A 57,127-nucleotide genomic window follows, 5' to 3' on the forward strand; every position below is an offset into this window, starting at 1 on the left:
AAGCTTGGAACGGACCTCGACCAGGCCCAGGTGCTTGTGCAGAACCGGGTCGCGGTGGCCACGCCCCGATTGCCCCAAGAGGTGCGGACTCTCGGCGTGACGACCTTGAAGAGCTCGCCCGACTTAATGATGGTCGTTCACATGCTCTCCCCAGACGAGACGTACGATCAGCTCTACGTCTCGAATTATGCGCGCAACAACGTGCGTGACGTGCTCTTGCGGCTCAACGGTGTCGGCGACCTCATCATCTTTGGCGAGCGGCAATATTCCTTGCGGGTTTGGCTTGACCCTGAAAAGCTTGCTGCGTTCGGCATGACATCCGGCGACGTGGTGCGCGCCGTCCAGGAGCAAAACGTTCAGGTCTCTGGCGGCGCCCTTGGCGCGCAGCCCGCGCCGACAGACAACGCCTTTCAGGTTGTCGTGAAGACGCAGGGGCGATTTGAGGATCCGAGGCAGTTTCGCCAGATCATCGTGCGATCGACCGGCGACGGCAGGCTCGTCCGCCTGCAGGATGTCGCCCGGGTTGAACTCGGCGCCCAGGACTACGTCACGAATTCCTACCTTAATGGCAAACCCGCCGTCGCACTCGCCATTTTCCAACGACCAGGCACGAATGCGCTTGCCGCCGCTGACGACATCGTGAGGACAATGGGAGAGCTCAAGCAGAGGTTTCCTCCGGGGCTGGCCTACGAGATCGTCTACAACCCCACCGAATTCATCGCAGAGAGCGTACACGAGGTGTACAAGACGCTTTTTGAGGCGGTGATCTTGGTCGTCATCGTGATTTTGGTGTTCCTGCAATCCTGGCGCACCGCGATCATTCCAATCATCGCTATTCCGGTGTCGCTGATCGGCAGCTTCGCCGTGATGGCCGCACTGGGCTTTTCGATCAACACCCTCACCCTGTTCGGCATGGTCCTGGCCATCGGAATCGTCGTCGATGACGCGATCGTGGTGGTGGAAAATGTCGAGCGCAATATCGCGCTGGGGCTCAACCCAAGAGACGCCGCGCACAAGACAATGGACGAGGTCGGCGGCGCAGTCCTGGCCATTGCTCTTGTGCTGGCGGCAGTGTTCATTCCGACGGCGTTCATCCCTGGCATCACAGGCCAATTCTATAGGCAGTTCGCCCTGACGGTCGCTGTCTCGACGCTGATTTCAGCCTTCAACTCCCTGACCCTGTCGCCCGCACTTGCGGCACTTCTCCTGAAGCGGCACTCTCATGAACCTCCACGTCATGTGATCGCCCGCGCAGGCAAATGGGCAGCCAACCGTTTCAATCGCGGATTCGATTCCATGGCAGGCGGCTATGCTAAGTCGGTGGGCGGTCTTGTGCGGCACAAGCTCATTGTCTGGCCCATCTATCTCGGTCTCCTTGCTGGCACTTTGTGGGTGGCGAACGCTGTGCCGCGCGGCTTCATTCCGACGCTCGATCAAGGCTATGCGATCGTGGTCGTTCAACTGCCCGACGGATCGTCGCTGTCGCGCACCGACGCGGTCGTTCAGCGCGCATCCGAAATCCTGCGGGAGACGCCTGGCGTCCAGGACGCCATTGCTTTTGCAGGGTTCTCAGGCGCGACCTTCACCAACGCGCCGAATGCCGCTGCCATCTTCGCGCGCTTCAAGCCTTTCGAGGAGCGGATCGCCAATCGCCAATCGGCAAGCGCAATCATCGGTCAGTTGTTCGGCCGTCTGCAGACGATTCAGGAAGCCTTCATCATCGCGATCCCGCCGCCGCCCGTGAGCGGCCTGGGGAATTCCGGCGGCTTTCGAATGCAGTTGCAGGAGCGCTCCGGCGATGATCTTGACCGCGTTCTCGCGGCAGCGTTCGAATTGATGGGTCGGGCACGACAGAACCCGAATCTCTCGGGCGTTTTCACGACCTTCTCGGCCAGCTCCCCGCAGATCTACCTCGAGATCGACCGCGTGAAGGCGCGCATCCTCAATGTGCCTATCGCGAATATTTTCGAGACATTGCAGGTCAATCTCGGCACGGCCTACGTGAACGACTTCAATTTTTTGGGACGCATCTGGCAGGTACGAGCCCAGGCTGATCAGCGGTTCCGCGTCGAACAAGCCGATATCAATCGCTTGCGGGTGCGCTCGTCCACCGGCGCCCTGGTGCCGCTCGGCACTCTGGTGGAGATGCGGGATGTCGCCGGCCCGGACCTTGTCCAGCGCTTCAACATGTACACCTCGGTCCCGCTTCAGGGGAACGCTGCGCCCGGCGTGTCGTCGGGAACCGCGCTTGATACGATGGAGACATTGGCCCGCGAGATTCTTCCTCAAGGGACGAGTTTCGAATGGACTGAACTGGCCTTTCAGGAACGGCAGACTGGCAACACGGCGTCGCTGATCTTTGCACTCTCCGTGCTTTTTGTGTTTCTCGTCCTCGCCGCTCAGTATGAGAGCTGGTCGCTGCCGATCGCCATCATCCTCGTTGTTCCGATGGCCGTTCTGTCGGCACTGGTGGGCGTGATGATACGCGGGATGGACAACAACATCCTGACCCAGATCGGCCTCGTGGTGCTGGTCGGCCTGGCGGCGAAGAACGCGATCCTGATCGTTGAATTTGCCAAGCAGGCAGAGGATGAGCAGGGTCTCGGACCCATCCCGGCCGTTGTGGAGGCCTGCCGCCTGCGCCTGCGCCCGATCCTGATGACTGCGTTCGCATTCATCCTGGGGGTTGTGCCTTTGGTAATCGCAACTGGCCCCGGCTCAGAAATGCGCCAGGCCCTCGGGACTGCCGTGTTCGCTGGAATGCTCGGCGTCACCGTGTTCGGCCTGTTCCTGACGCCGGTCTTCTACGTCACGATCCGGCAGATCTCGCTCTGGCTCGGCCGGAAGAGCATGTCTGAAACCTCTCACCTGGCGCAGAGCGAAGCCGCCGAGTAGCGTCGCCATGCTGCACTGCAATAACGATCATCTGCTCCAGACGGGTGACAACACCGGTTGCCAATCCATATCATGAGGCTCCGCGGATTGTTCGATCCGCCGATGAGGTGTTCGATGTTGATCGGTGTTCCGTCAGAAATCAAAGACAACGAAGCTCGCGTCGGGCTTATTCCGACCTCTGTCCACGAACTGGTGCACCATGGCCATCGCGTGATGGTGCAATCGGGCGCCGGGCTCGGCGCAGGGCTTACGGATTCAGACTATATCCACGCCGGGGCAGAGATCGTCGACGGACCGGATCGGATCTTCGCCGATTCCGATATGATCGTGAAGGTCAAGGAACCGCTCTCCGAGGAGCGCAAGCGCCTTCGTCCCGGACAGGTCCTGTTCACCTATCTGCATCTGGCGCCGGATCCGGAACAGACCCGCGACCTCATCGCATCCGGCGCCATCTGCATCGCCTATGAAACCGTCACGTCGCCGTCCGGCGCCCTGCCCCTCTTGACCCCCATGTCCGAAGTCGCCGGGCGGCTGGCGCCCCAGGTGGGCGCGCACGCCTTGGAGAAATCACAGGGCGGCCGGGGAATTCTTCTCGGCGGTGTGCCCGGAGTGCCCGCAGCCTCGGTGGTGATCATCGGGGGCGGCGTTTCCGGCACCCATGCGGCGACCATCGCCATCGGCATGGGCGCGCGCGTCACGGTCGTCGATCGATCCGCGGACGCGCTCAAGCGCCTTTCGGCGCAGTTCGGCAGCGCGATTTCGACGGTCTACTCGACCCGCAGCGCCATCGCCGATCTTCTCAAGGAGGCTGATCTGGTGATCGGTGCCGTCCTGATCCCCGGTGCTGCCGCGCCCAAGCTTGTCACCCGCGAGATGATTGGGTCGATGAAAAAGGGGGCTGTTGTCGTAGACATCGCCATCGACCAGGGAGGCTGCTTCGAGACATCGCACGCCACGACGCATTCCAACCCGACCTATCTGGTGGACGGTGTGGTTCACTACTGCGTTGCCAATATGCCAGGAGCAGTCGCGCGCACATCGACCTTCGCTCTCAACAACGCGACGCTGCCGTTCGTCCTCGCCCTGGCCGATCTCGGCTGGCAGGAAGCGCTCCTGCGCGATCGTCACCTGCTCGCCGGCCTGAATGTGTGCAGAGGTGAGCTGACATGCGAACCTGTGGCTGAGACTCAGGGACTGGTGTTCGTCGATCCCCTTCTCGCCGTCCAGCGAGGGTAACCGAGCGGGCGTGGAAACTGCATTCGGTTTCAACGCGAGAAAACATCACGCCCTCCACGGCCTGTTGTTTCTGAGAGCGCCATCAACATTCTGAAAAGAGACGGCTTTTTGGGAATATCTGGCTTGTCCGCCTGTGGAAGGCGCTCTCCTGCAGCGCTTGCTGTGAGCATCTGCAATATATTTTAAGCTTGAAGTGTATTCTGTCGCGTGCTTCCCTTTCGTCGTCAGTCAGGTCCTGATCCAAAAATGATCACGGGCGGCTGCCAGGTCGCGCTTCGACGTTCCAGGACGGGCAACGTTCACACGACGCATCACAGGGGATGAGCATGCACCGCTTCACTTCACCCAAGGCAGTTGGCGCGGCAGCAACTGCCGCCCTCCTCTCGGCCACCCTCGCCAGCGCGGCACACGCCGCCAATATGAGCTTTGCCACACCGGGCGATGCTTACACGCTCGATCCGCATGCCATCAACAATACCTTCGTGCTCTCGATTCTCGGAAACGTTTACGAGCCGCTGGTCCGTCGCGCCGGTGACCTGTCCCTTGAGCCTGCACTCGCAAGCGCGTGGAAGCAGACAGATCCCTCCACGTGGCGTTTCGATTTGCGCCGTGGCGTGAAGTTCCAGGACGGTTCCGAATTCAACGCCGATGATGTGGTCTTCTCGTTCGATCGCGCCCGCGCGGGCGGTGTGAAGAACATGCTGACGACGATCGATTCCCTGACGAAAGTCGACGACTACACCATCGATATCAAGACAAAGGGTCCGGATCCGATCCTGCCCCAGGAATTGACCAGCTGGTACATCATGGATTCCGGCTGGGCCGAGAAGAACAACGCGGCAAAGCCTGGATCCGCCGACAATAAGACAGAGACGTTTGCCAGTCGGAATACAAACGGCACCGGGCCTTTCAAGGTGGTCGAACGCGATCCCAGCGTGAAAACCATCTTCGAGAAGAACGCAACCTGGTGGGACAAGCCCGTCCACAACCTAGACAAGGTGACATTCTTCGTCATTCCGAATGCGGCAACCCGGGTTTCTGCCCTCGTCTCGGGCGAGGTCGATCTCATTGACGGGCTTCCGCCCCAGGATGCCGAGCGCATCAAGACGGCCGAGAGCCTGAAAGTCGTCTCCGGTCCCGATCTGCGGGTCATCTACCTGCAGCCAGACATGGCGCGTGACGAACTCCAATACAGCAGCGTGAAGGGAAAGAACCCGTTCAAGGATGTCCGCGTGCGGCAGGCCATGCAACTGGCGGTCGACGTGGTGGCGATCCAGCAGAAGGTCATGCGTGGTTTCTCGGTCCCGACCGGCACGTTGATCGCCAAGGAAGTCAACGGTTACGATGCCGAATCCGGCGCCGTGATCAAACCTGATGTCGCCAAGGCCAAAGCCCTGCTTACAGAGGCTGGTTATCCTGACGGCTTCTCTGTAACACTGGACTGCACCAACGATCGCTTCATGAACGATGAGGCCATCTGCATTGGTGTCTCGGGCTCTCTGGCGCGCATCGGCATCAAGGTGGAACCACGGGCACAGACAGTCGGAAAATGGGCCCAGCAGATCAACCCGCCCGGCTACAATACCAGCTTCTCTCTCGTGGGATATACGCCCGCCACTTATGACGCCCACAACTTCCTCCAGACAATTGCGGGAAGCCGCAACGCAGAGGCGGGACGGGGCGTGTTTAACATCGGTGGCTACTCGAACCCAAAGGTGGATGAACTGATCGCGCAGATTCAGATCGAGACCGACACAACCAAACGGTTGGCCGCGATCAAGCAGGCATTTCAGATCATCAAAGCAGACGCGGGCTTCATTCCCGTTCATCAGCAGATGATCATCTGGGGCGTCAAGAAGAACATCGACGTGGTACAACCTGCCGACGGCAGTCTCCCGCTTCGCCTCGTCACCGTGAAGTAAGGGCGGTTCATGGTCGCCGAGACAGCCGACATTCTCGCTCGCCTGGTCGGCTTCCCGACTATCAGTGCTGCATCCAACCTCAGCCTTCTCGACTATGTCGAGGAGGAGGTGACTCGGTTCGGTGCCCGGGTGAGGCGTTTTCCGAACGCGGAGGGCGACAAGGCCAACCTCCTCGTGTCCGTCGGGCCGGACGAGCCTGGCGGGATCGTCCTGTCGGGTCACACCGATGTTGTGCCGACCGATGGGCAGATCTGGACCGGCAATCCCTTTGAGCTTCGCCGACAGAATGACCGGCTGATCGGCCGCGGTGCCACGGACATGAAAGGCTTTCTCGCCTGCTGTCTTGCCGCATTGCCGACGATTTCCGCGCAAGGGCTGCGTCGGCCGGTCCATTTCGCCTTCTCGTACGATGAGGAGGTTGGCTGCACCGGCGTCGGGCCGATGGCCGAATGGATCGGATCCTCGGCGCTTGCGCCCAAATTCGCCGTCATTGGTGAACCGTCATCCATGGAGTTCGTCAGCGCTCATAAGGGCGGCCTCATCGGATGGGCGACCGTTAAGGGCAAGCCGGGCCATTCATCGCAACCAGATCGCTACGTGAATGCGGTCATGGTGGCATCGCAATTGGTGGCGTTCATCGAGACCCTTCGCGTTGGGATGCGCGACGGCCCATTCTTTGAAGGCCTCGATCCTCCCTATTCGACCATCCAAGTGAACCAGATTGCGGGCGGCAGCCACGGCAACATCGTCGCAGAGACCTGTCGGTTCTTCTGGGAGATGCGGATCATCCCGGGCCAAAGTCCCGATGCGGTCTTCGACACCATCAAGCGCTATGCTCACGATGTGCTCGAACCCGCGATGCACCGCGTCGATCCGGGAACCGGCATCATGTTTGAGGTACAGGCTTCCATCCCCGCACTCGCGCCCAACGACGACACCGATCTCGAACGGGACATTCTCGCCCTGCTCGGAAAATCGCAAACCTTGCGTGTTCCCTACGGGTCTGAGGCGGGCATCTTCCAGCAGGCCGGCATCCCCTCGATGATCATTGGACCCGGCGACATCGCCGATGCCCATCAGCCAGACGAGTCCATCGGGGTTCTGGAACTGTCCGATTGCGTGGAATTTCTGACCCGTCTGACGCGCACCTATTGCTGAGGACAATCTGACTCATGCTTCGCTATTTCGCGTCACGGACGTTCCAGGCGGTGATCGTGCTGTTCATCATCAGCCTGATCGGCTTTGCACTCGTGGCAAATCTCGGCGATCCGCTGGCGGCCTTGCTCAGTCCCGATGCAACGGAGGCGCAGCGTGCCGAACTGGCGGCGTCGCTGAACCTGAACGCGTCATTTGCGGAGCGTTTCCTGAGCTTTTTCGGCGGATTGTGGCGGGGCGATTTCGGCATCTCCTATCGCACTCATGAACCCGTCGCCCATCTCATCTGGGATCGTCTCCCCGCGACGATCGAGCTGGCTTTTGCGAGCCTCATCCTCACGCTCGTGATCGGAATTCCGGCGGGCGTTCATTGCGGCGTGCATCCAAAATCGATGCTGTCACGGGCCATCATGTTCTCGTCGATCATCGGCGTGACATTACCAACTTTCGTTGCCGGAATTCTTCTCATCCTTGTCTTCGCGGTGAAACTCGCGTGGCTGCCATCCTTCGGGCGCGGCGGGGTCGTCGATCTCGGGTTCTGGAAGACCGGACTTCTGACAGCATCGGGATGGCGTGCGCTGATCCTGCCCGCCATCACGCTATCGCTGTTTCAGGTCACCTTCATCATCCGAATGATCCGCACCCAGTTGCTGGAGGTTGGCCAAACCGAATATATCCGTTTCGCGCGCGCGCGCGGCCTCACCGAAAGCCGGGTCTGGTATCTGCACGCCTTGAAGAACACGCTCCTACCCGTGGTCACAATCATCGGCCTTCAACTCGGAAACATCATCGCGTTTTCAGTGGTCACCGAGAGCGTCTTCGCTTGGCCGGGGGTCGGCCTTCTCTTCCTGCAATCAATCCAGTCTGCCGATATCCCTGTGATCTCGATCTATCTCATCCTCATCGGCGCGATATTCATCATCATCAACCTCATCGTGGAGCTGACCTACCCGGTCATCGATCCGCGGGTTCTCAGGAGCCGGTGATGTCGATCGCGACTGAAACACTCTCTCACCGCAATCGCGCCATCCAAGGTTTGGAATGGCTATGGCAGTCCGTCCGCACGGCCCCGGGGCCGAGCCTCGCAGGGCTCATTGCTCTGTCTCTGGTGCTGTTTGCTTTCGTCGTTCCGCTCGTGATCAGCAGTTCCCCATTCGATCCTGCAAATGCCGATCTGCTCAACTCTTTGAACCCACCCTTCTGGTCCGAAGGGGGGAGCATGGTGTTTCCCCTTGGCACGGACGATCAGGGACGGGATCTTCTGACGGCTTTGGCCTTCGGCCTCAGGACATCACTGATCGTCGGCATCCTGTCCGTCATCATCGGCCTGGTCATCGGCGTCTCGTTGGGGCTTATCTCGGGATTTGCCGGAGGCGCTGTCGACACAATCATCATGCGGGCTGCCGACGTGCAACTCGCCTACCCCGCCCTGCTCCTGGCCATGATCATCGATGGCGCCATGCGTCAGGCGCTCGGGACGTCGCGCGATACCAACACGGCCATTGCCATCGTCGTGGTGTCGATCGGCATTTCGTTCTGGGTCCAGTATGCCAGGACAATCCGCGCATCCGTCCTTGTGGAGAGGGAGCAGGACTACGTGGCCGCCGCGCGGGTTACCGGTCGGAGCCGGCTCGCGATCATCGCCCTTCACATTCTTCCCAACATCATGGCACCGGTTCTCGTCATTGCCACGATCAATCTCGCCATCGCGATCATCACGGAGGCGACGTTGAGCTTTCTGGGCATCGGCATTCCGCTCACGCAGCCATCGCTCGGAACACTGATCCGTAACGGCAACAATTTCCTGCAATCCGGCGAATGGTGGATCGTCGCGTGGCCTTGCGCGGTGCTCATGCTCTTCGTGTTCTCCGTCAACGTGTTCGGAGACCACTTGCGCGATGTCTTCAACCCGCGCCTCAGAACGAGGCGCTGAGGATGACACCCATTCTTGAGGTCAATGACCTCACCGTCACCATGAAGCGCCCCTTCAGGACGCTGACAGCTCTGGACCGTGTAACGCTCACTATCGGCAAGGGCGAGGTCCTGGGGCTCGTGGGCGAGTCGGGAGCCGGAAAGTCGCTGACCGGTGCGGCGATCGTGAACCTCCTCGTCCCGCCCCTGCGGCAGACAGGCGGCTCCATCGCTCTCGCCGGGAGGCGCATCGACACGCTATCGCGCGACGACATGCGCAAGGTTCGCGGGAGAGAGATCGGTTTCATCTTCCAGGATCCCTCGACCAGTCTCAATCCGGTTCTCTCCATCGGGCACCAACTCATTGAAACGATGATGACCCACCTTCCGATCGGTCGCGACGAGGCACGCCGCCGTGCCATCGCGTGGATCGACCGGATCGGGATTCCGGAAGCCGAGCGGCGGCTCGACCAGTATCCCCACGAATTCTCCGGTGGCATGCGCCAGCGCATCGTGATCGCGCTCGCGCTTTGCGCCGAACCCTCCCTCGTGATCGCGGACGAACCGACGACGGCTTTGGATGTGTCGGTTCAGGCGCGGGTGCTGCAGTTGCTGAAAGACCTGCATGGGGAGACGGGCGTTGCCATGCTGCTGATCACCCACGATCTCGGTGTCATCGCGAAGATGGCTGACAGGGTCGCGGTTCTGTACACGGGTCGCGTGGTTGAGATCGGCCCCACATCCGCAATCCTCAACAGCCCTCATCACCACTACACGCACGGCCTGATGAAGGCGACGCCGACACCGAACATGCAGACCCAGAGGCTCGATGCCATACCGGGTTCCATGCCCAATCTCGCGGCGATTCCGAGCGGGTGCTCATTCCATCCCCGGTGCCCGCGCAGCGACGCGACCTGCCGTGATCATCTTCCGCGGCTGTCCGGGGTTGAAAGCGGATTTGCGTGCTGGCACCCCCTGTCTGCTGGAGGCACCTCATGACGCGGGATGATCTCCTCGCCCTTGACGGCGTCAGTCGTACCTTTGGCGGCCAACCGACGTTTCTCTCCGGTCTTCTTGGCCAGAGCAATCAGGGAACCCGCGCGGTCGATTCGGTCAGCCTGACGATTCGACGCGGCGAAACGCTGGGGCTCGTCGGAGAGAGCGGTTGCGGAAAATCAACGCTCGCGCGGATCGTCGCCGGTTTGATCAAGCCTGACCGCGGAACGATCACGTTCAAGGGTCGACCCAGCGCATCCGCGGCGTCAGCACGGCCTCGGGTTCAGATGATCTTTCAGGATCCCTTTTCATCGCTGAATGGACGCTGGACCGTCGGGCGCATCGTTGCCGAACCCATTCGCGTTCACAACCTGCGCAAGGGTTCGGCTGTCCGCGATCGCGTGGCGGAATTGCTTGAGCAGGTTGGTCTCTCAGCGGCCGATGTGGTCAAGTATCCGCATGAATTTTCGGGCGGCCAGCGCCAGCGTATCGCTATTGCACGCTCACTGGCCGGAGAGCCCGATTTTCTCATTCTGGACGAGCCGACAAGCGCCCTCGACGTCTCCGTTCAGGCGCAGATCCTGAATCTCCTGAAGGATCTGCAACGGGACTTGGACCTGACTTACTTCTTCATCACGCACAATCTCGGCGTCGTCCGGGTGATCGCGGACAGGATCGGCGTGATGTATCTGGGCCAGATCGTGGAGATTGCCGACAATCCCACGCTCTTCGAGGCGCCGCGCCACCCCTATACCCGTCTGCTCCTCGATGCAGCCCTCGATCTGGATACCTCGGACCTGTCGCTCCATCCCATTCCTGGCGAATTGCCCAGCCCGCAGTTTCCGCCACCCGGCTGTCGGTTTCAGTCCCGCTGTCCGCGAATGAAGCAGATTTGCATCGACGTTGAGCCGGTGCTGACTTACGAGGGAGAGAGCGCCGTTCGCTGCCACTTTCCACTATTGTCGGACAGACAGGCATCCTTCCCGGCGTAGTGGTCTGCTGGTCAGCGGCATCACGGCTTCTGTCGCGTTTGCGAAGGTTAAAGATCCTCATGCGCCGATCTCTTGATACGCTCGCCATCTGTACGGTGCTGGTTCTGTGCGCAAGTTGGGGACTGCAGCAGGTCACCGTCAAGCTGGCCCTGCCGACATTTCCCCCGATGACTCAGATGACGATCCGCTCCGTAGGCGCAGGCGCGATGGTTCTGGTCTGGTGCATGTTCACGGGACGCGGGAAGCTGCTGGCGCGCGACGGCAGCCTGTTTTGGGGTCTGTTCGCCGGATCCCTCTTCGCCATCGAGTTCATGATGATCTATACCGGCCTGCAATGGACCGAGGCGAGCCGCGGCACCGTGTTCATGTACACCGCGCCGTTCTTCGTCGCACTTGGCGCCATGTGGCTTCTGCCCGAGGAACGATTAACTCCCATCCAATGGGTGGGCCTTCTCCTCTCGTTTCTGGGCGTCGTGCTCGCGCTTGGCATGCCGAGTCTCGCGCGTTCTCCCCTCGCCTTCTCAGGCGACCTCCTGATCCTCATGGGCGGCGCCTTGTGGGGAGCAACCACGCTTGCCATCAAGGCAAGCCCCCTGCGCGCAATCTCGCCGGAAAAAGTCCTTCTGTATCAGCTCGGCATGGGGGCGGTTGCGGGCGTCATCGGCATGCTGGTCCTGGGAGAAAGGCTCGGAGCGCCGACGACAGCAGCCGTCTGGGCGATGATCTATCAGACGGTCTGGGTCGCTGGCATCACGTTCCTGCTGTGGTTCAAGCTGCTGGCCATCTATCCGGCCAGCAGATTGCAGGCGGGCACATCCCTGTCGCCCTTGTTCGGGGTACTTGGGGCTTTCGTCATTCTCGGTGAACCGTTATCGATCAGCCTCGTGCTGGCTGCCCTGCTTGTCGTGTCCGGCGTCATTCTGGTCAATCGACGATAAGGACAAAAGACAATCAAACGGTCGCGGGACGCCGCCGGCGAAGCCGCCGCCCCGTCTGCTCTTCGAGCGCCGTTTCCAGAATGATGAGTCTCTGCTCGGTAATCTCGGTGATCCTGGCAGGGTCGCCATTCTCGATCGCCTGCATCATCCTCTCGACGAGTTCGATCGCGAGCGCGAGGTCCGCCCTCGTATGCAGCGTCTTGTAGCGAAGCGGCTCCACCCAGTGCAGGAGGAGATCCATCAATCGGACAATCAGACTGTTGCGTGTCGCGCGCGCAATCGCCAGATCGAACCGCATCGTGGCGATGATGGTCGAATGGACGTGATCCGGAGTAATGGTTTTTGCCGACGGCTTTGGCAACGATCCCAAACCGAACGCAATCGCCTCGCGCATCAGGTCGTAGTCGTCATCTTCCGCATATTGCGACGCAATCTGGGTCACCCAGGGAAGAATCAGGCGGCGAACTTCGAGCGCTTCGTCGATCTCACCGGGGCGCATTTCGGGCGACACGGCAATAAACCCGAGCGGCACGATCTCGCTCGTGACGAAAGTGCCGCCCCCGGCACCGGGCCTCACCGTCAGGATATTCGCCTCAACGAGCAGCTTCACGGCTTCGCGAACCGTCGGGCGGCTGACCTGCATCTGCTCGGCCAGGCTGCGCTCGGAGGGAAGACGCGAGCCGATGCGGAAGAACCCTGTCCTTACGGCATCCGCAAGCCGCCGGGCCACCTCTTCACTGGGAAGGGTGACACGCACCGGCTCGAAATGCCTGATCGCGGCTTCGTTCTTCATAATACCCGTTCGTCGATCCACTCACACTGAGGCCCCACGGCCGCAACCCTGTCACGCCCCCAGATAGGCTTTTTCGATTGCCGGATCACGTGAAATTTCAGTTGGTGTGCCCTGCGCAACTATACGCCCCAGCTCCATGACATAGACATAGTCAGCAACCCGGAGCGCTTGCTCGGCATTCTGCTCGACAACGAGGAACGTCGTGCCCTCACGCCTTCTGATTTCAAGAATTGCCGAGAACAGTGCCTCGAAGATCAACGGCGCGAGCCCGAGCGAAGGCTCATCGAGCAGGATCAGCTTCGGGCGCGCCACCAGGGCACGGGAAACAGCCAGCATTTGTTGCTCGCCTCCCGATAGCGACCAGCCCAATTGATCCTTTCGCTCCTTCAGGCGCGGAAAAAGCTCGTGAACCTGCGCAAGCGCGGCATCCCAGCCGCCGGGAGCCTTCCGGGTGGCGGCGGTGCGCGCAACCATCAGGTTTTCCTGCACGGTCAGGCCCGGAAACACGCGTCGGCCCTGGGGAACATGGCTGATTCCCCTGGCGACGATGGACTCGGCAAGCATGTTCTGAATGGGCTGCCCCTCGAAGAGGACTTCGCCAGACATCGCCCGCAGCAGGCCGGAGAGTGTATTCATGAGCGTTGTCTTGCCGGCGCCATTGGCGCCCAGCACAGCAACGATCTGGCCAGGCTCGACCTTCAGAGACATGCCATGCAGGACGGCGATCTCGTTGTACCCGGCGTGGAGGTTGTCAATGGTGAGCATGGCGCTTCCGACCGAGATAGGCGGCGATGACGTCTTCGTTCTCGCGGATGGAGCGGGGATCACCCTCGGCAATCTTGCGTCCGAAATTGAGCGCGACGATGCGGTCCACGAGGCCCATCACGAACCGCATATTGTGCTCGATGACGATGACAGCGATACCTGAGGCCTTCAAAGTTCGGATGAACACCGCCAGTTCCTCGGCTTCGCCCTGTGACAGCCCGGCGCAAGGCTCGTCCAGCATCAAGACGGACGGCTCTGACGCGAGAGCACGCGCCACCTCGAGAAGCCTGCGCTGGCCGTAAGAGAGGCTCGAAGGCTCGGCGTCCATATAGCGGGCGATGCCGACCCGTTCGAGAAGCGAGCGAGCGCGCTCCCGCGACTCTCGTTCTTCTCGCCGAGCAAAGGGCGAGCCCAGAATGCTGCCGAAAAGGGTGGAGCGCATGCGACAGGTTCGACCGACCAGGACATTCTGCCCGACGCTCATGCCCTGGAAGATCTGCAGGTTCTGGAATGTCCGGGCAAGGCCGGCCGACGCAATGGCGTTTGGAGGCAGGCCGGTGAGCGTGCGCCCACGATGGACAACCGTGCCGCCATCGGACGCGTAGACGCCGGAGAGGATATTCAGCATCGTCGATTTGCCGGAACCGTTGGGCCCGACAAGACCGAGAATCTGGCCTTCCTCCAGTGTGAAGCTCACACCATCGACCGCCGTGAGCCCGCCGAAGACTTTGCTGACGTTGTTGACTTCAAGAAGCGCGCTCATGCGATCAGCCGTGCTCGTTTGAGGAGACGACGCCCGAGACCCGCAAGCCCATCCGGCATGCCGATGACGCAGAGCCAGATGGCGATCCCGAAGACGATGAGATAGTAGTCCTTCACGAAGCGGAGCGCCTCGGGCAGGACGATCAGGAGCGCAGCCCCGACCACCGGGCCGACGACCGTCCCGCGGCCACCGATCAACACCATGGCCAGCAACGTTGTCGTCAGCCCCAGACCGAAGAATTCCGGGCTGATGAACCGCATCGTGTGTGCGTAGAGGCTGCCGGCGATGCCCGCCAGGACGGCGCTGATCGCAAACGACATCATCTTCATGGCCGACGTATTGACGCCGCACACTTCCGCTCCAATCTCGGCATCGCGGATCGACATGAAAGCGCGTCCAAACCGCGAAATCTTGAGGCGCCACACGAACAGGATGGCGAGAACCGCAAAGAACAGAAGCAAGTAGTAGAGCGGCGTCGCCTGTCTGAACGAGTAACCGAAGATGTCAGGCCGCGGAATCCCCGACAACCCGGACGAGCCATGGGTGAGGCTATCCGCGCTGCGGATGACCAAGCGGATGACCTCGCCCAAGGCCAGCGTCAGCAGGGTGAGATAGTGACCCTTGATCCGCAGCGCCGGAATCGCGATGAGGAAGCCGATAAATCCGGTGAGAACAGCAGCCCCCAGAAGACCGACGAGAAACGGCGCGCCCGTCGACATGACAAGGATCGCGCTCGTATAGGCCCCGATTGCGAAAAGCCCGATATGGCCGAATGACAGCAGGCCCGTGAAGCCGAGCAGAACGTCATATCCCAATGCCAGGATGATGAAGATGAGAGCTTGATGGGCAATGCCGAGTTGGTAATTGCTCTTCAGGACGAGCGGAAGCAGAATTGCAATGACAAGCAGCACGACGAGCGCGAGCGCCTTGTAGAGGCGAGACCTTGCGCGAACGGTATCGACCATCACAGCTTCTCCGCAATCCGCTCGGGAAAGAGACCGCGCGGCCGCCACAGCAGGACCGCGATGATGATGACGAACGAGATACCATCCTTGTATTCGGACGACACGTAGGACGCCCCCAGCGCCTCGACGATTCCAATGATGAGCCCGCCGAAAACCGCGCCCTTCAGGCTTCCCCAGCCACCGACGATCGTGGCGGCCAATCCCTTCAGCATCAGACCGAAGCCCATGGTGGTCGTGACAACGAAAAGCGGCGCCACGAGAAAGCCCGCGAGACCCGCCAGGGCCGCTGAGAGGCAATAGGCGAAGGTTCGCATGTGCCGGATGCGGATGCCCATCAGTCGCGCGGCCGTGGGATCCTGCGCTGTCGCCTGCAGGCGAAGGCCCATATCGGTCCCGGTCAGCCAGATCTGCAATCCGCCAATCAGGATGACAGCGGCTGCGATGATCAGCATGTTGTGCGGGAAGACGGAGATCCCGCCGATATCGATCACCCCGGTCCCGAAGAAGGTGGGAAGCGTCAGCGCATACGGTCCCCAGATGAGGGTCGCCAAGGCCTGCATCGTCACGGCAATGCCGATGGTCGCCGTCACCGTGGTCAGGAAGTGCTTGCCTTCAAGAGGCGTGAACACGATCCATTGGAAGAGGTAACCCATCGCGGTGCAGATCAGCACGGTGAGAAGAAGCGCCAGCCAGAGCGGCAAGCCGAAGACGCTGACCAGCGTCACCCCGATGAACCCCCCATAGGTGACCCATTCGCTATAGGCGAAGTTGACGACGCCGGCGGCGGCGATCGTCAGCGTGAAACCGAGCGCCACGAAGGCATAAATGCAGCCCATCGTGACGCCGCTCAGGGCAACTTGGAGGAAAGTGTCCATCGGGAGATCGCGGCTGCTATTTCACGTTTGCTGCAAGCTTCAGCTTACCGTTCTCGATCTGGACGATGGCAACGCTTTCGCCGCCGTCTCCCTTGTCCGCATAGGTGTAGGTGTTGCCGATGCCCTTGTAGTCCTTGACGGTCCGCAACTCCTTCACCAGCGCGTCCTTGTCGGTGCCGACCTTGGCAATCGCGGCCGCCACCATCATGACGCCGTCATAGTATTCAGCTGCCGAGTAGTCAGGCTCAAGGTTGAAGGTCTTGCGGTACCGATCAGCCCAATCCTTGTGAGCCGGGTCGTCGGCGGGCAGTGAATCCACGGTCCCGTAGATCCCGTTCGAGGCATCCGGCTGGTAGAGCTTGAGGGTCGTGGGCAGCACGCCGGCATTCGACAGGATGACCTTCATGGTGAGGCCAAGCTGCTTGATCTGTTGAACGGCGACGACAAAGTTCGGGGGATCACCCGACACAATGAGAACATCGGCATTGGCATTCTTGATGCGCAACAATTGCGGCGTCAGATCGCGATCGGCGCCCTCGAAAGTCTCGACGATAGCGGGCTTCATGTTGAGCGACTTCAGCGTATCTTCAATCGCGATCCGCCAGCCATTGCCGTATTCATTGCTCGAGCGCAGCACGGCGATGTTTTTTGCCCCAAGGTCTTTGACGGCGAATCGCACGGCTGCGGCAGGAACGCGAACGTCGCTCGTCCGAATGCGGAACAAGGGGGGCACACCCTTCTTGTCGAGGGCGAGCTGCGCCGATGCTGCGCCGGTGAGCGTCGGAATATTCTCGTCCTGGATGGTGCCGATCTGCGAGAGCACGAATCCACTCAATGTGGTGTTCATGATCGCAACAGGATCCTGGCCGATGATGCGGTTGAAGGCATTCACTGCGCCGGTCTGCTCGCTACCCGTGTCCTCAATGACGAGGTTGATCTTCTTGCCGCCGATCCCGCCCTTGGCATTCAGGTCCTCAACCGCGAGCTTTGTCCCGTTGACGAGCGGTGCCTCTCCGCCCGCGAAGGCACCGGTGGTTCCCACCACCATGCCAAGTGTCAACGTGGATTGGGCGGATGCCGAAGTGAGCATGCCAGCCGTCAGAAGGGCGGCGGCGACCGACCTTGAAATCATTCGCATGGTATTCCCTCTTGTTTCTGCAGGGCGGCATGGCTGCCCCGGATAGACCCATCGGCGCGGCTCGTCGCGGCCGCTTTCCCGTTAGCTAATGGTATACTCAACTAACCAATTAAGGCTGTCAAACTAACCTTTCGGCTTTTTCGTATTGCGCCATCCGGTTGGCGTCCGCCCGATACAAGCATGTCGGATCAAGCTGAGCGATCGAGGGCCGTCCGAGGAGCGCCAACGCTCTGGCGAATTCTTCGCCGAGCGTGTCGATGGCCTTCCTGACGCCGGCCTCGCCGCCGGCAGCGAGCCCATAAAGAACGGGTCGGCCGAGCAGGACGCCGTCCGCCCCTAGCGCAATCGCCTTGACGATATCGGTCCCCCGCCGAAAACCGCTATCGATCAGGATCGTCATGTCACCACCGAACCGACTTGCGATTTCGGGCAACACTGTCATGGGCGAGATGGCCCCGTCGAGCTGGCGGCCGCCGTGATTGCTGAGCACCACGCCGTCGACTCCGATCCCGAGCGCCTGTTTCACATCCACGGGCGCAAGCAACCCCTTCAACACAAGCTTGCGCGGCCACAACGACCGCAACCAGGAAACGCGCTCCCAATCAAGATCGGGATCGACCTCCCGCCGCGACCACGTTGCCGATGCTGCGAGAGTCTGCTGGTCCGGCGGCAGGACTTCCAGAAGGTTCTGGAAGGCTGGAATTCCGCGCAGCACGACGTCGCGCATCCACCGGGGGTGAAGCAGGACGTCGACTTTGTTTCGAAAGGTCGGTTCGGTTGCCCTCCGATAGTTGCGCCGGTCCCATTCACGGTTGCCAAAAACCGACGCATCAGTGGTGATCACAAGGGCTTCACAATTGGCCGCAAGGGCCCGCGCGACCAGTCGTTCCATGAACGGCCGAGAGCGGAAAACATACAGCTGCATCCAGTGGCGAAGACCCGGAACCGCTGCGATGTCCTCAATCGATGCGTTGGAGACAGTGCTCTGAATAAAGGGGATGCCGGCAGCCGATGCGGCGCGCGCGAGCGAGACATCGCCACGATGGGAGAACAGGCCGCAAAATCCCATCGGGGCGATCATGAGCGGCAATTTCGCCGGCTGATCGAAAATTGTACGCGTGGTGTCGACGGCTCCGGCTTTGACCAACGTCGTCGGAACAAACGCAAGGTCCTCGAACACGGCGCGATTGCGCCGAAGCGTTACCTCGTCTTCCGCACCGCCCTCAAGATATTCAAAAACGAAGGACGGCAAGCGACATTGCGCCATCGCGCGCAGATCCGCGATCGAACAGGCCCTTGCCACATCACCGCTCGCCCGAAGCCGGCGTTTCATGGCGGATCACGCTTCCCGAAGGGTGAGAACTTTGCCGGTGTTGAGAATATTGTTGGGATCGAGCGCGAGCTTGATCCGGTTCATCAGCGCCAGTTCCTCGACGGATCTTGAATAGCCAAGATACGGCTTCTTCAGCAATCCAATCCCGTGCTCGGCCGAGATGGTCCCGCCCGCGCGGCCGACCGCACCATAGACCAGCTCGGCAATCTCGTCATGGGGCTGATGATCGCCCTCTGAGGGAATGTTTGACACCAGATGGAGATTGCTGTCGCCCACATGGCCGTAGCAGAGCACGATCGCATCCGGCCAGCGGCGCTTAAAGGCATCCTCGATTGCGGTCACGAAGGCGCCCATCTCGCTCGTGGGGAGGCCGAGGTCGAAGGCTGTCAGCGGCCCCATGAGCCGGCCATACTCCGAGACACTCTCGCGGACAGCCCAGAGATCCTTCGAATCCTGATCCGACACGGCAACCACCGCATCAGAGACGCAGCCCTCTTCGAGGCAGTCAGCCAGGACGCTCTGAAGAAGATCATTGTTTTGCTCCGCGTCGAGCCCGCTCGCCTCGATGAGGACATAACATCCGTGCGGGGCGGCGAAAGGACGGCGGAGATGCGGCAGCCCGGCTGTCATAAAGTCATAAAAACTCGGCCACATGACTTCGAAGGACGTCAGGGACGATCCCAGCCTCGCCCGCGCGGCTTTCAGAAGCCCGAGCACCGCGTCGAAGTCGCGGCAGCCGCAGAAGGCGCTCGCCATCGCACCGGGTTTTGCCTGCAGCCGCAGCACAGCCCGTGTCACGACGCCAAGGGTGCCCTCGGAGCCGATAAACAGCTGCTTGAGGTCATAGCCGGCGTTGTTCTTCAGCATCTTGTTCAGCGAGCGGACAATCGTCCCGTCGGCCAGGACGACCTCGATGCCGAGGACATGCTCGCGCGCCATCCCATAGCGAATGACCCTGTTGCCGCCGGCATTGGTCGCGAGGTTGCCGCCAATCGTACAGGAATCGCGCGCGCCAAGATCGAGTCCGAAGAAGAGCCCGACTTCGTCAGCAGCGGCCTGGATCGTGGCAAGGGGCGTGCCGGCGAGCACCGTCATGGTCGCCATCACGGCGTCGATCTCCTCGATGCCGCTCATCCGATCCAGAGACAGCGCAACGCCGTCGCTGACTGGTTGCGCGCCACCGGCAAGGCCTGTCAGCCCTCCTTGGGGCACAACCGGCACCTCATATTGATTGCAGATCTTGAGAACAGCCGCCACACCCTCCGTACTGCGCGGCCGGGCGAGTGCGAGCGGGCGAACGGGATCGAGCCCACTCCAATCCGCGTGAAATCGCGGCGCAATCGCATCCCCAAAAACAACATCTGCGCCGAGGGCGGCGCCCAGCGCGCCAATAAATTCATCCGTCATAGCAACCGACCTTCGGCGCAAAACAGGCGCGCCTCTCAAATTTCTTGCATGGATAGTTTGACGGCCACAATTGGTAATGTAAACATACCAATAAGTAAAAGGGAGCGAATTGATGGCAAATATCTCAGACGGACGTCTTGCGGGCAAAATGGCCTTGGTGACCGGTGCGGCCCAGGGACTGGGCCTCGCGATTGCACGATCGTTTCTCGAAGCGGGGGCAACGGTTGCACTGACCGACGTCAACGAGCAGGTCAGTGCCGTGGCACGCGAACTCGATCCGACTGGCAAGCGGGCTTCCGGCTACGTCCTCGACGTTCGGAGCGAATCGGCCTGGACAGCAGTCTACGACAAGGTTGGCGCGGCGCTGGGCCCGATCGACATTCTGGTCAACAACGCCGCCATGACGATCTCGAAATCGGTTTGGGATATCCCCGCCGACGAGTGGGACGACGTCATGGCCGTCAACCTGAGAGGCGTGTTTTTTGGCTGCCGTGTCGCTGGCCGACACATGCGTGAACGCGGAAAGGGCCGCATCATCAATCTTTCATCGCTTGCGGGCCAGCGCGGCGGCGTGGTGGCCGGCGCCCATTACTCGGCGTCAAAGGCCGGCATCATCGTCCTGACCAAGTGCTTTGCACAGGAGCTCGCCGGCAAGGGCGTCACGGTCAATGCCATCGCGCCGGCGGCAATCGAAGGCCCGATGACGAAGGAAATGCCGGCCGAAAAAGTTCAGGGCCTCGCAAAGACGATCCCGGTTGGACGCCTCGGAAGCGATACCGAAGTCGGCGCCGCCGCAGTCTACCTCGCAGCCGACGATGCCGGCTTCGTCACAGGCGCCACCCTCGACGTGAATGGCGGCGTCTTCATGCGCTAACCGTTTCTACTCCTGTCACTGTATCCTCTTGCGAAAGGCAAAGCCCATGGCTGTCGAGTTCGTTGTGCCTGAAGTTCCGAAACCCTATCGCGTCATTCTGCTGGGCGCCGCCACCAACGGTTGGTTTGAGGCGACCGACGAGGAGCGCCGCGAGAAGGTTCTGCCGCGATTCAAGGAAATGATCGCCGAATGGACCGAGATGGGCGCCAAGGTTCTGGCCACCGTCGATGACGACCTGTTCATGGTGGGTCAGCCGGGGGCACCCGATTTCACCTGGTACCTGATCTTCGAGATTCCATCCCTCGAGACCTTGGCGGCGATGATCCATTGCGTTCGCCGCACCTCCAACGGCGTGCGGCTCGATCGCTATATCCGCATCGAAGGCCGCATCGGACGGCCATTCTTCCTCCTTGAAGGAAAGCACTGAGTCCGCAGGAACCGGTGATGCATGGCGGATGGATCAGTCCGCCGTGCTCTCTCGGTATTCCTTTTCGATCTGCGCCTTGATCAACCAGATCTCTGCCTCGTGAGACGCGCAAAGCCGCTCCCACCGCGCATCGTCCATCGCCGTGGGTCGCCAGGCGCTCAGCATCACCAGACAGGTTTCGGCGCTATAGCCGATTGTTTCCCCGGCGACGATCCGCGCAGCAATCCGCACGCCCAGCGTATCGGGCGTACCCACCGCATAGTCGATGAGCAGCCGCGAAGGGTCTGGATCAATGCGATACCAACCCTGGGCTCCATCGAACAGCGAAAGACCAGTGTGGATGCCGCTCATCTCATCGCGCCACGTCGCAAAGCATCCGAGCGACCATCGACCCAGTTTGATCGGATCGCTGAGATAGAGAAAGGCATGACTGGAGGGCGCCTCGACGGTTCGTGTCACCAAATGGCCCAGTGGGGATGTCATGGGATCTCCTGCGTGTCGCGGGTCGGCATGTTTCAGTGTGGCGCTGCCGCGTGAAGAAGCAAAGCTGCCTGCAATTTGCAACGCTGCTGCTCAAAATCGAGAATATATTTTAAACTTAAACCTTTTCAGAGACAAATGGCCGTGATCTTATGATCACATGAGCAACCCCATTCTCCAGGTGCGCGACCTTGCGCGCAGCTTTGGCGCCCTTCGCGCCGTCGATGGAATCAACCTGTCCGTTCAACCTGCGACGATGACGGGCCTGATCGGCCCGAATGGCGCGGGAAAATCCACGCTGTTCGGGTTGATTGCTGGTGCGCTGAAACCCGATACGGGTGAAATCGTCTTTGCCGACCATCGAATCGACGGACTCTCACCGGATCGCATTTTCCGGACAGGCCTTGCCCGAACGTTCCAGATTCCCCGCCCCTTTCCGAAGATGACGGTCCTCGACAACGTCATGCTGGCAGCGCTCGATCAGGCCGGTGAGAAATTCTGGAACAATTGGTTTGCGCTCGGCACGGTGCGCAAGCAGGAAAAGCTCATTCGAGACCGCGCCATGGAGGTTCTCGGTTTTACGGGTCTGGCCGCGAAGGTGAACGATTTTGCCGGGCAGTTGTCGGGCGGGCAGCAAAAGCTGCTTGAACTGGCGCGTGTCCTCATGACCGACCCCCAATTGATCCTGCTCGACGAACCGGCCGCCGGCGTGAACCCGGCGCTGCTCGACACGCTGATTGACAAGATCATCGCATTGCACGCGCGGGGAGTAGGCTTCCTGATCATCGAGCACAACATGGACATGGTCATGAGCATCTGTAACCCGATCGTGGTGATGGCTCAGGGGCGTGTAATTTTCGAGGGGGACGCCGACGGCGTTCGCGCCGACCAGCGGGTTCTCGACGCCTATCTCGGAGGTGTCGAGCCATGAGCGAGCCTGTCCTCATCGCCCGCGACGTCGTCGCGGGCTACGTTCCCGGAATGCCGATTTGCCACGGCGTGTCTATCGATGTCCGTCCCGGTGAGATCGTGACTATCATTGGTCCCAACGGAGCAGGCAAATCGACCTTCCTGAAGGCACTGGCGGGCCTGGTGCTGTTCGAAAGCGGCACGGTGCACTGCCTCGGACAGGACGTCTCGGGACGCCCCTCGCACGAACTGATTCAACTCGGCCTCGGATTTGTACCGCAGACCGGGAACGTCTTTACCGGGCTGACCATCCACGAGAACCTCGTCATGGGCGGCCATACGCTCTCGGCGGCCGAGCTCAAGACCCGCCTCGCGCGGACCTACGAGCAATTTCCTCTGCTGGCCGAGCGGCGATCGGCCACCGGCGGCGTGCTTTCGGGCGGACAACGCCAGACCCTTGCCGTGGCCCGGGCGTTGATGACGGACCCGCGGGTGATCATGCTGGATGAGCCGACCGCAGGCCTCTCCCCGCGCGTGGTCGGCGAAGTGTTTGCAAGCCTGCGCGGCCTCGCCCAAGAAGGCGTGGCGGTGCTGATGGTGGAACAGAACGCGAAAGCGGCCCTGCGCATTTCAGACCGGGGTTATGTCCTGGCCGAAGGGCGGAACCGCATGGCGGCGTCGGCCGCCGATCTCCTCGTCGATCCAGCGGTCGGTGAAGCGTTTCTCGGTGGAAAAAGGCACGCACGATGATCGGTCAAGCCATCGCGGACGGGTTTCTCACAGGTGGCATCCTGGCGCTCGGCGCCATCGGCGTGTCCTTGAGCTCGCAGATTCTGAAATTCGCCAACTTCTCTCATTCGGAATTGCTGACCTGGGGGGCGTATATCGCGCTCACCTTCACGATGTTCGCGACGGCCGGCGCCCCGATTGGACCCCTCTCTTTTGGGTGGTCGTTGCTGTTTGCGGTTCTTCTCGCCGGCGTTCTTACAGGGGTGCTGGCGATCATCGTCGATCGCCTGGTCTTTCGCCGCCTGCGCTCGCGTCATGCGAACAGTCTGACCATGGTGTTCGCGAGTTTCGGCGTCGCACTGATCCTGCGCAATCTGGTGCTTCTCATCTGGGGGCCGGAGGCGCAATATTACACAAGCGAGCTCCAGATCGCGACCGAAATCCTCCCCGGCATTCGCCTCCTGCCCGATCAGGTTTTCGTCCTCGGCCTCACCATCGTTCTGGTGATCGGCCTGCACCTCATTCTCAAGTACAGCCGCCTGGGCATGTCGATGCGGGCCATGGCGGAAAGCCCCGCGCTGGCACGCGTCTGCGGGGTCAAGATTGAAACGGTCGTGCGTTGGACCTGGGTGGTCGCGGGCATGCTTGCGGCAATCGCGGGCATCTTCTCGGGCCTCACCGTTCAGTTGCGACCGGAAATGGGCTTCAATCTCTTGCTTGCCATTTTGACAGCGGCGATTCTCGGTGGGTCCGGGAGCCTGTTCGGCGCCGTCATCGGTGGCCTCGTCGTTGGGCTGGCCGAGAACCTTTCGGTGCTCGTGATCCCGGCCAACTTCAAGGCCGCCGTCCCTTTCATGATCCTGATCCTCGTTCTGTACTTTCGTCCGCAGGGTCTCCTCGGCAAGTCGGAGACAAAGTGAGCCATGGGTATCGTCTCGTATCTCATCTTCTTTGCCATCGTCGTCTCGATCCTGAGCATCATTACGCTTGGGCTCAATCTCCAATGGGGCTCCACCGGCGTCTTCAACGCGGGGGTCGTCGGCTTCTATGCCGTCGGCGGCTACACCTACGCCATCCTGACCGCTCCCGGGCGCCCTGAACTGCTCGTCAATCTCGAACTGCCTTGGATTCTGGGCGTGGTCGGCGCGCTCATTGCCTCGGCCATTGCAGCCCTGCTCGTGGGCCTGGCCACGATGAAGTTGCGAGGCGATTACCTTGCGATTGCGACCTTCGGCATCGCCGTCACCATCCAACTCATCGCCCTGAACTGGGAAGGCCTCACCGGAGGCAGTCTCGGCATGACCTCCGTCCCACGTCCGTTGAGCGGGTTCTTTGAGACGCCATTCACCTACAACGTGTTCTACCTCTGCCTGTCTGCGGGATTCTGCCTTCTGACGTATTGGGCGCTCGAACGCATCGTTCGCTCTCCCTGGGGGCGCGTGCTGCGGGCCATTCGCGAAGACGAGGGCGCGGCGATCGCTCTTGGCAAGGACGCCGCGACTCTGCGACTTCAGGCCTTCGTGCTCGGGTCGACGGTCATGGGTCTCGCTGGCGCGCTCTACGTGGGTTTCATCGGCTTTGTGAGCCCGTTCGATTTCGTGCCGATCATCACCTTCCAGATCTGGACGATGCTGATTGTCGGCGGCAGCGGAAACAACAAGGGCGCGGTGCTCGGCACACTGGTCGTCTGGGGGTTGTGGAGCGCGAGCGGCACCCTCATCTCCAAGATTCTGCCGGCGGCTTTCCAGACGCAGGGCGGCGCCGTTCAAACCATTCTTATCGGTCTCGTCCTCGTGCTGACCCTTTTGTTCAAGCCGGGCGGCCTGATCGGCGAAGAGCCGACGACCTCACGTCACGCGGGGTAGTGTCGGCCGACAGAGTTGGCTTGCGAGTGCCGAAAACTCGCCAAAAGAGGGAGAGCAGGATGAAACGATCGATCGGATTACTGGCGGGAGCGGTGCTGGTTTCAGCATGGATGCCGGCCCAGAACGCACAGGCGCAGAATGCAGTGTCCTGCCCGGTAAAACTCGGCGGCATCCTGCCGTTGACCGGCTCGATGGGTCCTGTGGGCAAGCGCATCTCGGACAGCGCGCAGCTTGCCGTGAAGCACATCAATGAGGGCGGCGGCATCAAGGGATGTCCGGTGGAATTCATTCTTCGCGATGACCAAGGTCAACCGACCGTCGGTGTCGACGCGGCCAAATACCTGGTTGAAGTCGAGCGCGTCCCCGCGATCACAGGGTCGGTTTCGAGCGGCGTGACGCTGCCCATCCTCACCTCGGTGACAGTCCCCTCCAAGGTCCCGGTGGTGAGCTGCTGCTCGACGGCCGCGACTTTCACGACCCTCGCCCAGGAAGGCAAGACCGGCGGCTTCTTCTTCCGCACGCTGCCGACTGTGAAGACGCAGGCCTACGCTTCCGCAAAGGTGGCGGCCGATCGCGGCTTCAAGCGCGTCACGATGATCTACATCAATACCGATTTCGGAACCGGCATGGTGAAGGACTTCACCAAGGCGTTCAACAAGCTCGGTGGCCAGGTCCTGAAGACAGTTGCCTACAACGAGAACCAGCCGTCCTATCGGGCCGAGGTGAACAGCGCGCTGTCCGACAAGCCAGACGCCGTGTTCCTCGTCGCTTTCCCGCAGGACGGGGCGACGATGACACGCGAGTGGATTTCGCTCGGCGGCACCCAGAATCTGATCCTGAACAACGCGCTGCGCACCCCGGAATACGTCAAGGCGGTGGGTGGCAAGTTCCTGCAAAATGCGTTCGGGATGGATAATGCATCGACGTCCGGACCGACGGTGGAATCCTTCAAGCAGAGCTTCCAGGCCGCCTACAATGCGAGCCCGGACGGACCCGGCATCTATAACCAGTACGATGCCGTCATGATCCTGGGTCTTGCCATGAACCTCGCGCCCGATCTCAGCGGCACGGCCATCCGCGACGCCATGCGCAAACTTCAGTCGCCGGACGCCACCGTGGTTGGCACCGGCCCGGAGGAGTTCAAGAAGGCCATCGCACTGATCAAGGACGGAAAGGCCATCCGGTATTCGGGCGCAACCGGCCCGCTCGAATTCGACGCCAACGGCGATGTGAGCGGTGCGGCGTTGATCTGGAATGTCAAGGGCGACCAGCTCGGCACAGACCAGACGCTGACCGTCGAGGAGATGAGCAAGCTGATCAAGCAGATCGACGGCTGATCACCATCACGACCCTCGCATGCCTGGCGCGTTGGCGTCAGGCATGCACCCCTCAACGTCGACACGGCATACGACACAGGACGTCGATGACAGATCTCAGGCTGGAACCCGTCTCCTCGCGCACGACGATCCAGGACGGCGTTTACAACCGGCTGCGCCATGCGCTCATGACCGGGTTCTTCGATCCCGGCCAGACCCTCACCATTGCGGCCCTGGCCGAAGCGTTCGGCACCAGTCACATGCCCGTGCGCGAAGCGTTGCGTCGCCTCGGCGCCGAGAACGCGCTCGATGTCGCGCCCAACGGCTCGACCCATGTCCCGCCGGTCAACACCGCCCGTCTCGACGACCTTTGTATCGCCCGCATTGCTGTCGAGGGCACGGCCATCGCCCTTTGCACGCCCCATGTCGAGCCAGAGACGGTGCGCTATCTGGAGGCAAACATCCGCGACCATGTGCTGAAAGGCCGTGACGGCGATGTTTTCGGGATGCTCGCGAACAACCAGGATTTTCACTTCACCCTCTATCGTGCATCGGGATCGGATGTCCTTATGCAGCTGATCGAAACGCTCTGGCTCCGCTTCGGGCCTTATATGCGGTTGCTGACCCAACGCATGGAGCCGTTGCTGAAATCCGGCGACCTCGGTTCCGACCCCGTTCACCATCGCAGCATTCTCGACGCGGTGAAGCGTGACGACGGAGCGGCCGCGCGCCAGGCATTGGTCGAGGATATCCACGCCACGCAATCTCTTCTGCGCACCATTTGCCCCCTCGACGACGATTTCATGGCCGCAGGAACCGCAAACCGATTCCCGTCCAGCACAGGAGTTGCCCGATGACGTCCAACCTCAACATCACCGGCGGGCTTTCCCAGGCCGCTTATGACGCACAATTCTCGCTCGATTCCATTCCGGACATGCCACCACTCGTCGCGCGACGCACAGCGGCGGCCGACGCGGGTCTGGCGCAGTTCCGCGCAATCCGCGACATCGCCTACGGAGACCGTCCGGACGAGACGCTCAATCTTTTCCCGCCCCTATCGGCCGAGGGCCCTGCCCCGCTCCACATTTTCATCCACGGGGGCTTCTGGCGCTCCATGGAAGCGGCGCAGTTCAGCTTTCTGGCGCGCGGCTTCGTACCGTTCGGGGCCGCGCTCGCGGTGATCGATTATCCCCTCATGCCGCACGTTCGGCTCGCCGATATCGTAAGCTCATGCCGCAAGGCGATCGCCTGGGCCTACCGTCATGGATCGGATTACGATCTCGATCCGGATCGCATCTACATCTCGGGCAATTCGGCGGGAGGCCATCTTGTGGCCGAAATGCTCGACCGCAGCTGGCTCGGCGCCAGTGGACTGCCGTCCGACGTGATCAAGGGTGGCACCGCGATCAGCGGGGTCTACGACCTGGCGAGGGTCGCCGCCTCGTTTCAGAACGATAGCCTGCAACTGACCCAGTCCGAGATCACCGATTTCAGCCCCCTACACAGGCCTCTCGACATCGGCGTTCCAGTCATCGCGACCGTCGGCGGAGATGAAACGGACGAGTTTCGCCGCCAGACTGCCGATTTTGCCGAGAAGCTGCGCGTCGCCGGCGTCCCTGTCACGCACATGGTCGTTCCCGGAACGGATCACATCACGGTCGTTCTGGATGCGCTCGCCGACCCGTCGGAGAGCCTCAACAAAGCGGTGCGCGCGCAGATGCGGCTCACCTGACGCGCGGAGCCGCACTCATCGCCGGGCGCGCCAATCCTGCCATCGCGCCTGCGCGATGGCGAATGACGGCGCCGCCTGTGCGAAGGTGTGGAACGGAATCGCGCGCGCAGGGGCCTGAGGCACGGGCAGCGCGGAGAGCGGGGTTCCGAGGGCTGCATTCGCCATAACCTCGCCCAACATCGCCGTCATCGCGACGCCGCGACCATTGCAGCCGATGCCGCCGATGAAGCCTGGACCGAATTCGTAGAGATGGGGCAGAAAATCGGTGGTCATCGCAGCCACCCCGCGCCAGACATGTTCCACCTTCGGTACGAAGCCGAGGGAGAGTTCCTCGGCGAGGCGATCCACAATCCCACTTGCCATGCGCTCATGGGCTCCGATGGGAAAGAGCGACATGCCGCCGCTGATCAGACGATCGTCCCGGTCAAGCCGGTAGGTGAACAGGTTTGAACGCGTGTCGGAGACGGGATGCCGTTGCGGCGAAAAACGCGCAACGACGTCCTTCGGCAGGGGCGCGGTGGCAATCTGGTAGACGGACAACGGAACAATGGCGCGATAGAGCCGACGCGCGATTCCAACCTTACCCGCATTGGTGCAGAGCAGGACTCGCCGCGCCGTGATCCGACCGCCGGCCGTTTGCAGAACCCAGTTGTCGCCCATTCGCTCGACGGACATGACAGGAGCGTCTTCCTTGATCAGCGCGCCAGCCGCAAGAGCTGCCCGCGCGAGACCATAGGCATAGCTCAACGGATGGATCGTGCCGCCCGTTGGATCGAACAGGGCGCCACGATAGCCGCGGACACCGGTGAGTGAGGCCGTCTCGGCTGCATCGAGATATCGCAAGGGCCGACCAAGCGCCTGCCAGCTTGCCACGCGGGCTTTCAGCGCCCCGGCCATCTGGTCCGAATGGGCCGGCTGCAGCCACCCGGTCTGCGCCGCATCGCAATCGATCTTGTTGTCGCGGGCAGTGGAGAACACGCGCTCCCCACCTTGGCTGACCAGATCGAGCAACGCGCGGCCGCGTTCCGCCCCAAGCTTCCGATTGACGGTGTCGGGATCGGCCTTGGCGAAATTGGGAACGACAAAGCCTGCGTTGAAGCCGCTGGCGCCACTGCCAATTGCCTCGGCCTCCAGCACCATGACCGACGATCCGCTGCGCGCGATATGAAGCGCCGCCGTCAAGCCGGTGAAGCCCGCGCCGATCACAGCCACGTCGACCGACCGATCGCCAGCGATCGTCGGGAGAGTCGGCTTCGGCGTCGACGTCTGCCACCAGAGTGTCCGCTGATGCTCCTGCATTCCGCCCGGCATGGTGATGAATCCGCTTCGGTCATGGTCTGGATCAGGCACAAACCGCGAGACCGCTTGTCCGATCATGCCGCAATCTTTATGCATAGGGCGTCGATTTATTTCAAGATTAAAGGAAATTCCATGGCTCGCTGGACCATTTCATCAGGCTCGAAGTTCGAAGAGCTGGCCGGCTATTCCCGCGCCGTCGTGGACGGAGAATGGATCTTCGTCTCGGGCACAGCCGGCTACGACTTCGCCTCGAACACCATCTCGGACGACGCTGCCGAGCAGACCCGCCAATGTTTGGCGACTATCTCGGCGACCTTGGAGAAGGCGCACGCGTCGTTGAAGGATGTGGTGCGGGTGCGCGTTTATGTGGCCGCGCGCGAGGACGTCATGGCCGTATCAAGGGTTCTGGGAGCGGCCTTCTCAGACCCGCGGCCCACCAACACCACAATCGTGTGCGGATTTGCCATGGAGGAGATGAAGGTCGAACTCGAAGTCACTGCTCTCAAGCGCGCCTGATCGCGGCGGGTCGAACAGTCCGGGAGTTGTCGATGCTGATCCTGAATGGAAACGATGTCAGAGCCGTGCTCACGATGGCCGATTGCATCTGCGTCATGGACGATGTCCTGCGCGGCCTGGCCGACGGCACTTACTGGCAACCGCCCCGCGCGCAGATCCAGTTCGACGGCGCATCCTCTTTGATGGGCCTGATGCCGGCGTTTCGAAGCGGGCCAGACCCACTTTGGGGTTTCAAACACATCATCGTCGCGCCGGGCAATCGCGCGCGCGGTCTGGACTCCCATCAAGGCGCCGTGCTGCTCAACGACGGAGAGACAGGGCAATTGATGGCAGTTGTCGACGCCACCGCCATCACGTCGATTCGGACGGCGGCAGTGTCTGCAGTCGCAACCCGGGCGCTGGCACGGCCAGATGCCGCGCAAATTGCCATCATCGGGACGGGACATCAGGCGTCAGCCCATGTGGAGGCCATGCGGCACATCTTGCCGAACGCCGGAATCGTGATTGGCGCGCGTTCACCCGAGAGCGCCCGGGCCTTTGCCGACGCAACCGGCACAGTGGCCGCCCATTCGATTGAAGACGCGGTTGCCGAGGCCGACGTGATCTGCACGCTCACCACTGCCAAGACGCCTATCCTGAAGTGCTCATGGATCAAGCCGGGATGCCATGTGAATGCGGTCGGAACCAGCCAGCCCAGCGCTCGCGAGATTGACGGCGAATTGCTGTCGGCCGCGGCGGTTTTTGTGGATTCCCGCGCCCAGGCTGACATTGAATGCGGAGAGTATCTGCTCGCGCTGAATGAGGGGTCATACCCGGCTGACCGCGGCCTCACGGAACTCGGAGACGTCCTGACGGGTCGCCAGCCGGGACGCCCCCATGACGAGAGCATCACGCTGTTCAAATCGCTGGGGCTTGCGGTTGAAGACCTGGCCGCCGCCGAATTTGCGGTCAGGCGCGCGACCGAGCGACAGATCGGCAGTGTCGTTGCCTGGTAACGAATTGTCGGCTTAGCCTTCCGGCGTCGTCAGCGGGACGCCAAGCATCGCTCGCCGCTTGAGCCACGGGCTGGCCCGGTAGCGCGGGTCGCCATAGAACGCGTGGCAGGCGGCGAGAATATCGAGAATGCGCCGCGGGCCCAGCTCGTCACCGAACCGCAACGACCCACGCGGATAGCCGAGCGCGATCTCGGTGGCACGGTTGATATCCTCAGGCGCGCCGATCCGCTGCTGGGCGATGTCGGCGCCGATATTGACGATGCAAGCCACGATGCGCTGAGCGATGAAGCCCGGGCTGTCATGGATGACCGTCACGGGGGTGCCGTCGGCGGCGAGAAGCGCTTGCGCGGTGAAAAGCACAGCGGGCTTTGTCACCGGGGTTCGCATCAACGTGCGCCGCCGGTCCAGGCCAAGCAGACAATCGACAGCAACAGACCGCGTCGGATCCAGCCCCTCGGCGAGGGATGCCGTCGTTGTGTCCTCCCCAAAGGGCGTCAGCATGATGACAGCCTCGTCCGACGGACGGGGCGTCGTCTCAACCGTTGCGCCGGCACGCGCCAGTCGGTCTCGCAGGTCTCCTGCAACATCGGGAAACCGGCCAGACACCCAAACCGCAGGCGCGCCTTCGACCGGTGCAACACTGAGTTCAGCTGGCTTTTCGGCTTTGCCGTCCCGATAGGTGTAGAAACCACCGCCGGACTTGCGCCCGTACAGACCTGCGGCGACCCGCTGCGTCGTGAGAGCATTGGGACGATAGCGTGGCTCGTCGTAATACTGCCGGTAGATCGACTCCATCACCAGGCTCGAGACATCGAGGCCGGTAAGGTCGAACAACTCGAAGGGGCCCATGCGAAAGCCGGCGCTGTCCGTCATCACCCGGTCGATATCGGCAAAACTGGCGATGCCCTCCGAGGCAATCCTCAGCGCCTCCGTACCAAAACCACGGCCGGCGTGATTGACAAGAAAGCCGGGTGTGTCGGTGGCGCGCACGGGCAGATGCCCCATCCGGTTCGCCAGAGCCGTCAGCCTGACGAGCGCGTCCTCGTCAGTCCTCGCACCGCCGATCACCTCGACCAGTCGCATGAGCGGGACCGGGTTGAAGAAGTGAAAGCCTGCGATGCGTTGCGGCCGGCGGGCCTTTGCCGCAATGGCTGTGACGGACAAGGACGAGGTGTTGGTGGCAAGAACGCAGTCGTCCCGCACCACGGCTTCGAGACAGTCCATCACCCGATGTTTCACATCGAGACTTTCCGCCACGGCCTCGATCACGACGTCGCATGCCGAGAAGCCGGCGAATGCTGTGCCGGATCCCACACCGGCCGCGACGATCCTGCCAATCGCGGCCTCGGCTTCGGCGAGCGAGAGCGTTCCCTTCGTAGCCTTGCGCCGCAGCATGTCGGCGCAGAATTGAAGCGCCTCCGCCACCGCCTCGGGGCTTTGATCCGTGAGGATGACTTGGATGCCCGCTTCGGCAGCCACCTGCGCGATGCCCCTGCCCATCAGGCCGGCGCCGACCACGCCCAGAATCAACTCAGGCGCGGGAATGGGTGAGGTCATGGCAGATGTCCATCATCATGGGCTCTCAAAAGTCCGGGCGCTGCGCGTGAGACGCGCAGCGCCCGGCTGACCATGTCGGCGTGAGAATGATCAGGACGCCACGAGGGCGAGAACGCGCAGCGGGCTGCCGGAACCCTTCTCGATCTTCAGCGGCGGGGTCACGAGGATGGCGCCGGTCGGCGGAAGCTGATCGAGATTGCATAGGCTGGCGAGGCCGAACTTGTTGGCACCGTGCATCAGGTTATGGGCCGGGAATGCCGGTTCAAAGGCGAAGCCCTGGCCGGCATCGGTGCCGACAGCCTCCACACCCCAGCCATTCACGTTGCGCTGTTCGACGAGGAACTTGATCGCAGCCGCGCTCGGACCGGGCGTATGCGGCCCGTCTTCCTTGTTGTTCATGAAGGCTGCCGGATCCTCGCGCTTGGACCAATCGGTGCGCATGAGAACCCATGATCCATCGGGGATACGGCCATGTTGCTTCTCCCAGGCTTCAATATGCGAGGGCTCGAGCGTGAACAGGTCATTGGCGGCTGCTTCCTTGGAGCAGTCGATGACGACGGCCGGCGCAATCAGGCGCTGAACGGGGATCGTATCGGTAAAACCGTCGGCGTGATGCTGGCCCGTGACCCAATGGACAGGGGCATCAAAATGTGTGCCCGTGTGCTCGCCGCAGGCAATATTGTTCCAATACCATCCGGGACCGCGCTCGTCGTATTTCGAAATCTCCAGCATCCGGAACGGATTGGAGGGAGCGAATTCCGGCGGCAACTGGATGACCGGCGTTGAGGGTCGCAGGGTCTGGGTGAGATCGACCACGCGGATGCGGCCATCGGCGATGCCGGCTGCGAATTCGACCAGAAGATTGCTGCTCATGCTTGCGCTCCTTGCGGCTGCGGCCTGTTGGCCTTTGCGGATTGCGGCTGTTTCGGTAGAAAACTGCGTCATGGACGTCGAGAAGCCTCGCGCCGCCACGTCGATGTCATTGGCAACGACGACGAGCGCATAGCCCTCCTTCGTGCGTTTTGCCGCCGCCTCGGCGCTGGGCGTGAAAATTCCACAGGGGACGCCGGCATTGCGGCAGGCCTGGAACACCGTACGACACGCGTCCTCGTGCCGCGAGTCGATCTTGGGGAAGCAACCGAGCGACAGGGCGAGGTCACCCGTGCCGATCAGGACAAAATCGATGCCGGGGGTGTTGGCGATGGCAGCGGCATTGCGCACGCCGCGTTCGGTCTCGATCATGACGCCGACGACCGTGCGGGCATTGGCATTGGCGTGATAGGCCGCAAAATCGCCCTTCAGCGGACGCACACCGCCGCCGGAACGGTGGCCATGGGGCGGAAAGCGTGAGGCTGCCACGGCCTGGGCTGCTTGTTCGTCAGTCTCGATGAGAGGAACGAGAACCCCTTCTGCCCCGGTGTCGAGAGCCTGGCTGATCGACGAATGAGCATTGTCAGCGGTGCGGATCAAGACCGGCGTCCGGCCGACGGCCGCGACCGCGTGCTCGATCGTGCCCCGATCCCAGAGGCCATGCTGCGCATCGATGACCATGGCGTCCGGACGAGCCTCATCCGATATCTCGACCAGCGCGCTGGAACCGACAGCGAACCAGAAAACGCCGATGGGCCCGCCCTGTTTCAGTCGCGCCCGCAATGTCAGGCCATCACGCTCATACATGCTTTACTCCCTTACGCTGAACCGTTGGTGTCTTGGCTGTGGACGGCGATGCCGTCTTGTCCTAATGCTTCAGGAAGAAACTCTTCTCAGCCTCGGCGATGAACACGACCATGTGGTCCTGGGCGGCGATGGCATCTCGGCGCAGGAAGGCGTCGTAGAGTTTGGCCATGCCATTGATCACGATCGGTTGGGTCGACGGATCGCGCAGGGTGCCGAAGCGAACAACCTGCACATGATCGGCGAAGCGGGAGATGGTGGCTGCCAGGCGCGCGTTGCGCACTGCGCCAAGCCACGTTTCGCGAAACGCCACATTGGCGACCGAAAGCTCGATGGCATCACTCGCCGCGAGAGCCGCGCGCGCCCGCTCAAGTGCATCCTTCAGGAGCTCATCGCCCTGCGCGTCGAGGTCTCGCGCCGCATTGGCGGCGGCCCGCGGCTCCAGCAGCTTGCGGACTTCGAAGATGTCTGTGATGTCGGCAAGCGTGAGACGTGGAAGCGCGAAGCCCCGCGTGGTGCCGACGACGTAGCCCTCGTTCATCAACTGCAGGAGAGCTTCGCGGACAGGCATCCGGGACACGCCCATCGCCTCGGCGATGTTCACGTCGATCAGGCGCTCGTCAGGTCCCACCTCGCCTCTCTGCAACCGGCCGCGGAGGTCAAGGTAGATCTGTTGGCGAAGGCTGTCGGGGCGTCCCGCAAAACGCCCAGCTGGTTCAGATTGCGCCGTCATGGCCCAGGCTCCTCTTAAACTGTATTCAATATACATTTTGAGAAGCCCGCAAGGAATTCGTTTACCTTTTGGCTGCCGCTGCGGAGTCTCGACCGATAACGGGAGCTCTAAGCCATTGTTTTAATAAACGTTAATCATATGCGAACGATGGTCCACCCACAGGCCCGCGCGCCGGCTGGCCCTCATCCGGGCCGTGGGGACCCTTTCTGTCAGGCAGTTGGGAGGGAGCGCCGAGTCATAGCGCTTGACGGCGGGCACGGAACACGAAACATTTTAAACTTAAAGCATATCGTTTGGGTCTCCCGGCGATCAGCAGTGAGGAAACCCCATGTCGTGGATCTGCGAAATTGCCGTCACGGGGAGCACAGACCTTCGATCCGGACTGCGCGACTGGCAGGCCAACAACGAGCGACGCTTTGCCGAGTTACCGGGCCTGTCGGCCGCCGATTTCTACATTCCAACTGAACAGGCCAGTCAAGATCCGTTCAATCACGAAGTCGCTGGGCCGCTGCTGATCGTCATGCTCGAATTCGCGAGCGAAACTGCCCTGCGCGCTGCTTTGGCCGAGGCGACAATCGCGAGCGGTCTTGCCACGCTGCCGCCCGGACTTGCGGCCACCGCCAGTGTCTTCGAACGCGCCTTCTATCCCGTTGCCGATGACGAAACCGCAGCACCCCTGAAAGCACCCGTCTCCTACGTGGTGCGCTATCATTTGCCCGCAGACGATGAGGCCGCTTTCATCAGGAATTACGTCGACAGCCATCCGCCGACACAGGCAAAGCTGCCCGGCATTCGCGCGATCATGTGCTACTTTCCCCGTCCGGACATCACGGTGCTCGGCGTGGCGGCCGTCGATTATCTCGTCGGCAACGAGGTCGTGTTCGACACCGTGCAGGATTTCAACGCAGCCATGAAATCGCCCGTCCGCCACGAATTGCGCGCCCATTTCAAGGAGTTTCCTCCTTTTTCCGGCGCGAACACTCACTTCCTGATGCATCGCCGCCGTCTTCTGCCGCTGACACCCGCCATCTGATGCTTCCCTGCGCAGCGTTCGCCCAAAGATACCCCATCGGCGCTGTTGCGGCCGAAGAGAATTCATTTTAGGCTTGAAGTAATTTCCAGACGAGAACGGTGCCCGCGGCAACCGGGTTCGCGTCGCCCCGCACGGGACGCGAAAACGAATTCCCAGCCGAAGGCCGGGAAGCCCGCAGAGGCTCCGCAAAAGACGACGCCTCATCGAGCCGTCCGGCCTTCGATCAGGCTCATCAACAGAGGGTCGACATGACAAGCGATATCAAGCGGAGAGACGTCCTTCAGATGCTCGCGTTCGGCGTGGCGAGCGGCGCCCTCATGGTCCACGCGACGCCCGTGCTGGCGCAGACGTCGGACAGCGTCACCATCGGCTGGCCAAGCGACGTGCCGTCTTGGGACCCGAACCAGCGGTTCACGCCTGACGCGCAGCCCATCTACAAAATGGTTTTCGACCAGCCCCTCGACCAGAGCCCGACACTCGAAATCATTCCCAGTCTCGTGACCAAATGGGAACTTGCCGCCGACGGGCTCAGCATGCCCATCGAGCTGCGCGACGACGTCTTTTTTCACAACGGCGACAAGATGACGATGGAGGATTTCCGATATTCCTTCTTCGAGCGCATCAAGGCCGGCCACAAGCTCGATACCGCCAATTCCTGGCGCCATGTGTCCGACATCGAGATCCTGTCGCCCACGAAGGGCGTGATGCGTTTCAGCTCACCGGCTCCGACGGCCCCCCAGTGGCTGACATTCCTCGGCAGCTACATCGTACCGAAGAAATACATGGAATCCATCGGGCCGGACGCGTTTCGCGAAAAGCCTATCGGCACCGGGCCCTATAAGCTCGTCGAGCATCAGCTCAACTCGCGCATCGTGCTGGAGCGCAACGAGGCCTATTGGGGACCGAAGCCCAAGATGCGGCGCGTGACGTTCGACATCATCAAGGACCCGTCGGCGCGCATCGCGGCGATCCAGTCTGGCCAGGTCGATCTCGTGACGAGCGTCCCCGTCCGCGAAGTCGAACGCCTGCAGAAGGATCCCAATCTGGCGGCCGAAATTAACCCGTTCACCCGCGTCATTCTCCTGCAGGTGCGCAACGATCTCGGCTTCTCGGACAGCAATGTGCGTCTGGCAGCCCACTACGCCATCGACAAGGCTGCGCTCTCGAAGGCCTTCTACGGCGGCGCGGCCGTCCCGCTATCTGTCGTGGCAACGCCGGGGACGGCGGCCTATCTCAAGGACTTCAAGTTCGATTTCGACGTCGAGAAAGCAAAGGCCCTGCTGGCGAAATCCGGCTTCAGCGTCGACAAGCCCGCCAAAATCCGCTTCGCCGCCACCAACGGCCAGTTCCCGAGCGACTACGACATCGCCCGCGCCCTCGTGCAGATGTGGAAGAAAGTCGGCATCGAGGCCGAGCTTGAGACCATCGAATACGCCAAGTATTTCGAACTGAACCGGGGTGGAAAGCTGCCGGAGGCGACGCTCTACAGCTTCGACAACGCCACCGGCGATCCGGAGATTTTCGCCGGGTACCTGCTCAATCCAAAGATGCCGTTCGGCACCTGGAAGGGCATGGAAATCGGCGAGAAGGTGCTCGCGCTGTTCAGCGAGCCCGTCTACGACAAGCGCATCGCCGGCTACCGTTCGCTCAATCAGGAGGCCGTCGAGGCAGGCGCCACGATCCCGCTGCTGCAGAGCGTGCAGACGGTGGTTCGCAAAAAGAACCTCAACTACGTCAAGTATGGCAACGCCTGGATTCTGGCCAACAAGATGTCCTGGTCCTGATCGCTCGAACAACGCCGTTTCGCCAGAGGAGCCCGGCAGATCCTGCCGGGTTCTCGATTTCCGCTTCCTGAAACGGAAAGGATACGAGATGTTCGCGACCATCGCCAAGTTGCTCATGAAGCGGCTGATCGTGGCGATTCCGATTCTGCTGGTCGTCTCGGCGTTGCTGTTTATCATCCTGCGCATTCTGCCCGTCGACCCCGCCGCCATGTCCCTGCCGCCGAACGCGACGTTGGCCGAGATCGAAGCCAAGCGGCTTGAGATGGGACTTCACCTGCCGCTGATCCAGCAATATGGAATTTGGCTCGCGCAGGTCCTTCACGGTAATTTCGGTACCTCCATCCATTTCCGGCGCGATGTGGCGTCTCTGGTCATGACCACCCTGCCGTCAACGATCGAGCTTGCGGTCTTCGCCATGCTGATCGCGTCAATCATCGGCATTGCGGGCGGGCTGATCCTTTTCCACGTCCGCGGCACCCGCAAGGAGGCCGGCCTTGATTTCGGTTCGATCCTGCTGCTGTCGCTGCCGGAATTTCTCTGGAGCCTCTTTCTCATCCTGCTGTTCGGCGTCGCGCTCGAATGGCTGCCGTTCACCGGAAGGCTCAGCCCCGGCGTGGAACGCCCGACGATCACCGGTTTTCTGCTTCTCGACTCGCTGCTCGCCGGCAAGCCCGCCGTGTTCTGGAATGCGGTGCAGCACATGCTCCTGCCGTGCTTCGCGCTCGGCATCTCATTCTCGCCGTCCATCATGCGGGTGCTGCGCTCGAGTCTCCTCGACGTCTACCAGGACGACTACATCCACCAGGCGCGCCTGCGCGGGTTGTCGGAGCGGCGCATCCTCATCCGCCATGGACTTAAGAACGCCATACTGCCCACCCTCAGCCTCATGGGCGTGCAGTTCGGCTTCCTGTTCGGCGGCACCCTGCTCGTCGAGGTGATCTACTCCTATCCCGGTATGGGAAACCTCATGGTGGATGCCATCCGCAACGCGGATCTGCCGATCATCCAGGCCGTGGGTCTGACCTATTGCATCGTCGTGCTGGTCATCAGCATCGCGGTGGACAGCCTGTACCTGATCCTCAACCCGAAGCTGAGGGTCCGATGACATCCCTTCCCGCCTGGCTGAAATCCGGCCGTGTCCTCATCGGGTTGACGATCATCACGATTGTGGCGGTCTGCGCGATCTTCGCGCCCTATCTCGCACCACACGACCCCTCGGAGCAGGATCTTCTGGCCATGCTGCTTCCGCCCGCATGGGCCCAAGGGGGCGATGCGGCCTATCCGCTGGGCACCGACAGCCTCGGCCGTTGCGTCCTCTCACGTCTCATCTTCGGCGCGCGGGTGGCCCTCACGGTGGCGTTTCTCGCATCGATGGGCGCGATGATCCTCGGGGCCGTTCTTGCCCATGTGGCTGGTTATTTCGGCGGCTGGATCGACTGGTTCATCGGACGCATCGTCGACGTATGGATGTCGTTCCCGCCGGTCATCCTGTCGCTGATCCTCATGGTCGGGCTTGGAACCGGCTTGAGAAACGTCATCCTGGCGATCATCCTCGTGGACTGGACACGGTTCTGTCGTGTGCTTCGCAGCGAAGTGCTCGTCGTCACGCGACGCGATTACGTGGCCGCGGCCCGTCTGCTCGGCTTCTCGCATTGGCGCACCATTACCCGGGAGATCGCGCCCGCCACCTTGCCGCTTCTCATCACGCTCATGAGCCTCGAAATGGGCGTTGCGGTAATCGTGGAGGCCATCCTCTCGTTTGTCGGTCTCAGCGTCGGCGCGCAGACGCCGGCATGGGGACAGATGATCGCCGATGCCCGTCAGAATATCTATCAGGCACCGTGGAATTTGATCTGCCCGATCCTCGCCATCTTCTTCACCGTCTTCGGGTTCAACGTCCTGGGCGATGGCCTGCGGCGCACGCTCGACACGCGCCTGAGCGAAACGGAGCGCGCCTGACATGAGCCTTCTCACTGCGCGCAATCTGTCAGTCGGGGCATCGACCCGCAGCGGCGATTTCCCGGTCATCAGCGACCTGAATTTCTCACTCGCCCCGGGCAAGATCCTCGGGCTCGTCGGCGAATCCGGCGCCGGCAAATCGATGATCGGGCGGACCATCGCCCAGTTTCTCCCCACCGGCTTCTCGGTCACCGGCGGAACGCTGGAATTCGACGGCGACAACCTTGTCACGATGGATTCGCACAAGCGGCGAAACCTGCTCGGCCGCGATATCGTGTTCATCCCCCAGGAGCCGCTTTCGGCTCTCAATCCGGTTCTCACCGTCGGCCAACAGATGCGTGAGCATCTGCTGCGCATTGGCCATACTGACCAAGCGCCCTGGCGTGAACGGGCGCTTGCCGCATTCGAGTCGGTGCATCTGCCCCACGGTGCCGGGCTCCTGGACAAATATCCGCACCAGTTGTCCGGCGGCATGTGCCAGCGGGTGCTGATTGCCATGGCGTTCGCCAGCAGGCCGCGCCTGGTGATTGCCGACGAGCCGACGACAGCGCTCGACGTCACCATCCAGGCCCGGATCGTCAAGCTGATCGCCGAGATGCAGAAGCGAGACGGGACGTCCGTCATCTTCATCACGCACGATCTGAAGCTTGCCGCACAGATCTGCGACGAGATCCTGGTGCTCTATGCCGGCAGGCCGGCGGAGCGGGGACCGGCCCGCGCGTTGTTCTCTCAGCCAGCCCATCCCTATACGCGCTGCCTGCAGCTGGCCAATCCCAGCATGAGCGGCGAAAGGCGCGGATTGTTCACCCTGCCGGAGCGCATGCCGGGGCTGCGCGCCATCAAGGACCTGACCGGCTGCCGCTTTGCCTCCCGCTGCCCGGCGGTCATCCCGGCCTGCCGGGAGGCCGAACCACCTTTCCTCGAGATCGGACCTGATCACGTGGCGGCCTGCATCCGCCCCGAAATCGCCGCGACCATCATGCCGCCGCCGCCTTTGCCCATGCCGGAAACGGCGAGCGGCGAGCCGCTGCTGTCGGTCGACAAGGTCACGAAGTCATTCGTCACCAGCTGGAGCCTGCTGCGCAAGACAACGGAGTTTCGCGCCGTCAACGAGGTCAGTTTCGCGCTCGGCGAGAATGAATTCGTGGGCATCGTCGGCGAGAGCGGCAGCGGCAAGAGCACGCTCGCGCGCCTCGTGGTCGGCCTCGATCAACCGAGCGGCGGCCGCGTGGTGATGGCGGGCCGCGATGTCACCGCCAATCGCCGCGACGACAAGGCCTTCCGCCGCGAGCACGTCCAAATGGTCTTCCAGGATCCGCAATCCGCCCTGAACCCCCGCCGCAGGGTCGCCAGCATCGTCACCCAGGCCATCGAAGCGGCCGGTAAGCGAGGCGACAACACGGCCCGTCTCGATCGCGCCCGTCAGCTCCTCGCGGAGATCGGCCTTCCGCCCGAGGCCGCGTTGCGCTTCCCCTCGCAGCTCTCGGGTGGACAGAAGCAGCGGGTGAACATCGCCCGGGCCTTGTGCGCGGTGCCGCGAATCCTTGTGGCCGACGAGATCGTCTCCGGTCTCGACGTGTCGGTGCAGGCGCAGTTGCTCGACCTTCTGCTGCGTCTCCGGCAGGAGCGCGGCTTTGCGATGCTGTTCATTTCGCACGATCTCTCCGTCGTCCGCTATCTGTGCGATCGGGTGCTGGTGATGTATCGCGGCGAGGTGGTCGAAAGCGGTCGGACCGAAGAGGTCTTCTCGGCTCCCCGCCATGCCTATACCCGCACGCTGCTGTCCTCGGTGCCGCCTGACGATGCGCAACTTGACTGGTCTCCCGATACCGTCGGCGACGTGGCCGCAGGAGTAAGATGATGAGAGCTGTTGAATATGCCGCTTATGGCGGCCCAGAGGTTCTTCAACTCGCGAGCGTCCCGTCTCCCCATTGCGGCCCCGGCGAGGTGCTGGTCGAGATGCACGCGGCAAGCGTCAATCCGGTCGATGGGAAAATCCGCGCCGGTCTGCTGAAGCCTGCACCCGGGCCGTTTCCGGCGCGAACGGGGCGCGACGGCGCCGGTTTCGTACGCGCGCTCGGAGAAGGCGTCTCACCGGAATGGCTCGGCCGGCGTGTCTGTTTCGTAGCTCCGCGCGGACAAGGCACGTGGGCTGAGGAGGTGGTGATGCCAGCCTCCCTCATTGCCCCCATTCCCGACACGCTCGCGTTTACCGACGCCGCGGCGCTCTCGCTTGCCGGCATCAGCGCCTGGATCGCCCTTGTCGAGACGACACGCATCACACCGGGCATGCGGGTTCTTGTCCATGCGGGTGCGGGTGGCGTCGGCGGCATGGCGGTCCAACTCGCCCATGGGCTGGGCGCCACCGTGATCGCCACCTGCTCGCGCCGCAACGCCGATTACGTGCGCAAGCTGGGAGCGTCCGAGACCATTGCGTATGACGAGGTGGCGTTTGAGACAAAGGTGCAGGACCTCGACGTCGTTCTCGACCTCATGGGTGGGGACGTGCACAGGCGAAGCTACGCGACCCTCAAAAAGGGCGGCACTTTGGTCTATCTCAACGCCCAACCCATCGAGGATCGCGGCGCGGAATTCGGCGTCGACGTCGTGATGGCGCAGATCCTGCCACATCAAGCGGCTCTGGCCGCCATTGTGGCGCGGGTGGCCGACGGTACGATGGTCTCGACGCTATCGCGCGCGCTGCCCTTCGATGCGTTTGCGGAGGCCCATCGTTTGTCCGACAGCGGGCATGCACGCGGCAAGATCGTGCTGGCGATCCGGCCGCCGGACTAGCTGCCGTCGCGTTTGGCAAGGGCCAGGAGAACCCGCCGCGTCGCTGCCACATCGTTAACGTCGAGACCGGCCAGATGCTGCTCCTCGAACGCGTGAGCACGGGCCGTGATCCGGTTGAGACGGTCGAGCCCCTCCTGCGTGATGGCAAGCGCTCCCGGCGGCCGTGGCGCGACACAGCCCATGCCGACGAGCTTGGCGATCGCATCCTCAACGGCCGAAACCCCGAGGAAGGCAAGCCGGGCGATTACTTCCGCCGATGCGCCCGAGCGTGTCGCGAGGAACGCAAGAACCCGCGTCTGGTTTGTGTCCAGGCCTTCAGTGTCGCGATGCTCGTCGAATGCGCCGGAGAGATAGGAATAGGCCCGCACCAGCAACGGCAGAAAGAAATCATCGCGCGGATGGGCGGCCGCATCGACGGTGAGGTCCGATGGCGCGGACGGGTGGTCGAGCGCCAACGCATAGCGCCCCTGCGCGAACAGCAGACTCGCGCGATCGAACCAGCGGTAGCGCTCCACATGACCGATGAAGATCATATGATCGCCGCCATCGTGTGCAGACACATGGCGACACTCGAATTGCGCCGCCACTCCTGCGAAGAGCGGGCATCCGCCCAGTCCGGGAATCCAGTCGCAGTTGCCGAACTTGTCGTCGGTCGAACGCGAGAAGCGGTTGGACAACGCAATCTGATCGGCTGCCAGAACATTGATGGCAAAATGCGGCGCTCCCTGGACCGCCGGAAGGTTTCGCGATTGTTTACGCAGCGACCACAGCACCAGAGGCGGGTCGAGAGAGACCGACGAGAAGGAATTGGCCGTAATGGCGACCGGCCCGTCAGCGGTGGCGGTGGTGATGACCGTCACGCCGGTGGCGAATTGCCCCAGCGCGCGCCTGAAGGCGCGCGGATCGAGCGCCGGATCGCCCTCGTCCAGCAATTGAGGATCGGCAGGGTGCTTGTTTTCCATGTCAGACACGCAGGCCCGCTTCGCGCAGGAGCGGCAGAACGTTGTCGAGGAAATAGGGCAACTCGTCCTTGAAATTGACGAACGACACCGTGGTCCCCGCAAAGCCGGCCTCGCTCATGCGCACCATCTCGGACGCGATATGCTGCGGCGTTCCGATCAGCGGATAGGTTCCAGCGCCGCCTGCAAACCGTTTGCGATGCAGACGGTAGGCATCGGCCTCGTGGGAGGTCGAGAATTTTTCCTTCTGGCCCATGTAATGATCGACGCTGACCTGATCGGCCTCAGTCGAGGCATAGAGTTCGTAGTAATCCTCCGCCTCCGCCTGGCTCGGCCGGCAGACCACGTGGCAGGTGGTGAAGACCCCCACATCGCGACCCTGCTCGGCCGCACGGCGCTTCATGTCCTCGATATGCTCGCGACCCTTGTCGACCTCCGTGAAGGTGGTGAACAGGAAATCGGCGGCCCGCGCCGCAAAATCCCGGCCGGGGGGCGAGAATCCGGCGTTGAGCGTAACCGGGCGCGGCGTCTGGATCGGACGCGGCAGACCCGACACGCCCTTCAGCTTGTAGAACTGTCCGTCATAGTCGAACGGTCGCGTCTCTGTGTAGATGCGGCGGATGATATCGAACCATTCGAGACCCTGCTCATAACGGTTCTCGATGAGGTTGAGACCGAACATGCCGAACTCTTCGGGATTCCAGCCGCAGACGATGTTAAGGCCGGCACGACCGTTGGACGCATGGTCGATGGTGGCCAGCGCCTTGGCGGCGAAAACCGGGTGAACCATCGGCACATGCACTGTCGAGAACACCGCGATGCGCTCCGTGATCCCGGCCAAGGCAGCCGCGAAGGTCAGCGTCTCGTAGGACCATTCGCGGCTGTTCATGTCGCCGCCGAAGCCCTTCCAGCGCGCGATCGGCAGGAGGAATTCGAGACCCGCCTTGTCGGCCATGCGGGCGACCTCCGCGATCTCGCTCCAGATCGCGGGCCAGCGCTCCGGCACCTTCGTCAGCGTCAATCCGCCATCGGCGTTGAGCGAGAAGACGCCGATCTTGAACTTGTTCGGGCCGTGCATGGGATGCGGGAGATGGGACGTCATGGCGTGCTCCAGAGGCGGAAGGTCTAGGATGCGGAAAGTTTGGCAGACGACATCCGGGCGACGGGTGCCTTCTGCGGCCGGACGGGTGACGAGGCAGAAGCCAGCACCTTGCGTGCCGCAAGATCGCGATAATAGCGCGCAGCCGCCTGGATGAATGACAACGCGCAGGCACCGGATGCAGCGGCATTCCCGTCATGGAACGCCTGCGCCCACGCCTGCAGCAGCGCCAGCGCATCGGAACGCGCCTTCGGCAGCACCAGTGTCGCCCGACGCACAAGCCCGGCTTGATCGTCGAACCGCAAAATCGTTTCGCGCAGTCGCGCGTTGGGCACGCAGGCGATCCAGGCGGCGCGAAAGGCATAGTTCGCCGCGAGGAAGCGCGCCTCATCACCTTCGTCCTCCGCCGCGCGCGCATCGACAAGCGCGGCAGTGAGCGCGGCGCGCGCATCCTCGTCGAGGGCAAGCGTGGCGCGCTCAGCCGCGACCGGCTCAATCAGACTGCGGACATCAAAAATCTCGTCCATCGCGGCAAGGCTGGGATTGGGGATCTGGAATCCGCCCTCGCCGGTCTCGAGCAGCCCATCTGCGACAAGCCGCGCCAGCGCCTCGCGCACCGGCGTGCGCGACACAGCCATCGCCTTCGCGAGTGAGGAATCGACAAGCCGGTCGCCGACGTTGAAGGCGCCCGACCGGAGTTGCCCGCGCAAGGTCGCGTAGATCTGATCGGCGAGCGGGGGCGCACGGCGGACAGTGTCGAAAACGAGTTTGCTCATGGACCGCTCCGCTGAGGTGTCAGGCGGAAAGCCTTGCAAACCTCGTCGACCGTCGACAGAATACAGTTTAGGGAAAGTCGACCCGGCGCGTCAAGCGGCGCGTCGAGAGGATGGAAGGGACCGGATGCCAACCCCATACGCATCATTCGCGCGCACCGTCGTCGCAAGCCCCGGCACCATATTCCTGCGCGCGCCCGCCTCCGCGCAACTCGCCTACGCGCCGGAAGGGTTCGAGATCAGCTATGAGGAGGCCGCCCGGGCCGTCGAGGCGGTCCGGCTGTCCTACGCGGCCGCGGGCTACGGCCACGGCGTCACCGTGGCGCTTCTGCTTGAGAACCGGCCTGTCTTCTTCTGGCATTGGCTTGCGCTCAATGCATTGGGCGTGGCGATCCTGCCGATCAACCCGGATCTGCGCGCCGATGACCTGGCCTATCAATTCACCATCGCCGAGCCTGATCTCGTCGTGGCGCTGCCTGAGCGGGAACCCTTTATCCGCTCCACAGGCATGGACGCGACACGGATTGTCGGGCCGGATGGGCCATTCCCAACCTGTCGCCTGACGACCGTGAGAAGCACCGGAGGGCCGGACGATGCCTGCGCGCTGCTCTTCACCTCGGGCACCACCGGCAACCCGAAATGCTGCGTGCTGTCGAACGATTACTTCATGCAGCTCGCCCGATGGTATGTGGGCCAGGGCGGCATCGCCGAGATGAAGCTGGGCAAGGAGGTGATCCTGACGCCCCTTCCCTTCTTTCACATGAATGCGCTGGGCTGCTCCGCCCTCGGCGCCATTCTGATGCAAGCCACCTTGGTGCCGCTCGACCGCTTCCATGCCAGCACCTGGTGGCGGGCGGTTGCCGATTCCCACGCGACGGTGATGCATTATCTCGGCGTCATGCCGGCGATCCTGCTCAAGCTTGCGACCACCGACACGGAGCGTTCTCACCGTGTGCGTTTTGCCTTTGGGGCGGGCGTCGACCCGCGGCACCAGGCGATCTTCGAAGAGCGGTTCGGCATCCCCCTTGTGGAAGCCTGGGCCATGACCGAGACCGGCGGTGGCGCCGTCACCTCCACGGCCGGAGGCGAGCGCCATGTGGGCGAGCGTTGCATCGGTTATCCGCGAGCCAGCATGAACTTTCGCATCGTAAACGAGAACGGCGAGGACGCCTCTGCCGGCGAGGCTGGCGAGTTGCTCGTGCGGAGCGCCGGCGCCGCGCCCCGGAAGGGGTTCTTCACCCAGTACCTCAAGGACCCCCTAGCGACGGCGCAGGCATGGGCCGGTGGCTGGTTCCAGACCGGCGACGTGGTGCGCCAAGGCGCCGATGGGGCCTTGTTCTTCGTCGATCGCAAGAAGAATATCGTCCGGCGCAGCGGAGAGAACATCGCGGTGGTCGAAGTCGAAGGCGTCTTGCAGAACCTTGAGCCGGTGGCGGGCGTGGCGGTGGCGCCCGTCCCCGACGACATTCGCGGCGAGGAGGTTTTTGCGCTCGTCAAACTCCACGACGGAAAGCCCGCGACTCTGGAGGATGCCAACCGCACGGCCGAAGCGCTCGCACGCGCCTGCGGCGAGCAACTTGCCTATTACAAGGTCCCGGGCTTTATCGCCTTCGTCGACCATCTCCCGATCACCGCGACGCAAAAATTGCAGCGTGCCGAAATCCGGCGGCTGGCGGAAGGAGCCCTTGGCGATTCTGGCACGGTGGATCTGCGCACCCTCAAGGCGCAACTGCGCCTCACGGCGTCGGCTTGAGCCCGGTGAGCGCATCCTACAATGGCGTCGTCGTCGTGGCGCCGGTGACGATCCCGTATCGACGCTACGCCCAGCACGATGCCCATTGGTTTCTCGCCAAGGCGGTTGCGGGGTTGCGCGACGCCGCAGGCCTTGCAACCGACGACATCGACGGCCTGGCCGTCTCCAGCTTCACGCTTTTCCCCGACACCGCTGTCGGGCTGACACAGCATCTGGGGTTGACGCCGCGCTTTCTCGAGCATGTGCCGATGGGCGGTGCGAGCGCCGTGGTGCAATTGCGGCGGGCGGCCCGCGCGGTGCAGGCGGGCGATGCGTCGATCGTGGCCTGTGTGGCGGGCGACACCAACCGGGTCGATTCATTCCGCCAGAATCTCGCCAATTTCAGCCGCTTCGCGCGCGATGCGGTCTACCCCGTGGGCGCAGGCGGCCCAAATGCGAGCTTCGCCCTTCTGACCGCTTACTACATGCGGGTCTACGGAGCGAAGGCGGCAGATTTCGGCAAGCTTTGCGTGGCGCAGCGCGACAATGCGCAGACCTATCCATATGCCCTCATCCGCAAACCCCTCACGCTCGACGAGTATCTGACAGCCCGGCTCGTTGCCGACCCGCTGCGCCTGTTCGACTGCGTCATGCCTTGTGCGGGCGCGGAGGGCTTCCTCGTGATGCGCGAGCAGGACGCCCGCGGGCGTGGACTTCCGTTTGCCCGCATTCTCGGATCGATCGAGCGTCACAATGCCTATCCGGAAGACCCGATTCAGATGCGGGGCGGCTGGGCCATGGATCGCGACGATCTCTACGCGCAGGCCGGTGTCGGCCCGGCCGACATGGACTTCCTCCAGGCCTATGACGACTATCCCGTCATCACGGTGATGCAGCTCGAGGATCTGGGCTTTTGCCCGAAAGGCGAAGGGGCCGATTTCGTGCGTCGCAACTCTTTCACCGCCAAGGGATCGCTGCCGCTCAACACCTCGGGTGGACAATTGTCGGCCGGTCAGGCAGGCGCTGCAGGCGGCCATCTGGGGATGGTGGAGGCGATCCGCCAACTGACGAGGCAAACCCTGTCTGCGCCCATTCCTGACGCCCGCATCGGCCTCGTCAGCGGTTTCGGCATGATCAATTATGATCGTGGCATCTGCACGGGTGCCGCCATTCTCGCAGCCTCGGAGGCCTGACCCATGTCACCTTCACGCTCGCCGCCGAAAAATCCGGTTCTCAAGACGCGAGAACCGACCGTGCCGCCCGGCCTGCGCAGCCGCGCGGCTTTGCGTCTGACGGCTGCCGCATGCGAAGGACGTCTGGAGCTGCAACGCTGCCGTGCCTGCAGCGCCTTTCAATATCCACCCCGCGAAGCCTGCACCCAATGTCTCTCGACGCGGCTCGAATGGACCGAATGCGACGGGGTGGGCGAGCTGATATCCGAGACCATCCTGCATCACAGCAATGAGCCCTATTTCCGCGAACGCGTGCCGCTTCGCGTCGGGCTCGTGCGCCTCGACGTCGGCGTCACCATCGTTGCGCACGTCGATGGGGCCTGCGCCCCCGCCCCGGCCCGCATTCGCCTCGCCGCGCATCTCGACAAATCAGGACAGGCAGCGCTCGTGGCGCATCCGCCGGAAGGCCCCACCGACATGACCACATCGCAGACGCATCGCGACATGACGTGCGACCCGCGCGGTCGCAAGATCCTCGTGACGGATGGCAAGTCGGAGACGGGTGAGGCGCTCGTAAAAGCCTTTATTGCGGCGGGCGCCGACAAGGTCTGGGCGGGTGTCGCAGAGCCTTGGAAAGACGCGACCGCCATCGATAAACTGGCGCAGCTCGAAGGCGTGACAACGGTCCCTCTCGACGTCACCGACGCCCGCTCGGTCGAGGCGTTGAGCGGCCTGATCGGCGGCAAGGTCGACATTCTCGTAAACAATGCCGAATTCCACCGCCACAAGCCGGTCGGCGCGCGGGGCGTCGAGACGGCGCGGGCCGAAATGGATGTCAATTATCTGGGCCTGCTGCGACTGATCGAATCCTTCGGTCCGGCGCTCAAATTCCGCGCTGCCGACGGGCCGAACGGCGCGTGCGCCTGGGTCAACATCCTGTCGGTCTACGCATTGTCGGCGCTGCCGTCACAAGCGACGTTCACCGCGTCGAAAGCTGCGGCCTTTGCTGCCTCGCAGGCGTTGCGCGCTGACATGATGGGTGTGGGTATCCGCGTCATGAACGTGTTTCCCGGTCCGATCGACGACGCGTGGAACCAGACCGTTCCGCCACCGAAGCTCGCACCGTCCGCGCTTGCTGCCGCGGTGGTCGCATCGCTGAAGGCTGGCGTGGAGGATGTCTACCCGGGCGACGTCGCGCAGGACATCCTCGCCCGCTGGCGTGAGAGCGCCAAGGTTCTCGAACGCGAACTGGCCGATCAATGACGCCCTCGGGACAAGACCTGCTGGACCGCATGGCGGGCGCACTGGCCAGGCGCCGCGTGCGTGTCATAGATCTGACCCAGACGCTGTCGCACAGCTTCCCGAGCATCGTGCTGCCGCCGGAATTCGATCAATCCGCGCCGTTTCGCAGCGAACCCATTTCGCGCTACGACGCCGACGGACCGGATTGGTATTGGAACAATTTCTCCTGCGGCGAGCATACAGGAACGCATTTCGACGCGCCGATCCACTGGATCACCGGCCGTGACGATCCGCGGGGCGCGACGGACAGCATTGAGCCTTCACGCCTCATCGCCCCGGCCTGCGTGGTCGATTGCGAGGCCGAGACAGCGAAGGATGCCGATTTCCTCCTGACGCGCGATCACCTTCTCGCATGGGAGCGCGACCATGGACGGATCGAGAAAGGCAGCTGGCTGCTGATGCGCACAGGCTGGTCGAAGCGCTCCGACGCGACGCTCTATCAGAATTTCGACGAGACCGGCCTGCACACGCCCGGCCCGGATCTCTCGGCCGTTCGCTTCCTCGTGGACGAGCGGCAGGTCATCGGGTTCGGCTCGGAGACAATCGGCACGGATGCCGGGCAGGCCGCGCATTTTTCGCCGCCCTATCCGTGTCATTCGCTGATGCATGGGGCGGGCCGGTTCGGACTCCAATGCCTCACCGGCCTCGAGCTCCTGCCGCCGAAAGGCGCGCTCTTGATCACGCCGCCGCTGAAGATCCTGCGGGGAAGCGGAAGTCCCCTGCGGGTGCTCGCGCTAGTCGAAGCCGCGGATTGACCGCGGCTTCGGAGCGTCATCCGATCCGGGTCAGGTCCTGAACGACTCGACCATGCGATCGAGTGCGGTCTCGAGCTGCGCAGGATCGCGGCAGATGCACATGCGCAGGAAGCCGCGCGATGCCTTGCCGAACATGAACCCCGGCGCGAGACCAACGCGCGCCTCATCCAGGATCTTGCGGCAGGCAACGCGCGAATCCGGCTCGTTCGCGAGCGAGAAGAACACGTACATGCCACCCTTCGGCTTATTGGGCAGCACGATCTGAGGGACCTGCGACAGCTTTTCGTAGGCCAGATCGATGCCATGGCGGCAGCGGTCGCGCATCTGCAACGCGAGACCCTCACCCTGTTCGATCGCCGCGAGTGCGCCGGCCTGCACAAAACCGGCGGTGCCGCTGTTCATGTACTGCGTCATGGCCGCGACCTCGCCCGCAACGGAGGCCGGATGCGTCAGCCAACCCACGCGCCAGCCGGTCATCGCCCACGCCTTCGAGAAGCTGTTCACGGTGAGAACCAGATCCTCCGGTTCGGCGAACTGCAGGATCGAGGGCGCGGAACGCCCGTCGAAATAGAGACGGTTGTAGACCTCGTCGGAAATGATCCAGATGCCCCGCTCGCGGCCGAAAGCGAGCAAGGCCTCGAAATTCTCGCGGGTCGCGACCCAGCCGGTCGGATTGGCGGGCGTGGAGAAGACGATCGCGCGCGTGCGTTGATCGCAGGCAGCCTTGATGGCCTCCATGTCCAGCGTCCAATCGCCGTCAACCAGCGTGAGGGGCACGGGACGGGGCTCACCGCCCGCCAGGTGAATCAGGTTGTGGATGTTGGGCCATTGCGGCTCCACATAGACGACGTTCTGTCCCAGATCGACGATGACGTTGAGCGCAAGCAGAAGCGCCTGCATGCCACCCGGCGTCACCGTCGACCGGTCGACCGCAATCGGCACCCCATGCAGCTCGGTCTGATAATTGGACAACGCCTGCGAGAGGCCTGGCGCGCCGCGCATGTTGGGAATGTAGAACGTCATGCCGTCGTCGAGGGCGGACTTCGCGGCCTCGCGGATGAATTCCGGCGTGACCAGATCGCCCTCGCCGTACCACAGCGGAATGACCCCCGTCAGCTGCTGCGCGCGCACGGCCAGTTCGGCGATATTCTCTGTCGGGAGATCCTGCACGAGCGGGCGGATGTGTGTGACGGCGGGCTGCTGGTAGTCGTTCCGAAGGAGGCTTGGCGTCTGGTCGAGCTTGGTCACCGGTGTGATCTTTCCTGATTGGCGTCTGGCAAGAAGCGTTCGAGAGCTCATCGAAGCGGATGGCCAAACCCTCTACCGATGCCCTCATTATTTCAAGCTTAAAGTACATTCCCGGTTTTGACGCCGCTTCGGGCTGGGGAAAATCAGCGCGGGACAGGAGGCCTCGGCGGGGCCTGCCCAGACATTCTAGGCTTGAAACAATAGCCGCAGTGGCGATGATTGAATGACCGTCGTCATGCGGCCGAGGTTGACTGGAAACGTGTCCCGCCGCTTATCGCCGGCCCGATACGGCAAGGTTCGAGAGCGGCAAATCGGCGTTCCGTTAGCAAGCCTTCAGACAGAGGAAAAGTCATGAGATTCAGTCTTCGGTGTCAACTGGCGGCGGCTGCCGTTCTGCTCGCCCTGAGCGTGCCGGCCCTTGCGGCCGAAAAGCTGGTCGTGGGCGCCTACCCGTCCAATCCGCCCTGGGAAGCCAAGAACGAAAAGGGCGAGTTCGAAGGCTTCGAGGTCGATCTCGCCAAGGCGATCGGCGAGAAGCTCGGCCGCCCGGTGGAATTCCAGGACCTGGGCTTCCAGGCGCTCTTCGCCGCAACGAGCTCCGGCCGCATCGACATGGCGATCTCGTCCATCTCGATCACCAACGAGCGCCTCAAGAGCCAGTCGTTCACGCAGGGCTATTACGACAGCGATCTCGCCCTCGTGAGCGCTGCCGGCTCGAAGCTGAAATCGATCGACGAGGTCAAGGGGCAAAGCCTCGGGGCGATTTCCTCGTCGGTCGGGGAAGCGTGGATCAAGGAGAATACCGCCAAGTACGGGATCGGCGCCTACAAGGGCTACAACACCCAGCAGGACCTGATGCTCGACACCCGCAACGAGCGCGTCGCGGGCGCCATCGGTGATATCGCGGGCTTTCAGTTCGCGTTTCTGAAGATGCCCGGCATGAAGGTCGTCGCGCGCATTCCCACCGGCGACCAGTTCGCCATCATGATGCGCAAGGGCTCGCCGCTGCTGGAGCCGGTCAACGAGGCAATCTCGGCCTTGAAGAAAGACGGCACCATGGCGAAGCTGCACAAGAAGTGGCTGGGCACCGATCCCGAGGCCGGCGCCAGTGTCGTGACGGTCAAGCCTGTTCCGAGCGCGCCGTAACGCCCGCATTCCCGTGATATGAAGGTATTCCGCTATCGCGCCTGCAGTAGCGGAACCTGAAGGTGTGTGCCGATGGGTTTGGTCGAAACCTTTTTCAATTGGGACGTTCTGGTCCGGGCCATGCCGCTGCTGCTGCAGGGCCTGATCACCACGCTGCTGCTCGGCATTTCAAGCATCGCCGTGGGCATGGTGGCGGGTCTGCTGATCTGCGTCGTGCGCCTTTACGGCGCGACCCCGCTGCGGCTTCTTGCCGTGATGTTCATCGACATCTTCCGCTCGGTGCCGGTGCTCGTGGTGTTGATCCTGATCTACTACGCGCTGCCCTTCCTGGGCGTGCGCTTTTCGTCCTTCACGTCGGCGATGATCGCGCTGGCGCTAGTGTTCTCGGCGTTTACGGCCGAGGTCATTCGCGCCGGCATCGAGGCGATCCCACGCGGGCAGTTCGAGGCGGCCTCGGCGCTGGGACTGCCATTCCGCTTGACGCTTTTCAAGGTGATCCTCCCGCAGGCCATGCGGATTGCGATCCCGCCGCAGACCGGCAATTGCGTGGCACTCCTCAAGGATACGTCTCTGGCATCAGTCGTCGCGATGCCGGATCTGCTGAAACAGGCAACAGACGCACAGGCCTTCTTCGCCAATCCGACGCCGCTCATCGGAGCAGCCCTCGTCTATCTCGCCCTGCTGTGGCCGCTGGTACGGCTGGTGGCTTATCTCGAACGCCGCAGCCGCATGCAATCCACGCGGTAGGCTCACACGCCCCGTGCTTGTCCGGACCGGGCGGATGTGCGACACCGGTTGCCGTTGAAGGCGAACCGGCAATGAGGCCATCGAGATGAGTGGGGGGCCGTCGATCAAGCGCACGCGCGTCCCGGCCCGCAGAGCGCGCAGCAAGGTCGGCCTTCCCGGTCCCACCGCCAGCGATACGCCCTTCCGCCCGAACGTGTTGCCAACAAACGCGGAGGCCGGCGGCCAGGCGCCAACCTTGGGCGAAGTCGGCCTCAGTCACTTCGTGCCCTATCTGCTCAACCGCATTTCAGCGAGCTGGAATGCGAACATGCAGGACACCTTGCGCCCGTTCGGCATGACCACGACCAAGATGCGCACGCTGGCGGTGCTCAGCGTCATGCCCGGTCTCACCATCAACGATCTGGCCGTCCATGCGGTGACCGAGCAATCGACCATGAGCCGGACTCTCGATGCTCTCGAGGAGCAGGCGCTCATTCGCCGCGAGGCACGCGCCGACGACATGCGCGTGCGCGAGATCTACATCACCGAGGCCGGTCGGGCGCTGTTCGGGCGAATCTGGCCGCGGATGTACGACATGTACGGCCACCTGTTCGACGGGGTGGACGAGGCCGAGCTGAGACAGCTGATCGGGACGCTGCACAAGGTGCTGCGCAACGTGCACGCCATCGGCGTCTAGCAGCCCCCCCCTCAAGATCCTCGCTCAGGCGTAGATACTTTCGATTGTCTTGAACGCGCCGTCGAGCGCGGTGCCATCCTCATCCAGGAGAGCTGCCTGACGCAGGCGCTGCATCCACACCGCGCCGTCGGGCTTTCCAATCAGCATGGGGGCGGCCGCCAGCACCCGGTCGAATTTCGACTGGCCACGGGCATGGGTATCCGAATAGCCCTTGACCAGCCGGCGGCTGTTCAGCACTTCCACCGCCAGATCGTAGTCGCGCGGCAGGATCGTGAGCGCGGTATCGAGCCAATGCTGAAGGTGCGCCATCTCCCGGCCATGTCGGAGCGCACGCCGACGCATTCCCTTCATGGCAGCCAGCACGTAAAGCGTGAGAAACCAGCCGATGGTGCCGGTTTTCACACGCCGCCCGCGGTTCACGACCTTGTCGAGCGCCTTGAAAAGCGCCGGGCGCGACTCGATAAAACGGCCGAGAGAAGCCGGCATCGTGCCGGTAACCTCCTCCATGCGCGGATGCATGTATTCGGTCGTATAAATCAGCTGGTCGTCCTTGACGCCGACCTCTTTCTTGACGCGGTCGAACCGGCTGGCGCGCGTCTTGAGATCGGCCACCCGGATCACGTCGTCATAAGCCATCGACACAGCAAGATACTTCGCGGCCGATTGCGTGAAAGCGTGATCCTTCGCAGCGCCGCCATGGGCGATGTCGTTGCGCAGGATCTCGTCCATGCGGTCGAGATACTCGTTGGCGTAGGCCGGGTCCTGGTAGTCGACAAGTTTTTTCACCCCGGCGAACAGCATCGCGTGGGCGGATTCGGGAAACGCGCGGATGCGCACCAGCAGGGCGTCGAGCGCGGCGTGGCCGGTCGCCGCGGGCAGGACGGGAAGCACCTTGGCGCCGTCCGGCACCACCGGATCGCGCGGCTCTTCCCGCGTGCGCAGATAGGACGCGTGGAAAGCCTTGAGGCTCGGGGCCACACCCTTGCCGCCGGCGCTGATGGCGGCCTCATAAGCCGAGACATCGAACGGCAGCACATCGGCGCCGGCAAGCGCGCCGAACATGGTGGCCGAGATCACGCTGCCATTGGTCTCGGCAAGCGACTGCATGTCGAAGGCGATGATGCGTTTGGCCGCGATGCCGGCAGCTTCCACAACCGTTAGCGGATCGCCGATGCCGTCGCCGGGCTTTTCCTTTTCGCCGACGGCGAAGGAGCGGTGCGTCGAGGTGATGAGCGTCGTGCGCTCGGGCGTCACCAGCCCGCGCAGGATCGAGCGGCCAGCTTCCATGAACTCGGCGGCCAAGACCACATCGACGTCGCCGGGCGTCGGCATGAGCGACAGGATCGCCTCCGCCCCCTCGCGCACCGGCAGAATCTCGATGTAGTAGATCGTGGCGCCCGTGCGCTGGGCCACGCCCGGAACCGAGGTGGATTGCGCGATCCAGCCGCTGTGTTCGGCGGCGGCCACGATCCAGTCCGCCAGCACACCGCCGCCCTGCCCGCCCATGGCCAGGATCGCAATCGCAATGGGCTTGTCGGTCGACAGGCGGAGGGGAAAAGTCTCGTGGCGGGTCATCGGCAATACCCTTCTGGCAGAATTCACATGGGCGTGGTGTCTTCCACGCAGAACGCTAGTGGGCGAAGGTCAGGCGGCTTCTGTCACGGCGGCGCTGCAGAAACCCGATCACCGCGCCGCGAACGCGCGCGAGAAAGCGGTCGTGCGGCGTCGGGTTGTAGATGACGTCGGCCCGATAGAAGGACGGGCAGAGGACAGCCGCTTCGGCGACTTCGCCGCAATTGCCGCAGCCGACGCAGGAATTGTCGATCGCCGCCACCGGATCGTCCTTCAGCGGATCGTCGGTGTGCTTGACCGACAGGGACGGGCAGCCCGACAGGCGGATACAGGCATGGTCGCCGGTGCACACATCCTCATCCACGCCGAACCGCTCGCGCACCATGCGCTTGCCTTCCTTCACGGCCTTGCCGAACAGCGGCTTCACGCGCCGCTGCTTGTTCAGCATGCATTCGGAGGACGCCACGATGATGTGCGGACCCGGCTCCTTCGTCGTCAGCGCTTCCTTCAGGGTGTCGCGCATCTTGGCGACGTCATAGGTGTTGTCGATCTGGCGCACCCACTTCGCCCCGATGCCCTTCACCGCATCGACGATGCTGTTGTTGGTGGTGCGATTGGGGTTGTCGGCGCGTGACGACAGGATGTCCTGACCGCCGGTGGCCGCCGAGTAATAGTTGTCGACGATCAGGATCACGCCATCCTGCTTGTTGTAGACCGCGTTGCCGATGCTGGTGGACAGGCCGTTATGCCAGAACCCGCCATCGCCCATCACGGCGATGGATCGCTTGTCCGATTCCACGTTGAAGGCCGAGGCCGAGGCCGGCCCCAGGCCGTAGCCCATGGTGGTCGCGCCGATGTTGAACGGCGGCAGGATCGAGAACAGGTGGCAGCCGATATCGGCCGCCACATGATGTTGCCCGAGTTCCCCCTCGACCAGTTTCATGGCGGCGAAGATCGGGCGCTCCGGACACCCGGTGCAGAAGCCCGCAGGCCGCTGCGGCACGACGGCGTTCAGCGCCTTCACGCGCGGGTCGTCGAGAGTGGGCGAGGCGTCGGGCAGCGGTGGCCGGTTGCCAAGGACGCTGCGCGCGTGGGTCTCGAAAAATTCGGTGAAGCCTTTTACCAGCACCGGCGCGGTGTATTCGCCGCCGAGCGGCAGCATGTCCTTGCCGTGCAGCTTGGTGTTG

At 62.7% G+C, this 57,127-nt stretch carries 52 protein-coding genes (2 of these 52 cut by a window edge); 33 read left to right on the forward strand and 19 right to left on the reverse strand.

Going from position 1 to position 57,127, the window contains the following annotated elements; translation table 11 throughout:
* From J4G32_RS02480 to J4G32_RS02520, 9 genes are all read left to right on the forward strand, one after another.
* Window positions 1-2,895 carry the 3' portion of an efflux RND transporter permease subunit gene (locus J4G32_RS02480; protein WP_210483941.1) on the forward strand. The gene continues 288 nt to the left of window position 1, outside the view, so the window shows 2,895 of its 3,183 coding nt (coding positions 289-3,183); the start codon falls outside the window, past its left edge; it ends in the stop codon at window positions 2,893-2,895.
* 114 nt (window positions 2,896-3,009) lie between these two features.
* Window positions 3,010-4,131 carry an alanine dehydrogenase gene (gene ald, locus J4G32_RS02485; protein ID WP_210483944.1) on the forward strand — a complete coding sequence of 374 codons (1,122 nt, stop codon included), beginning with the start codon at window positions 3,010-3,012 and terminating at the stop codon, window positions 4,129-4,131.
* A gap of 326 nt (window positions 4,132-4,457) precedes the next feature.
* Entirely contained in the window at window positions 4,458-6,053 is a 1,596-nt protein-coding gene (locus J4G32_RS02490; protein WP_210483947.1) for an ABC transporter substrate-binding protein, read from the forward strand.
* Window positions 6,054-6,062: 9 nt separating this feature from the next.
* A complete protein-coding gene (gene argE, locus J4G32_RS02495; protein WP_210483962.1) occupies window positions 6,063-7,211 on the forward strand; it encodes an acetylornithine deacetylase in 1,149 nt (382 codons plus the stop codon).
* Window positions 7,212-7,225: 14 nt separating this feature from the next.
* Window positions 7,226-8,194 (forward strand): ABC transporter permease, encoded by a 969-nt coding sequence (locus J4G32_RS02500; RefSeq protein ID WP_210483964.1) that lies wholly within the window; start codon window positions 7,226-7,228, stop codon window positions 8,192-8,194.
* Window positions 8,194-9,141 carry an ABC transporter permease gene (locus J4G32_RS02505; RefSeq protein WP_210483967.1) on the forward strand — a complete coding sequence of 316 codons (948 nt, stop codon included), beginning with the start codon at window positions 8,194-8,196 and terminating at the stop codon, window positions 9,139-9,141. The genes J4G32_RS02500 and J4G32_RS02505 overlap by 1 nt, the downstream gene beginning before the upstream one ends.
* A 2-nt stretch (window positions 9,142-9,143) precedes the next feature.
* A complete protein-coding gene (locus J4G32_RS02510) occupies window positions 9,144-10,118 on the forward strand; it encodes an ABC transporter ATP-binding protein (protein WP_210483970.1) in 975 nt (324 codons plus the stop codon).
* Complete coding sequence (locus J4G32_RS02515) at window positions 10,115-11,107, forward strand: ABC transporter ATP-binding protein (protein WP_210483973.1); 993 nt, start codon at window positions 10,115-10,117, stop codon at window positions 11,105-11,107. Before J4G32_RS02510 ends, J4G32_RS02515 begins: the two co-directional genes overlap by 4 nt.
* 59 nt (window positions 11,108-11,166) lie before the next feature.
* Window positions 11,167-12,045, forward strand: a complete 879-nt coding sequence (locus tag J4G32_RS02520; protein WP_210483976.1) for a DMT family transporter — start codon at window positions 11,167-11,169, stop codon at window positions 12,043-12,045.
* 13 nt (window positions 12,046-12,058) lie between these two features.
* Here the strand turns inward: J4G32_RS02520 and J4G32_RS02525 are convergent, their stop codons facing one another.
* The 8 genes from J4G32_RS02525 to J4G32_RS02560 all read right to left on the reverse strand — a co-directional run bounded on the left by J4G32_RS02525 (window position 12,059) and on the right by J4G32_RS02560 (window position 20,084).
* A complete protein-coding gene (locus J4G32_RS02525; RefSeq protein ID WP_210483979.1) occupies window positions 12,059-12,838 on the reverse strand; it encodes a FadR/GntR family transcriptional regulator in 780 nt (259 codons plus the stop codon).
* A gap of 51 nt (window positions 12,839-12,889) precedes the next feature.
* Entirely contained in the window at window positions 12,890-13,603 is a 714-nt protein-coding gene (locus J4G32_RS02530) for an ABC transporter ATP-binding protein (protein WP_210483982.1), read from the reverse strand.
* Window positions 13,590-14,366, reverse strand: coding sequence for an ABC transporter ATP-binding protein (locus J4G32_RS02535; protein ID WP_210483984.1), 777 nt, complete (start codon window positions 14,364-14,366; stop codon window positions 13,590-13,592). The genes J4G32_RS02530 and J4G32_RS02535 overlap by 14 nt, the downstream gene beginning before the upstream one ends.
* Entirely contained in the window at window positions 14,363-15,331 is a 969-nt protein-coding gene (locus J4G32_RS02540) for a branched-chain amino acid ABC transporter permease (protein ID WP_210483999.1), read from the reverse strand. The genes J4G32_RS02535 and J4G32_RS02540 overlap by 4 nt, the downstream gene beginning before the upstream one ends.
* The gene (locus J4G32_RS02545) at window positions 15,331-16,206 is read right to left on the reverse strand and encodes a branched-chain amino acid ABC transporter permease (protein WP_210484001.1); all 876 of its coding nucleotides are present in this window, start codon (window positions 16,204-16,206) and stop codon (window positions 15,331-15,333) included. Before J4G32_RS02545 ends, J4G32_RS02540 begins: the two co-directional genes overlap by 1 nt.
* 16 nt (window positions 16,207-16,222) lie before the next feature.
* Window positions 16,223-17,344, reverse strand: coding sequence for an ABC transporter substrate-binding protein (locus J4G32_RS02550; protein WP_210484004.1), 1,122 nt, complete (start codon window positions 17,342-17,344; stop codon window positions 16,223-16,225).
* Between the two features lie 118 nt (window positions 17,345-17,462).
* Window positions 17,463-18,677: an alpha-hydroxy acid oxidase gene (locus J4G32_RS02555; RefSeq protein WP_210484007.1), complete on the reverse strand. Its 1,215-nt coding sequence runs from the start codon at window positions 18,675-18,677 to the stop codon at window positions 17,463-17,465.
* Between the two features lie 6 nt (window positions 18,678-18,683).
* Window positions 18,684-20,084, reverse strand: coding sequence for an FAD-binding oxidoreductase (locus J4G32_RS02560; protein ID WP_210484010.1), 1,401 nt, complete (start codon window positions 20,082-20,084; stop codon window positions 18,684-18,686).
* 112 nt (window positions 20,085-20,196) lie between these two features.
* Here J4G32_RS02560 and J4G32_RS02565 point away from each other — a divergent pair, with 112 nt between their 5' ends.
* Together J4G32_RS02565 and J4G32_RS02570 are read left to right on the forward strand one after the other, a co-directional pair.
* The gene (locus J4G32_RS02565; protein WP_210484013.1) at window positions 20,197-20,958 is read left to right on the forward strand and encodes an SDR family NAD(P)-dependent oxidoreductase; all 762 of its coding nucleotides are present in this window, start codon (window positions 20,197-20,199) and stop codon (window positions 20,956-20,958) included.
* Window positions 20,959-21,004: 46 nt separating this feature from the next.
* Window positions 21,005-21,385, forward strand: coding sequence for a hypothetical protein (locus J4G32_RS02570; RefSeq protein ID WP_210484016.1), 381 nt, complete (start codon window positions 21,005-21,007; stop codon window positions 21,383-21,385).
* Between the two features lie 33 nt (window positions 21,386-21,418).
* Here J4G32_RS02570 and J4G32_RS02575 read toward each other — a convergent pair whose 3' ends face one another.
* A complete protein-coding gene (locus tag J4G32_RS02575; protein WP_210484019.1) occupies window positions 21,419-21,868 on the reverse strand; it encodes a hypothetical protein in 450 nt (149 codons plus the stop codon).
* A gap of 157 nt (window positions 21,869-22,025) precedes the next feature.
* Between J4G32_RS02575 and J4G32_RS02580 the strand changes: the two genes are divergently transcribed.
* The 7 genes from J4G32_RS02580 to J4G32_RS02610 all read left to right on the forward strand — a co-directional run bounded on the left by J4G32_RS02580 (window position 22,026) and on the right by J4G32_RS02610 (window position 28,416).
* A complete protein-coding gene (locus J4G32_RS02580; protein ID WP_210484021.1) occupies window positions 22,026-22,796 on the forward strand; it encodes an ABC transporter ATP-binding protein in 771 nt (256 codons plus the stop codon).
* Complete coding sequence (locus J4G32_RS02585; protein WP_210484024.1) at window positions 22,793-23,524, forward strand: ABC transporter ATP-binding protein; 732 nt, start codon at window positions 22,793-22,795, stop codon at window positions 23,522-23,524. Before J4G32_RS02580 ends, J4G32_RS02585 begins: the two co-directional genes overlap by 4 nt.
* Window positions 23,521-24,423: a branched-chain amino acid ABC transporter permease gene (locus tag J4G32_RS02590; RefSeq protein WP_210484027.1), complete on the forward strand. Its 903-nt coding sequence runs from the start codon at window positions 23,521-23,523 to the stop codon at window positions 24,421-24,423. The genes J4G32_RS02585 and J4G32_RS02590 overlap by 4 nt, the downstream gene beginning before the upstream one ends.
* A 3-nt stretch (window positions 24,424-24,426) precedes the next feature.
* Window positions 24,427-25,368: a branched-chain amino acid ABC transporter permease gene (locus J4G32_RS02595; RefSeq protein ID WP_210484030.1), complete on the forward strand. Its 942-nt coding sequence runs from the start codon at window positions 24,427-24,429 to the stop codon at window positions 25,366-25,368.
* 59 nt (window positions 25,369-25,427) lie between these two features.
* The gene (locus J4G32_RS02600) at window positions 25,428-26,705 is read left to right on the forward strand and encodes an ABC transporter substrate-binding protein (RefSeq protein ID WP_210484033.1); all 1,278 of its coding nucleotides are present in this window, start codon (window positions 25,428-25,430) and stop codon (window positions 26,703-26,705) included.
* Window positions 26,706-26,791: 86 nt separating this feature from the next.
* On the forward strand, window positions 26,792-27,541 hold the full coding sequence (locus J4G32_RS02605) for a GntR family transcriptional regulator (RefSeq protein WP_210484035.1): 750 nt from the start codon (window positions 26,792-26,794) through the stop codon (window positions 27,539-27,541).
* On the forward strand, window positions 27,538-28,416 hold the full coding sequence (locus tag J4G32_RS02610) for an alpha/beta hydrolase (RefSeq protein ID WP_210484038.1): 879 nt from the start codon (window positions 27,538-27,540) through the stop codon (window positions 28,414-28,416). Before J4G32_RS02605 ends, J4G32_RS02610 begins: the two co-directional genes overlap by 4 nt.
* 15 nt (window positions 28,417-28,431) lie before the next feature.
* On the opposite strand, the gene J4G32_RS02615 is transcribed toward J4G32_RS02610, so the two are convergent.
* Window positions 28,432-29,793 carry an NAD(P)/FAD-dependent oxidoreductase gene (locus J4G32_RS02615; protein ID WP_281413500.1) on the reverse strand — a complete coding sequence of 454 codons (1,362 nt, stop codon included), beginning with the start codon at window positions 29,791-29,793 and terminating at the stop codon, window positions 28,432-28,434.
* Between the two features lie 54 nt (window positions 29,794-29,847).
* Between J4G32_RS02615 and J4G32_RS02620 the strand changes: the two genes are divergently transcribed.
* Window positions 29,848-30,231: a RidA family protein gene (locus J4G32_RS02620; protein ID WP_210484041.1), complete on the forward strand. Its 384-nt coding sequence runs from the start codon at window positions 29,848-29,850 to the stop codon at window positions 30,229-30,231.
* Window positions 30,232-30,263: 32 nt separating this feature from the next.
* Window positions 30,264-31,226, forward strand: coding sequence for an ornithine cyclodeaminase family protein (locus J4G32_RS02625; RefSeq protein ID WP_210484044.1), 963 nt, complete (start codon window positions 30,264-30,266; stop codon window positions 31,224-31,226).
* 12 nt (window positions 31,227-31,238) lie between these two features.
* On the opposite strand, the gene J4G32_RS02630 is transcribed toward J4G32_RS02625, so the two are convergent.
* The 3 genes from J4G32_RS02630 to J4G32_RS02640 form a co-directional block, all read right to left on the reverse strand.
* Window positions 31,239-32,783, reverse strand: coding sequence for a 3-hydroxyacyl-CoA dehydrogenase (locus tag J4G32_RS02630; protein WP_210484047.1), 1,545 nt, complete (start codon window positions 32,781-32,783; stop codon window positions 31,239-31,241).
* 90 nt (window positions 32,784-32,873) lie between these two features.
* The gene (locus J4G32_RS22060) at window positions 32,874-34,460 is read right to left on the reverse strand and encodes an aldolase/citrate lyase family protein (RefSeq protein WP_210484050.1); all 1,587 of its coding nucleotides are present in this window, start codon (window positions 34,458-34,460) and stop codon (window positions 32,874-32,876) included.
* A 61-nt stretch (window positions 34,461-34,521) separates the two neighbouring features.
* The gene (locus tag J4G32_RS02640; RefSeq protein ID WP_210484065.1) at window positions 34,522-35,190 is read right to left on the reverse strand and encodes a GntR family transcriptional regulator; all 669 of its coding nucleotides are present in this window, start codon (window positions 35,188-35,190) and stop codon (window positions 34,522-34,524) included.
* A 328-nt stretch (window positions 35,191-35,518) separates the two neighbouring features.
* Between J4G32_RS02640 and J4G32_RS02645 the strand changes: the two genes are divergently transcribed.
* From J4G32_RS02645 to J4G32_RS02670, 6 genes are all read left to right on the forward strand, one after another.
* Window positions 35,519-36,223 (forward strand): EthD domain-containing protein, encoded by a 705-nt coding sequence (locus tag J4G32_RS02645; RefSeq protein WP_210484068.1) that lies wholly within the window; start codon window positions 35,519-35,521, stop codon window positions 36,221-36,223.
* Window positions 36,224-36,471: 248 nt separating this feature from the next.
* Complete coding sequence (locus J4G32_RS02650; protein WP_210484072.1) at window positions 36,472-38,007, forward strand: ABC transporter substrate-binding protein; 1,536 nt, start codon at window positions 36,472-36,474, stop codon at window positions 38,005-38,007.
* An 88-nt stretch (window positions 38,008-38,095) separates the two neighbouring features.
* Window positions 38,096-39,112 carry an ABC transporter permease gene (locus tag J4G32_RS02655; protein ID WP_210484075.1) on the forward strand — a complete coding sequence of 339 codons (1,017 nt, stop codon included), beginning with the start codon at window positions 38,096-38,098 and terminating at the stop codon, window positions 39,110-39,112.
* Entirely contained in the window at window positions 39,109-39,966 is an 858-nt protein-coding gene (locus tag J4G32_RS02660) for an ABC transporter permease (protein ID WP_210484078.1), read from the forward strand. Before J4G32_RS02655 ends, J4G32_RS02660 begins: the two co-directional genes overlap by 4 nt.
* A gap of 1 nt (window position 39,967) precedes the next feature.
* On the forward strand, window positions 39,968-41,827 hold the full coding sequence (locus J4G32_RS02665; RefSeq protein ID WP_210484080.1) for a dipeptide ABC transporter ATP-binding protein: 1,860 nt from the start codon (window positions 39,968-39,970) through the stop codon (window positions 41,825-41,827).
* Window positions 41,827-42,759, forward strand: coding sequence for an NADP-dependent oxidoreductase (locus tag J4G32_RS02670; RefSeq protein ID WP_210484083.1), 933 nt, complete (start codon window positions 41,827-41,829; stop codon window positions 42,757-42,759). Before J4G32_RS02665 ends, J4G32_RS02670 begins: the two co-directional genes overlap by 1 nt.
* Here the strand turns inward: J4G32_RS02670 and J4G32_RS02675 are convergent.
* From J4G32_RS02675 to J4G32_RS02685, 3 genes are read right to left on the reverse strand one after another with little or no spacing between them, the layout of a single operon-like run.
* Window positions 42,756-43,721, reverse strand: coding sequence for a flavin reductase (locus tag J4G32_RS02675; RefSeq protein ID WP_246504837.1), 966 nt, complete (start codon window positions 43,719-43,721; stop codon window positions 42,756-42,758). The genes J4G32_RS02670 and J4G32_RS02675 overlap by 4 nt on opposite strands.
* Before the next feature lies 1 nt (window position 43,722).
* A complete protein-coding gene (locus J4G32_RS02680; RefSeq protein ID WP_210484089.1) occupies window positions 43,723-44,820 on the reverse strand; it encodes an LLM class flavin-dependent oxidoreductase in 1,098 nt (365 codons plus the stop codon).
* 23 nt (window positions 44,821-44,843) lie between these two features.
* The gene (locus J4G32_RS02685; RefSeq protein WP_210484092.1) at window positions 44,844-45,593 is read right to left on the reverse strand and encodes a GntR family transcriptional regulator; all 750 of its coding nucleotides are present in this window, start codon (window positions 45,591-45,593) and stop codon (window positions 44,844-44,846) included.
* A 124-nt stretch (window positions 45,594-45,717) separates the two neighbouring features.
* On the opposite strand from J4G32_RS02685, the gene J4G32_RS02690 reads away from it, so the two are divergent.
* From J4G32_RS02690 to J4G32_RS02705, 4 genes are read left to right on the forward strand one after another with little or no spacing between them, the layout of a single operon-like run.
* Entirely contained in the window at window positions 45,718-47,343 is a 1,626-nt protein-coding gene (locus J4G32_RS02690) for an AMP-binding protein (protein ID WP_210484095.1), read from the forward strand.
* 5 nt (window positions 47,344-47,348) lie between these two features.
* Window positions 47,349-48,515: a thiolase family protein gene (locus tag J4G32_RS02695; protein ID WP_343232576.1), complete on the forward strand. Its 1,167-nt coding sequence runs from the start codon at window positions 47,349-47,351 to the stop codon at window positions 48,513-48,515.
* 3 nt (window positions 48,516-48,518) lie between these two features.
* On the forward strand, window positions 48,519-49,757 hold the full coding sequence (locus tag J4G32_RS02700; RefSeq protein WP_210484114.1) for an SDR family NAD(P)-dependent oxidoreductase: 1,239 nt from the start codon (window positions 48,519-48,521) through the stop codon (window positions 49,755-49,757).
* 56 nt (window positions 49,758-49,813) lie between these two features.
* Complete coding sequence (locus J4G32_RS02705) at window positions 49,814-50,551, forward strand: cyclase family protein (RefSeq protein WP_343232577.1); 738 nt, start codon at window positions 49,814-49,816, stop codon at window positions 50,549-50,551.
* A gap of 30 nt (window positions 50,552-50,581) precedes the next feature.
* Here the strand turns inward: J4G32_RS02705 and J4G32_RS02710 are convergent, their stop codons facing one another.
* Window positions 50,582-51,799 (reverse strand): pyridoxal phosphate-dependent aminotransferase, encoded by a 1,218-nt coding sequence (locus tag J4G32_RS02710; protein WP_343232578.1) that lies wholly within the window; start codon window positions 51,797-51,799, stop codon window positions 50,582-50,584.
* 351 nt (window positions 51,800-52,150) lie between these two features.
* On the opposite strand from J4G32_RS02710, the gene J4G32_RS02715 reads away from it, so the two are divergent.
* The 3 genes from J4G32_RS02715 (at window position 52,151) to J4G32_RS02725 (ending at window position 54,368) form a co-directional block, all read left to right on the forward strand.
* Window positions 52,151-52,945 carry an ABC transporter substrate-binding protein gene (locus J4G32_RS02715; protein WP_210484135.1) on the forward strand — a complete coding sequence of 265 codons (795 nt, stop codon included), beginning with the start codon at window positions 52,151-52,153 and terminating at the stop codon, window positions 52,943-52,945.
* 72 nt (window positions 52,946-53,017) lie between these two features.
* On the forward strand, window positions 53,018-53,692 hold the full coding sequence (locus J4G32_RS02720) for an amino acid ABC transporter permease (protein WP_210484138.1): 675 nt from the start codon (window positions 53,018-53,020) through the stop codon (window positions 53,690-53,692).
* An 85-nt stretch (window positions 53,693-53,777) separates the two neighbouring features.
* Window positions 53,778-54,368, forward strand: coding sequence for a MarR family winged helix-turn-helix transcriptional regulator (locus J4G32_RS02725; RefSeq protein WP_210484141.1), 591 nt, complete (start codon window positions 53,778-53,780; stop codon window positions 54,366-54,368).
* A gap of 24 nt (window positions 54,369-54,392) precedes the next feature.
* Here J4G32_RS02725 and J4G32_RS02730 read toward each other — a convergent pair whose 3' ends face one another.
* Together J4G32_RS02730 and J4G32_RS02735 are read right to left on the reverse strand one after the other, a co-directional pair.
* Entirely contained in the window at window positions 54,393-55,943 is a 1,551-nt protein-coding gene (locus J4G32_RS02730) for an indolepyruvate oxidoreductase subunit beta family protein (protein ID WP_210484144.1), read from the reverse strand.
* Window positions 55,944-55,998: 55 nt separating this feature from the next.
* Window positions 55,999-57,127: the 3' portion of a ferredoxin family protein gene (locus J4G32_RS02735; RefSeq protein ID WP_210484147.1), read on the reverse strand. Its footprint extends 1,025 nt past the window's final position; only the last 1,129 of its 2,154 coding nucleotides appear in the window; its start codon lies off the right edge, out of view; the stop codon is at window positions 55,999-56,001.

The sequence above is a fragment of the Microvirga antarctica genome, assembly GCF_017921815.1.
Lineage (GTDB): Bacteria > Pseudomonadota > Alphaproteobacteria > Rhizobiales > Beijerinckiaceae > Microvirga > Microvirga antarctica.

Excerpts from the sequence above, each read along its gene's own strand:
- J4G32_RS02540 (WP_210483999.1), bottom strand. The coding sequence starts at position 15,331 with ATGGTCGATACCGTTCGCGCAAGGTCTCGCCTCTACAAGGCGCTCGCG.
- J4G32_RS02555 (WP_210484007.1), bottom strand. The coding sequence starts at position 18,677 with ATGAAACGCCGGCTTCGGGCGAGCGGTGATGTGGCAAGGGCCTGTTCG.
- J4G32_RS02650 (WP_210484072.1), top strand. The coding sequence starts at position 36,472 with ATGACAAGCGATATCAAGCGGAGAGACGTCCTTCAGATGCTCGCGTTC.
- ald (WP_210483944.1), top strand. The coding sequence starts at position 3,010 with ATGTTGATCGGTGTTCCGTCAGAAATCAAAGACAACGAAGCTCGCGTC.
- J4G32_RS02535 (WP_210483984.1), bottom strand. The coding sequence starts at position 14,366 with ATGAGCGCGCTTCTTGAAGTCAACAACGTCAGCAAAGTCTTCGGCGGG.
- J4G32_RS02570 (WP_210484016.1), top strand. The coding sequence starts at position 21,005 with ATGGCTGTCGAGTTCGTTGTGCCTGAAGTTCCGAAACCCTATCGCGTC.
- J4G32_RS22060 (WP_210484050.1), bottom strand. The coding sequence starts at position 34,460 with ATGTATGAGCGTGATGGCCTGACATTGCGGGCGCGACTGAAACAGGGC.
- J4G32_RS02550 (WP_210484004.1), bottom strand. The coding sequence starts at position 17,344 with ATGCGAATGATTTCAAGGTCGGTCGCCGCCGCCCTTCTGACGGCTGGC.
- J4G32_RS02530 (WP_210483982.1), bottom strand. The coding sequence starts at position 13,603 with ATGCTCACCATTGACAACCTCCACGCCGGGTACAACGAGATCGCCGTC.
- J4G32_RS02720 (WP_210484138.1), top strand. The coding sequence starts at position 53,018 with ATGGGTTTGGTCGAAACCTTTTTCAATTGGGACGTTCTGGTCCGGGCC.
- J4G32_RS02545 (WP_210484001.1), bottom strand. The coding sequence starts at position 16,206 with ATGGACACTTTCCTCCAAGTTGCCCTGAGCGGCGTCACGATGGGCTGC.
- J4G32_RS02510 (WP_210483970.1), top strand. The coding sequence starts at position 9,144 with ATGACACCCATTCTTGAGGTCAATGACCTCACCGTCACCATGAAGCGC.
- J4G32_RS02600 (WP_210484033.1), top strand. The coding sequence starts at position 25,428 with ATGAAACGATCGATCGGATTACTGGCGGGAGCGGTGCTGGTTTCAGCA.
- J4G32_RS02625 (WP_210484044.1), top strand. The coding sequence starts at position 30,264 with ATGCTGATCCTGAATGGAAACGATGTCAGAGCCGTGCTCACGATGGCC.
- J4G32_RS02665 (WP_210484080.1), top strand. The coding sequence starts at position 39,968 with ATGAGCCTTCTCACTGCGCGCAATCTGTCAGTCGGGGCATCGACCCGC.
- J4G32_RS02660 (WP_210484078.1), top strand. The coding sequence starts at position 39,109 with ATGACATCCCTTCCCGCCTGGCTGAAATCCGGCCGTGTCCTCATCGGG.
- J4G32_RS02565 (WP_210484013.1), top strand. The coding sequence starts at position 20,197 with ATGGCAAATATCTCAGACGGACGTCTTGCGGGCAAAATGGCCTTGGTG.
- J4G32_RS02500 (WP_210483964.1), top strand. The coding sequence starts at position 7,226 with ATGCTTCGCTATTTCGCGTCACGGACGTTCCAGGCGGTGATCGTGCTG.
- J4G32_RS02615 (WP_281413500.1), bottom strand. The coding sequence starts at position 29,793 with ATGATCGGACAAGCGGTCTCGCGGTTTGTGCCTGATCCAGACCATGAC.
- J4G32_RS02645 (WP_210484068.1), top strand. The coding sequence starts at position 35,519 with ATGTCGTGGATCTGCGAAATTGCCGTCACGGGGAGCACAGACCTTCGA.
- J4G32_RS02715 (WP_210484135.1), top strand. The coding sequence starts at position 52,151 with ATGAGATTCAGTCTTCGGTGTCAACTGGCGGCGGCTGCCGTTCTGCTC.
- J4G32_RS02630 (WP_210484047.1), bottom strand. The coding sequence starts at position 32,783 with ATGACCTCACCCATTCCCGCGCCTGAGTTGATTCTGGGCGTGGTCGGC.
- J4G32_RS02490 (WP_210483947.1), top strand. The coding sequence starts at position 4,458 with ATGCACCGCTTCACTTCACCCAAGGCAGTTGGCGCGGCAGCAACTGCC.
- J4G32_RS02505 (WP_210483967.1), top strand. The coding sequence starts at position 8,194 with ATGTCGATCGCGACTGAAACACTCTCTCACCGCAATCGCGCCATCCAA.
- J4G32_RS02700 (WP_210484114.1), top strand. The coding sequence starts at position 48,519 with ATGTCACCTTCACGCTCGCCGCCGAAAAATCCGGTTCTCAAGACGCGA.
- J4G32_RS02525 (WP_210483979.1), bottom strand. The coding sequence starts at position 12,838 with ATGAAGAACGAAGCCGCGATCAGGCATTTCGAGCCGGTGCGTGTCACC.
- J4G32_RS02655 (WP_210484075.1), top strand. The coding sequence starts at position 38,096 with ATGTTCGCGACCATCGCCAAGTTGCTCATGAAGCGGCTGATCGTGGCG.
- J4G32_RS02560 (WP_210484010.1), bottom strand. The coding sequence starts at position 20,084 with ATGACGGATGAATTTATTGGCGCGCTGGGCGCCGCCCTCGGCGCAGAT.
- J4G32_RS02730 (WP_210484144.1), bottom strand. The coding sequence starts at position 55,943 with ATGACCCGCCACGAGACTTTTCCCCTCCGCCTGTCGACCGACAAGCCC.
- J4G32_RS02640 (WP_210484065.1), bottom strand. The coding sequence starts at position 35,190 with ATGACGGCGCAATCTGAACCAGCTGGGCGTTTTGCGGGACGCCCCGAC.
- argE (WP_210483962.1), top strand. The coding sequence starts at position 6,063 with ATGGTCGCCGAGACAGCCGACATTCTCGCTCGCCTGGTCGGCTTCCCG.
- J4G32_RS02575 (WP_210484019.1), bottom strand. The coding sequence starts at position 21,868 with ATGACATCCCCACTGGGCCATTTGGTGACACGAACCGTCGAGGCGCCC.
- J4G32_RS02595 (WP_210484030.1), top strand. The coding sequence starts at position 24,427 with ATGGGTATCGTCTCGTATCTCATCTTCTTTGCCATCGTCGTCTCGATC.
- J4G32_RS02610 (WP_210484038.1), top strand. The coding sequence starts at position 27,538 with ATGACGTCCAACCTCAACATCACCGGCGGGCTTTCCCAGGCCGCTTAT.
- J4G32_RS02725 (WP_210484141.1), top strand. The coding sequence starts at position 53,778 with ATGAGTGGGGGGCCGTCGATCAAGCGCACGCGCGTCCCGGCCCGCAGA.
- J4G32_RS02585 (WP_210484024.1), top strand. The coding sequence starts at position 22,793 with ATGAGCGAGCCTGTCCTCATCGCCCGCGACGTCGTCGCGGGCTACGTT.
- J4G32_RS02515 (WP_210483973.1), top strand. The coding sequence starts at position 10,115 with ATGACGCGGGATGATCTCCTCGCCCTTGACGGCGTCAGTCGTACCTTT.
- J4G32_RS02680 (WP_210484089.1), bottom strand. The coding sequence starts at position 44,820 with ATGACGTCCCATCTCCCGCATCCCATGCACGGCCCGAACAAGTTCAAG.
- J4G32_RS02685 (WP_210484092.1), bottom strand. The coding sequence starts at position 45,593 with ATGAGCAAACTCGTTTTCGACACTGTCCGCCGTGCGCCCCCGCTCGCC.
- J4G32_RS02590 (WP_210484027.1), top strand. The coding sequence starts at position 23,521 with ATGATCGGTCAAGCCATCGCGGACGGGTTTCTCACAGGTGGCATCCTG.
- J4G32_RS02520 (WP_210483976.1), top strand. The coding sequence starts at position 11,167 with ATGCGCCGATCTCTTGATACGCTCGCCATCTGTACGGTGCTGGTTCTG.
- J4G32_RS02605 (WP_210484035.1), top strand. The coding sequence starts at position 26,792 with ATGACAGATCTCAGGCTGGAACCCGTCTCCTCGCGCACGACGATCCAG.
- J4G32_RS02690 (WP_210484095.1), top strand. The coding sequence starts at position 45,718 with ATGCCAACCCCATACGCATCATTCGCGCGCACCGTCGTCGCAAGCCCC.
- J4G32_RS02670 (WP_210484083.1), top strand. The coding sequence starts at position 41,827 with ATGAGAGCTGTTGAATATGCCGCTTATGGCGGCCCAGAGGTTCTTCAA.
- J4G32_RS02675 (WP_246504837.1), bottom strand. The coding sequence starts at position 43,721 with ATGGAAAACAAGCACCCTGCCGATCCTCAATTGCTGGACGAGGGCGAT.
- J4G32_RS02580 (WP_210484021.1), top strand. The coding sequence starts at position 22,026 with ATGAGCAACCCCATTCTCCAGGTGCGCGACCTTGCGCGCAGCTTTGGC.
- J4G32_RS02620 (WP_210484041.1), top strand. The coding sequence starts at position 29,848 with ATGGCTCGCTGGACCATTTCATCAGGCTCGAAGTTCGAAGAGCTGGCC.